The organism is Corynebacterium sp. HS2168-gen11 (assembly GCF_024834075.1).
In the GTDB taxonomy this organism is placed as follows: Bacteria; Actinomycetota; Actinomycetes; order Mycobacteriales; family Mycobacteriaceae; genus Corynebacterium.
This window is the reverse complement of sequence record NZ_JANUXR010000004.1, coordinates 1-57,671: the sequence shown is the minus strand read 5'-3', so window position 1 is coordinate 57,671 and position 57,671 is coordinate 1. Positions and strand designations below refer to the sequence as shown.

49 protein-coding genes and 5 tRNA genes (1 of these 54 running past the window's edge) are annotated in these 57,671 nt (G+C 50.8%); 18 read left to right on the top strand and 36 right to left on the bottom strand.

Annotation, left to right across the window (positions count from 1 at the left end; translation table 11 throughout):
• The 10 genes from NXS99_RS03935 to NXS99_RS03890 all read right to left on the bottom strand — a co-directional run.
• Positions 1–707, bottom strand: the 5' portion of a protein-coding gene (locus NXS99_RS03935; RefSeq protein WP_259287362.1) for an ATP-binding cassette domain-containing protein. 19 nt of this gene lie to the left of the window's left edge; the window shows 707 of its 726 coding nt (coding positions 1–707); it begins with the start codon at positions 705–707; its stop codon lies off the left edge, out of view.
• Positions 689–1,648, bottom strand: a complete 960-nt coding sequence (locus tag NXS99_RS03930) for an ABC transporter permease (RefSeq protein ID WP_259287361.1) — start codon at positions 1,646–1,648, stop codon at positions 689–691. The genes NXS99_RS03935 and NXS99_RS03930 overlap by 19 nt, the downstream gene beginning before the upstream one ends.
• A complete protein-coding gene (locus NXS99_RS03925) occupies positions 1,645–2,559 on the bottom strand; it encodes a substrate-binding domain-containing protein (RefSeq protein ID WP_396124812.1) in 915 nt (304 codons plus the stop codon). The genes NXS99_RS03930 and NXS99_RS03925 overlap by 4 nt, the downstream gene beginning before the upstream one ends.
• A 306-nt stretch (positions 2,560–2,865) precedes the next feature.
• A tRNA-Ala gene (locus NXS99_RS03920) sits at positions 2,866–2,938 on the bottom strand.
• Between the two features lie 7 nt (positions 2,939–2,945).
• Positions 2,946–3,022, bottom strand: a tRNA-Ile gene (locus NXS99_RS03915).
• A 58-nt stretch (positions 3,023–3,080) separates the two neighbouring features.
• Positions 3,081–4,763 (bottom strand): ABC transporter ATP-binding protein, encoded by a 1,683-nt coding sequence (locus NXS99_RS03910; RefSeq protein WP_259287360.1) that lies wholly within the window; start codon positions 4,761–4,763, stop codon positions 3,081–3,083.
• Entirely contained in the window at positions 4,760–6,388 is a 1,629-nt protein-coding gene (locus tag NXS99_RS03905) for an ABC transporter ATP-binding protein/permease (protein ID WP_396124811.1), read from the bottom strand. The genes NXS99_RS03910 and NXS99_RS03905 overlap by 4 nt, the downstream gene beginning before the upstream one ends.
• A gap of 188 nt (positions 6,389–6,576) precedes the next feature.
• Positions 6,577–6,858 (bottom strand): hypothetical protein, encoded by a 282-nt coding sequence (locus NXS99_RS03900; protein ID WP_259287359.1) that lies wholly within the window; start codon positions 6,856–6,858, stop codon positions 6,577–6,579.
• An 861-nt stretch (positions 6,859–7,719) separates the two neighbouring features.
• A tRNA-Ala gene (locus NXS99_RS03895) sits at positions 7,720–7,792 on the bottom strand.
• 7 nt (positions 7,793–7,799) lie between these two features.
• Positions 7,800–7,876, bottom strand: a tRNA-Ile gene (locus NXS99_RS03890).
• A 641-nt stretch (positions 7,877–8,517) separates the two neighbouring features.
• Here NXS99_RS03890 and NXS99_RS03885 point away from each other — a divergent pair.
• Positions 8,518–8,691: a hypothetical protein gene (locus tag NXS99_RS03885; protein WP_259287358.1), complete on the top strand. Its 174-nt coding sequence runs from the start codon at positions 8,518–8,520 to the stop codon at positions 8,689–8,691.
• Positions 8,692–8,783: 92 nt separating this feature from the next.
• Positions 8,784–9,542, top strand: a complete 759-nt coding sequence (locus NXS99_RS03880) for a hypothetical protein (RefSeq protein WP_259287357.1) — start codon at positions 8,784–8,786, stop codon at positions 9,540–9,542.
• A gap of 467 nt (positions 9,543–10,009) precedes the next feature.
• Here NXS99_RS03880 and NXS99_RS03875 read toward each other — a convergent pair.
• The 3 genes from NXS99_RS03875 to gyrA form a co-directional block, all read right to left on the bottom strand.
• Positions 10,010–10,082 (bottom strand) — tRNA-Ala (locus NXS99_RS03875).
• 149 nt (positions 10,083–10,231) lie between these two features.
• On the bottom strand, positions 10,232–10,573 hold the full coding sequence (locus NXS99_RS03870; RefSeq protein ID WP_259287356.1) for a DUF3566 domain-containing protein: 342 nt from the start codon (positions 10,571–10,573) through the stop codon (positions 10,232–10,234).
• A complete protein-coding gene (gyrA, locus tag NXS99_RS03865; protein WP_259287355.1) occupies positions 10,573–13,116 on the bottom strand; it encodes a DNA gyrase subunit A in 2,544 nt (847 codons plus the stop codon). Before gyrA ends, NXS99_RS03870 begins: the two co-directional genes overlap by 1 nt.
• Before the next feature lie 106 nt (positions 13,117–13,222).
• On the opposite strand from gyrA, the gene NXS99_RS03860 reads away from it, so the two are divergent.
• The 4 genes from NXS99_RS03860 (at position 13,223) to NXS99_RS03845 (ending at position 15,453) form a co-directional block, all read left to right on the top strand.
• Entirely contained in the window at positions 13,223–13,438 is a 216-nt protein-coding gene (locus NXS99_RS03860) for a CopG family transcriptional regulator (RefSeq protein WP_259287354.1), read from the top strand.
• Entirely contained in the window at positions 13,435–13,716 is a 282-nt protein-coding gene (locus NXS99_RS03855) for a TetR family transcriptional regulator (RefSeq protein WP_259287353.1), read from the top strand. The genes NXS99_RS03860 and NXS99_RS03855 overlap by 4 nt, the downstream gene beginning before the upstream one ends.
• Positions 13,717–13,917: 201 nt before the next feature.
• Entirely contained in the window at positions 13,918–14,370 is a 453-nt protein-coding gene (locus NXS99_RS03850) for a DUF6918 family protein (RefSeq protein WP_259287352.1), read from the top strand.
• A 138-nt stretch (positions 14,371–14,508) separates the two neighbouring features.
• Positions 14,509–15,453, top strand: coding sequence for a restriction endonuclease (locus tag NXS99_RS03845; protein WP_259287351.1), 945 nt, complete (start codon positions 14,509–14,511; stop codon positions 15,451–15,453).
• Positions 15,454–15,522: 69 nt separating this feature from the next.
• Here the strand turns inward: NXS99_RS03845 and gyrB are convergent, their stop codons facing one another.
• From gyrB to dnaA, 5 genes are all read right to left on the bottom strand, one after another.
• Positions 15,523–17,562 (bottom strand): DNA topoisomerase (ATP-hydrolyzing) subunit B, encoded by a 2,040-nt coding sequence (gene gyrB, locus NXS99_RS03840; protein WP_259287350.1) that lies wholly within the window; start codon positions 17,560–17,562, stop codon positions 15,523–15,525.
• A 138-nt stretch (positions 17,563–17,700) separates the two neighbouring features.
• Positions 17,701–18,189, bottom strand: a complete 489-nt coding sequence (locus tag NXS99_RS03835) for a DciA family protein (protein ID WP_259287479.1) — start codon at positions 18,187–18,189, stop codon at positions 17,701–17,703.
• Between the two features lie 41 nt (positions 18,190–18,230).
• The gene (gene recF / locus NXS99_RS03830; protein WP_259287349.1) at positions 18,231–19,397 is read right to left on the bottom strand and encodes a DNA replication/repair protein RecF; all 1,167 of its coding nucleotides are present in this window, start codon (positions 19,395–19,397) and stop codon (positions 18,231–18,233) included.
• A 33-nt stretch (positions 19,398–19,430) separates the two neighbouring features.
• Complete coding sequence (gene dnaN, locus NXS99_RS03825) at positions 19,431–20,618, bottom strand: DNA polymerase III subunit beta (protein WP_259287348.1); 1,188 nt, start codon at positions 20,616–20,618, stop codon at positions 19,431–19,433.
• Positions 20,619–21,320: 702 nt separating this feature from the next.
• Positions 21,321–22,862, bottom strand: coding sequence for a chromosomal replication initiator protein DnaA (gene dnaA, locus NXS99_RS03820; protein WP_259287347.1), 1,542 nt, complete (start codon positions 22,860–22,862; stop codon positions 21,321–21,323).
• Positions 22,863–23,778: 916 nt separating this feature from the next.
• Between dnaA and rpmH the strand changes: the two genes are divergently transcribed.
• From rpmH to NXS99_RS03785, 7 genes are all read left to right on the top strand, one after another.
• Entirely contained in the window at positions 23,779–23,922 is a 144-nt protein-coding gene (rpmH, locus tag NXS99_RS03815; protein WP_083987655.1) for a 50S ribosomal protein L34, read from the top strand.
• Positions 23,923–23,962: 40 nt separating this feature from the next.
• Positions 23,963–24,358, top strand: a complete 396-nt coding sequence (rnpA, locus tag NXS99_RS03810; protein WP_259287346.1) for a ribonuclease P protein component — start codon at positions 23,963–23,965, stop codon at positions 24,356–24,358.
• Positions 24,340–24,594, top strand: a complete 255-nt coding sequence (gene yidD, locus NXS99_RS03805; protein ID WP_259287345.1) for a membrane protein insertion efficiency factor YidD — start codon at positions 24,340–24,342, stop codon at positions 24,592–24,594. Before rnpA ends, yidD begins: the two co-directional genes overlap by 19 nt.
• A 120-nt stretch (positions 24,595–24,714) precedes the next feature.
• The gene (gene yidC, locus NXS99_RS03800; RefSeq protein ID WP_259287344.1) at positions 24,715–25,659 is read left to right on the top strand and encodes a membrane protein insertase YidC; all 945 of its coding nucleotides are present in this window, start codon (positions 24,715–24,717) and stop codon (positions 25,657–25,659) included.
• 287 nt (positions 25,660–25,946) lie between these two features.
• On the top strand, positions 25,947–26,573 hold the full coding sequence (gene rsmG, locus NXS99_RS03795; protein WP_396124810.1) for a 16S rRNA (guanine(527)-N(7))-methyltransferase RsmG: 627 nt from the start codon (positions 25,947–25,949) through the stop codon (positions 26,571–26,573).
• A gap of 114 nt (positions 26,574–26,687) precedes the next feature.
• Positions 26,688–27,623, top strand: coding sequence for a ParA family protein (locus NXS99_RS03790; protein WP_259287342.1), 936 nt, complete (start codon positions 26,688–26,690; stop codon positions 27,621–27,623).
• A 62-nt stretch (positions 27,624–27,685) separates the two neighbouring features.
• Positions 27,686–28,708 carry a ParB/RepB/Spo0J family partition protein gene (locus NXS99_RS03785; RefSeq protein WP_259287341.1) on the top strand — a complete coding sequence of 341 codons (1,023 nt, stop codon included), beginning with the start codon at positions 27,686–27,688 and terminating at the stop codon, positions 28,706–28,708.
• Positions 28,709–29,138: 430 nt separating this feature from the next.
• Here the strand turns inward: NXS99_RS03785 and NXS99_RS03780 are convergent, their stop codons facing one another.
• From NXS99_RS03780 to NXS99_RS03765, 4 genes are all read right to left on the bottom strand, one after another.
• Positions 29,139–30,317 carry an N-acetylmuramoyl-L-alanine amidase gene (locus tag NXS99_RS03780; RefSeq protein ID WP_259287340.1) on the bottom strand — a complete coding sequence of 393 codons (1,179 nt, stop codon included), beginning with the start codon at positions 30,315–30,317 and terminating at the stop codon, positions 29,139–29,141.
• 116 nt (positions 30,318–30,433) lie between these two features.
• Positions 30,434–30,757, bottom strand: a complete 324-nt coding sequence (gene trxA, locus NXS99_RS03775; RefSeq protein WP_259287339.1) for a thioredoxin — start codon at positions 30,755–30,757, stop codon at positions 30,434–30,436.
• A 48-nt stretch (positions 30,758–30,805) separates the two neighbouring features.
• Positions 30,806–31,735 (bottom strand): thioredoxin-disulfide reductase, encoded by a 930-nt coding sequence (gene trxB, locus NXS99_RS03770; protein WP_259287338.1) that lies wholly within the window; start codon positions 31,733–31,735, stop codon positions 30,806–30,808.
• Positions 31,736–31,866: 131 nt separating this feature from the next.
• Positions 31,867–32,478, bottom strand: a complete 612-nt coding sequence (locus NXS99_RS03765) for an RNA polymerase sigma factor (protein ID WP_259287337.1) — start codon at positions 32,476–32,478, stop codon at positions 31,867–31,869.
• A gap of 166 nt (positions 32,479–32,644) precedes the next feature.
• Between NXS99_RS03765 and NXS99_RS03760 the strand changes: the two genes are divergently transcribed.
• Positions 32,645–32,902 carry a hypothetical protein gene (locus NXS99_RS03760; RefSeq protein ID WP_259287336.1) on the top strand — a complete coding sequence of 86 codons (258 nt, stop codon included), beginning with the start codon at positions 32,645–32,647 and terminating at the stop codon, positions 32,900–32,902.
• 170 nt (positions 32,903–33,072) lie between these two features.
• Here the strand turns inward: NXS99_RS03760 and murJ are convergent, their stop codons facing one another.
• The 3 genes from murJ to NXS99_RS03745 all read right to left on the bottom strand — a co-directional run bounded on the left by murJ (position 33,073) and on the right by NXS99_RS03745 (position 40,275).
• Positions 33,073–36,408: a murein biosynthesis integral membrane protein MurJ gene (murJ, locus tag NXS99_RS03755; protein ID WP_259287335.1), complete on the bottom strand. Its 3,336-nt coding sequence runs from the start codon at positions 36,406–36,408 to the stop codon at positions 33,073–33,075.
• A gap of 157 nt (positions 36,409–36,565) precedes the next feature.
• Positions 36,566–39,025 carry a hypothetical protein gene (locus tag NXS99_RS03750; protein ID WP_259287334.1) on the bottom strand — a complete coding sequence of 820 codons (2,460 nt, stop codon included), beginning with the start codon at positions 39,023–39,025 and terminating at the stop codon, positions 36,566–36,568.
• Entirely contained in the window at positions 39,022–40,275 is a 1,254-nt protein-coding gene (locus NXS99_RS03745; protein WP_259287333.1) for an NUDIX domain-containing protein, read from the bottom strand. The genes NXS99_RS03750 and NXS99_RS03745 overlap by 4 nt, the downstream gene beginning before the upstream one ends.
• 128 nt (positions 40,276–40,403) lie before the next feature.
• Between NXS99_RS03745 and NXS99_RS03740 the strand changes: the two genes are divergently transcribed.
• Together NXS99_RS03740 and NXS99_RS03735 are read left to right on the top strand one after the other, a co-directional pair.
• Positions 40,404–41,840, top strand: coding sequence for a CCA tRNA nucleotidyltransferase (locus NXS99_RS03740; RefSeq protein WP_396124814.1), 1,437 nt, complete (start codon positions 40,404–40,406; stop codon positions 41,838–41,840).
• Positions 41,841–41,850: 10 nt separating this feature from the next.
• Positions 41,851–42,441: a YqgE/AlgH family protein gene (locus NXS99_RS03735; RefSeq protein WP_259287332.1), complete on the top strand. Its 591-nt coding sequence runs from the start codon at positions 41,851–41,853 to the stop codon at positions 42,439–42,441.
• Between the two features lie 67 nt (positions 42,442–42,508).
• On the opposite strand, the gene NXS99_RS03730 is transcribed toward NXS99_RS03735, so the two are convergent.
• The 11 genes from NXS99_RS03730 to NXS99_RS03680 form a co-directional block, all read right to left on the bottom strand.
• Positions 42,509–42,817 carry a hypothetical protein gene (locus NXS99_RS03730; RefSeq protein ID WP_259287331.1) on the bottom strand — a complete coding sequence of 103 codons (309 nt, stop codon included), beginning with the start codon at positions 42,815–42,817 and terminating at the stop codon, positions 42,509–42,511.
• 37 nt (positions 42,818–42,854) lie between these two features.
• Positions 42,855–43,823 (bottom strand): bile acid:sodium symporter family protein, encoded by a 969-nt coding sequence (locus NXS99_RS03725; protein ID WP_259287330.1) that lies wholly within the window; start codon positions 43,821–43,823, stop codon positions 42,855–42,857.
• 20 nt (positions 43,824–43,843) lie between these two features.
• Entirely contained in the window at positions 43,844–44,188 is a 345-nt protein-coding gene (locus NXS99_RS03720) for a Rieske (2Fe-2S) protein (protein ID WP_259287477.1), read from the bottom strand.
• 594 nt (positions 44,189–44,782) lie between these two features.
• The gene (trpA, locus tag NXS99_RS03715; protein ID WP_259287329.1) at positions 44,783–45,616 is read right to left on the bottom strand and encodes a tryptophan synthase subunit alpha; all 834 of its coding nucleotides are present in this window, start codon (positions 45,614–45,616) and stop codon (positions 44,783–44,785) included.
• Positions 45,613–46,863 carry a tryptophan synthase subunit beta gene (gene trpB / locus NXS99_RS03710; RefSeq protein WP_259287328.1) on the bottom strand — a complete coding sequence of 417 codons (1,251 nt, stop codon included), beginning with the start codon at positions 46,861–46,863 and terminating at the stop codon, positions 45,613–45,615. Before trpB (NXS99_RS03710) ends, trpA begins: the two co-directional genes overlap by 4 nt.
• Positions 46,864–48,288 carry a bifunctional indole-3-glycerol-phosphate synthase TrpC/phosphoribosylanthranilate isomerase TrpF gene (gene trpCF, locus NXS99_RS03705; RefSeq protein ID WP_259287476.1) on the bottom strand — a complete coding sequence of 475 codons (1,425 nt, stop codon included), beginning with the start codon at positions 48,286–48,288 and terminating at the stop codon, positions 46,864–46,866. It abuts the gene before it with no gap.
• Positions 48,275–49,297, bottom strand: a complete 1,023-nt coding sequence (gene trpD / locus NXS99_RS03700; RefSeq protein ID WP_259287327.1) for an anthranilate phosphoribosyltransferase — start codon at positions 49,295–49,297, stop codon at positions 48,275–48,277. Before trpD ends, trpCF begins: the two co-directional genes overlap by 14 nt.
• Positions 49,298–49,339: 42 nt before the next feature.
• A complete protein-coding gene (locus NXS99_RS03695; RefSeq protein ID WP_259287326.1) occupies positions 49,340–49,972 on the bottom strand; it encodes an anthranilate synthase component II in 633 nt (210 codons plus the stop codon).
• Positions 49,969–51,642, bottom strand: coding sequence for an anthranilate synthase component 1 (locus tag NXS99_RS03690; protein WP_259287325.1), 1,674 nt, complete (start codon positions 51,640–51,642; stop codon positions 49,969–49,971). Before NXS99_RS03690 ends, NXS99_RS03695 begins: the two co-directional genes overlap by 4 nt.
• Positions 51,643–52,974, bottom strand: a complete 1,332-nt coding sequence (gene trpB / locus NXS99_RS03685) for a tryptophan synthase subunit beta (protein WP_259287475.1) — start codon at positions 52,972–52,974, stop codon at positions 51,643–51,645. It abuts the gene before it with no gap.
• Between the two features lie 575 nt (positions 52,975–53,549).
• A complete protein-coding gene (locus tag NXS99_RS03680) occupies positions 53,550–54,017 on the bottom strand; it encodes an SdpI family protein (protein ID WP_259287324.1) in 468 nt (155 codons plus the stop codon).
• Positions 54,018–54,493: 476 nt separating this feature from the next.
• Here NXS99_RS03680 and NXS99_RS03675 point away from each other — a divergent pair, with 476 nt between their 5' ends.
• Both NXS99_RS03675 and NXS99_RS03670 read left to right on the top strand, forming a co-directional pair.
• Positions 54,494–55,744, top strand: coding sequence for a dicarboxylate/amino acid:cation symporter (locus NXS99_RS03675; RefSeq protein WP_259287323.1), 1,251 nt, complete (start codon positions 54,494–54,496; stop codon positions 55,742–55,744).
• 197 nt (positions 55,745–55,941) lie between these two features.
• Entirely contained in the window at positions 55,942–57,435 is a 1,494-nt protein-coding gene (locus NXS99_RS03670) for a DUF1846 domain-containing protein (protein ID WP_259287322.1), read from the top strand.
• The last annotated feature ends 236 nt before the right edge of the window (positions 57,436–57,671 follow it).

The window sequence follows — 57,671 nt, the reverse complement described above, 5'->3', positions numbered from 1 at the left end:
TGTTCTGTGAGAACTGGAAGCGAAACCTCATCACGCGCCGCCACCATTAACTGCTCCCCATGATTCAACACAGTGAAATAATCACCCACCTGGTACGCATGACGCGGATTGTGGGTAATAAACACCACTGCCACCCCCTGCTGTTTTGCAGCGGTAATAAACTGCAGCACCATCTCGGATTGTTTCACTCCCAATGCTGCCGTTGGCTCATCCAGGATAACTACCCGAGCGCCGAAATAAATGGCGCGCGCAATAGCAATCACCTGCCGCTGTCCACCTGAGAGTTGAGAAACTGGGGTTTCAATATCGCGAATATCAATACCTAAGTGCTGCAACTGTTCGGTGGCAATGCGTTTCATTTCGGCTGTGCGCAGAACGCCGAAGCGTCCGGTGAGTTCTTGGCCAAGGAAGAAATTGCGCCAGATGCTCAGAGCGTCGACAAGCGCAAGATCTTGGTAAACAGTGGCGATGCCGGCGTCGAGGGCCTCACGGGGGCTTTGGAGTACGACTGGGGCGCCATCAATGCGCATGGTGCCACTACTTGGCGCGTGCAGGCCGGCAAGTATCTTAATGAGAGTGGATTTGCCGGCACCGTTGTCGCCCAGCACGCACCAAACTTGGCCGGCTGCGATGGAAAGGTTGATGTTCTGGAGTGCGGTGAATTGACCGTAGGTTTTGCTGACCCCACTTAACGAGATGATTTCCATGTCGATCCTTTCCCAATAAGCACAGCTCCAAGCAGCATGGCGCCGAGGAAGAGTTTAAACCAGTCTGGATTCCAGCCGGCATACACAATGCCCTGGTTCGTGGCTCCGAAAATCACGGCACCAAAGGCGGTTCCCAGCGCGCTACCGCGACCACCGGTTAAGGCACAGCCGCCGATCACAGCGGCAATAATATAGAGAAATTCATTGCCAACGCCTTGGCCTGCCTGCAAAGAATCGAATGCAAACAGCGTGTGCATGCCCACGAACCAGGCTGCGAAGCCTACCAGCATAAACAGAATAATTTTCACCCGTCGTACCGGAATGCCCACTGCATGCGCGGCTGCTGGATTGCCACCAACGGCGAAAATCCAGTTGCCGAAGGTGGTGCGCAGCAGCACGAAACTGCCCAGGGCGACAAACAGGATCCACCAGAACACAATGCTGCGCACTTGGATAAATCCCAAATCTACGGTGCCCGCGAAAACGGTGCGCGCCGCAGCAAAGCCTTCCATATCCGAGATCGGCTCGGTGGCAACATGGCCGGTGACCAGTTTTGTGACCGCCAGATTGATACCTTGCAGCATTAAGAACGCAGATAGGGTGATCAAAAACGACGCAATCCCCGTGCGATGCACCATATAGCCATTCAGCGCGCCAATACTCAGAGCGATGCCAAGCGAAATCGCCGCACCAACCCACGAATTCAGCTGCAAATTATAATTCAGCATCGCCGCAGCTAGCCCCGCAGTTGTGACCGCTACACCGGAGGAAAGATCAAATTCGCCACCGATCATTAAAAGGCCTACCGCAAGTGCCACAATGCCGAGCGTGGCACTGGCATACAGTACCGTCGCCATCGCCTCGAAGGAGCGCATCGCCGGGGCCACCGCTAAAAAGAAGCCCACGGTGACCAGCATGCCAATTAAACTTGGATATTTCATCGACTCCCTGCCTCAATAAAACTTGGACCCGTAAACACAGGATGCCCGCCGCCGATGGTGCTGCCATTGTGGCTTGCTAACCACAGCGCCTGGATGGCCATATAACCTTGCACATACGGCTGTTGATCAATCGCCCACTCAATCTCACCTTTGGCCAGCGCGTCGAGCAATTCTGGGTTGGTATCAAAGGTGCCCACCTTGGCCGCACCGCGCACAGCTGCAGCGCGCATGGCCACAGACGCCTGCAGTGTCACAATCCAGTCGATACTGCGATCTTGGCCAAGTTTCGCCTCCAACGTGGCTTGCACGCTGGTCAGATCTTGTCCATTGACGTACAGCAATTCCACTTCGCTGCCGAGCCCTTCCTCAATGCCGGCGCACCGATCCTCCTGCGAAATATTGCCCTGCTCATGGATCACACACAGCACATGTTTCGCGCCCGCCTCTGCTAATCGACGCCCGCCTTGTACCCCAGCTTCTCGCTCAGACTGACCGAAAAACCCCTGCAATTGATAGTCCTGGTAGGCATCCATGCCAGCGTTCAATCCCACAGTTGGAATACCACGCTGGACCGCTGCTTGGGCTGCAGGCCCTAATGCAGAAGGATTCGGCAGTGTCACCGCAATGCCGTCGACGCCCGCATCAATGGCCGATTGAATCAAATTAGCCTGTAGCGGAGCTTGCGGATCCGAGGAATATCGCAATTCCATATTGGTATGGCGGGCAGCATCTTGGGCACCCTTGCGCACCTGATCCCAGAAGGTATCGCCTGGGGCACCGTGAGTCACCATTGCCACCACGCGTGGTTGATCAGTATTGGCAGTACCATTATTCTGGATTCCACCGGTGGCAGAGCACGCCGTGAGTGTGGTCAAGGCCAGGAAGGTTACGAGTCGCTTTATGAAATTCACCAAGCCAGTGTGCCTGACTTCTCAGGGAAGGTCAAACCCCTTGACCAGCAACTTTACCGATTAAGCGGGGTTGAACAGGCACTATTAACGGCAACTACTCCCCCTGGATACTTATCCAGAGAAAAAATCAAAAACATACAGTGGATTGTGTGATATTTACCTGAAACAGCACCCGAATTACCCCCGGTTCGGTCATATGTGTAAAGGGTAGTAACCGGTTTCTTGAGCAAAGCTACCCCCGCCGCCTTCACGGTCACCGCGCATAGAAAAACTCCCAGCCACCTGGCTGGGAGTTTCCACATTCTGTGGAGCATAGGAGAATCGAACTCCTGACCTTCTGCTTGCAAAGCAGATGCTCTACCAATTGAGCTAATGCCCCATATTCCTGGTGGGCCTAGCAAGAATCGAACTTGCGACCTCATCGTTATCAGCGATGCGCTCTAACCGACTGAGCTATAGGCCCGTAAAGGAACGAAACGAACTTTACCAGAAATATGGAAATATACACAAGTCACAGGTCATTAGGCATTTCTAGCCAGCAATTGTGCAAATGCACCACCTTGCGAATGCAGTTCAACAGGCTTGCCTTGTTCCACAATCACGCCGCGGTCCATCACTGCTACCCAGTCGGCCTTCTCAATATCGGTCAAGACATGCGAAATCTCAATCACGGTCACCTCTGGGTACCGTGCCATCAAGCGCTCACGCACCAGAGAGACAAGGGCTGGATTCAGGTGTGCGGTGAATTCGTCGAGCACGAGTACGCGGCCACCGCGCAACAGTGCCTGGGCAAGGGAAAGGCGTTGGCGTTGTCCACCCGAAAGTGCCGTTCCGCCTTCACCCACGGATTCTTCCAGGCTGACTTCTTCATCCAGGCAGGCCACGTGCAGTGCGTCGTAAAGCTCAGCGTCGGTGGCATCCGGGCGCGCCAGGCGCAAATTATCGGCCACAGAGGCGTGGATGGCGCGAATATCTTGGGTAACAATCGCAATGGCCGAACGCAGCGAATCGACGGTGTAATCGCGAATATCGGTGCCATCTACCAGGATCTGACCACTGGAAACATCCCAATAGCGCAGCAGCAATTTCGCAATGGTCGATTTACCCGAGCCGGTGCTGCCGACCACATTCACCCAAGCGCCCGCCGGCACCGCGAGGTTCACATCGCGCACCATTGGCTGCTCGCCGCCTTCATAGGTGTAGGTAACATTTTTCCACTCCACAGCCACACCATCGCCGTGAGCGCCAAGCTGCTTCGGGCCATCCGGCAGGCCATATCCGGCGTGGGAAAGTTCCCAAACCCGGCGCGCGGCAGCAAGCGAGTTCGACAGGTGGTTGCTCAGGTCGGTGACTTCATTAATCATGTCCCAGCAGCGCCACACGGCGAACATCATGGCCACGTTCAGCGCCAGCGATTCCCCAGTTGGCAGCAGCATGAGCACCACCAGCATGCGCGCAGCGGCCACGGAGCCATTGCGCAGTCCAACAATGCGGCTGCGGCGCACCAGAGTTGCTTCCAGCGGTTGCTCAAGTGCGGTCAGTCCAGCGTAGCGACGCTCCTGCGCACCGTAACCGGTAACCTCGGCCACGCCTCCTACCGAGTCGGTGACGTGTTGTGCCATATTGCCGCGCACATCAGTAACAGCCACTGCGTGTTTGTAGGCGTCTCGATCAAGGGTAACTACAAATACGAAGGCGAAAATACCCAGCGCAATCAGCCCATGTACGGGCGAGAGCACAAAAATGGTCAGCAGCACGCCCAGCGGTACCACCACGGCTGAAATTACCGGTGCGGTGGTGTGGGCGAAGAATACTTCAATTTGGCCAATATCGCGGGTCAGGCGGGTCAGCATGTCGCCGCTGCCAACGGCCGAAGAGCCGGTGCGCGATAAAATGGCTGGCGCTTGTGGGTAAATATCACGGAACACGCGAATACGAATCAGCTCGAGTGCTTTAAACGCCACAAGGTGACCAAAATAGTGTTCCAGGTAACGCAAAAAGGCCTTCGCCAGCGCCACGACCACCATAGTGGTAATGATAAACCTGATGCTCCACTGGCCACTGATGAGTCCATAGGCTGGTACAACGTACAAAATTATGCCCAACACTTGGTTGGCAATGCGGCTAAGCGTCGAGAAGCCAAGTGGTGCAAGCACTGGTCGAGTAATGCTTAACAGCCAGATAACGAGGTCTTTGATGGTCATGCTGTTTCCTTAATACGGCCGTTTTCGACAGTGACAATGCGGTCCATGTGCGTGAGCGAACTCATGCGGTGCGTGACCATAATCAGGGTGTATTCCGGCCCAAGCGCATCGATTGCCGCCAGAATTTCCCGCTCCGAAGTCAAATCAACATGGGAGGTTGGCTCGTCGAGCAAAATCACGGTGCGTCCTGAAATAATTGCCCGCGCCAGTGAAATGCGCTGCGCCTGACCACCGGAAATGCCCAGGCCTTGCTCGCCAAGTTCGGTTTCCAGACCAAGCGGCATGCGTCGAATTTCATCGGCCACGCGGGCGCGCTCAAGGGCGTCCCACATCTGTTCTTCGGTAGCGTCCGGGGCAGCAATGCGCAGGTTATCGGCGATTGTGCCACTAAACAGCCACGTTGTTTGCGCAACGCTTGCCGACGCCAACGGCAACTCCTTCCCCTGCTTCCCAGCAACTATCACGCTGCCTGTACTCGGCAGTAAATCGCCCTTCAATAAGGAAAGCAATGTGGATTTACCTTCACCAGATCGACCCATAATGGCAACTCGTTCACCTTGGCGAATCTGCAACGATGCATCGGTGAATACGGCCTGGTCCTCATAGTTGAAACTAAGATTATCCACGCTCACAACCGCATCGGTTGTAGCTGTTCCTGCAGGTGGATACTGTGGTTCTGTGTGGCTGCGCAGGAAGCCAAAAATGCCTCGCTGGCCGCCAAGACCACTCATACCCACGTAGAAGAAGGCACCAACTTGGTCCATTGGTTCCAGCAGCAGCATACTTAAGCCCAACAGCGCAATACCTTGACCAGGACTCAGTGTTCCCGCGGCCACATTGCTTAATGCCAGCCAGGCGGCAACGGCAACCAGCGCCAAGCTAAAGGCGGAGTCCATGACGAAAAGGATAAATTGGTTGCCACGCAGCAGTTGCATCACGGCCACTCGGTTTTCTTCGCCTTTTTCTTCCAGATCATCGGCAATCCGGCCAGCGGCACCGAGCAGCTGCAAGGTTCCCAGCGAGCGCAGGGCGTCCATATAGGCGGCGGCAAGGGCTTTGCGGGCATCTTGGGATCCGCTGGAAACTTTGGATACAACTTTGCGGAATCCACCAATCAGCAGCGGCACGATTGGCAGCATAAGCGCCAAAATAACAGCAATTTTGAAGCTAATCGATAACGCCACGGTGGCTAAGACCACCAGCGGTGCAGTCAGCGAGGCAATCACTTGTGCCACGAATCCCACGCGAAACGCCATCATCTTTTCACTGGATTCAGTTGCCAGCGATACCACCGCACCGGTTTGCGTGGTGGAAGTTCGCGCTGGTCCTGCCGCAAACACTGAGTGAATGAGGCGGTGTCGAATCAGCGATTCTTCATGGAAGATACCGCGAGCTTCCAGTATCGCGCGCATGACCAGCGCAATCACAATAATGATCGGGCCAACAATAATCGGCGCCAGCGATGGCCACTGCGGGTAGGCATCAATGATATGCCCCGCACCAATAATGGTGGTGCACATGCCGAGCACAGAGATGAGAGTGAGTATGATACTTGCGCCAATGGTTTGTCGCGCCGAACTACTCAAACGATAGGGAGCCGGAGGTTTGGATTGCCTAACTTTCATAACCTTGAATATAGCGCGTTTCAAGCTCAAAACCTAAGCCAGAAGCAGCTAAAACCGCAGGTCGGCGCGAAAATCAATCAAAGTGTTGAGAGTGACACTTATCTCTTCCAAGCTTTTCGACGCCCACCTCAATCCCTAATCCGCAGAATGGCTAAATTTTCCTCTGCTTCGTTGTGCAATGCTGCATCCTAACCAAAGTCAGTAGCATCCGCTAACGGAATCGACTGCTCAATGGCTCGCGACTCTGAGGGCTTATCAAATAAAACTGCTGCCAAGTTATCAATATCGTCCTGGCGAGCTGCTTCCGGAAACATCCAGTGAATATCACGCTGTTCGGTGATCACATCAAGGGTTGGTCGAACGTTTTCTTTACTTTCCGCACGAAGACGCACGTATTTCACATCGGTTAATGGATAACTCGATTCAAAAATACCCTGCTGGAGGAACGTTGTTGGATCCGCAACCGGCACGAACTGGTTCTGATTCGCTATCAGCTTCCCTACCATTTTGTGGGTTAAGGGACAAAAAGTGTGTAAAAATCGTCCCAAAAATGGCCTGCGATCTGGCGTTATATAGCTACCTGCTCCAACCGAGGGGTTGCTCAGGCTGTTTTGCCCCGAAATCCACACTTTTTATTGCAAATGTGCTATACGGATTTCGTTTCCTAGCTTTAAGCTATGGCAAATCAATACACTCAATGCCCAATCTGTCATGAGCATCTCAACAAAAACGGTAAATCACCAGGTGGAAGACAACGTTGGTGCTGCTCTAACCCCAAATGCCATTACTCCCAAACTAGAAGGAACACCCAATCCAAAGACGAGAAATACTTCCGCATCTTCCTGACATGGCTACTCGACAAACACAGCCTTGCTGAACTGTCCCAGGTTCACAATTGTTCCGCTAAAACACTGCGTCGTCGATTTCAGACATTTTGTCTCATACAGCCAATTAACCCGATCGTTACCGCAGAGGGCCACAAAGGCGTTGAAAAGCCGTCAAACAAACATTTCCAACCACAGCGCCTCGTCCCGTTAAACGTCTCGTCACACAGCTAGTGAGCCGAAACCCTGCCTAGACCAAGCCGAGGAGTCTACCTCAAACCTTAGACACACGACACGCCGAGCCTTACACACTTTTTGTCCCTTAACCCACCGATGCGCTAAACACAAAGCTCCCCGGCTAAAACACACGTCGAGGAGCCTACCCCAAACACCCGACACGCGACACGCCGAGCCTTACACACTTTTTGTCCCTTAACCCGCTTAAAATCAGCGAAATTACCCAATAAAAAAACTCCCAGCCACCTGGCTGGGAGTTTCCACATTCTGTGGAGCATAGGAGAATCGAACTCCTGACCTTCTGCTTGCAAAGCAGATGCTCTACCAATTGAGCTAATGCCCCATATTCCTGGTGGGCCTAGCAAGAATCGAACTTGCGACCTCATCGTTATCAGCGATGCGCTCTAACCGACTGAGCTATAGGCCCGTATAGGAACGAGTTGAAATTTTATCAGAGAGCTAAAAATTATACAAAACGCCAGTTCAAAGCCGTATTTTACTACCTTGCAACACTAAGGTTCAGTGCATGTTCAGCACAGCACTCCTGTCCCCTATGTTCAGCCGCCCCTCAGCGCCATATATTTGAGACCCAAAAGCCAGAAGACATCAATCTACTTGGTTTCGTCATAGTCTCGCACAGTACAGGACTAATTCCTCGGCTACCGAAAAGAAAACGCTATTAGAACTCAGCAACGTCTTTACTCTTGCGTACTCACGAACAGTAGTTGAAACTCCTTTTGATCAAATTGAACGGTAGAAACCTGGAGTTAAATTCTCTCCCATCCACCGACAGCGTCCATCATTACCAGCAAGTTTTGTTCAACCTGGTCAGGAAATTTCCAAACCTATTGTCGCTGTTTACACTAATATCATCGACCTAAACAGAGAGTAAAACATACTATGTTTAATCCAGTAATTGTTCATGATTCCATCAGCATTCTTGCGTAAGCAGAAATTTTTAATACTGCACCTCTAGGAGCTGAACGTACAGTTTCCACTATCGTTGGTTGGGCAAAATGATTAGGCTTTATCATAGTTAGCGTTGGTTTGTTCGTCATGGGTGATGCGATGGCAGTATCTCGTCGTGAAGGTTCAAGCGAGGAAGTTACAAGTAACGCAATCCGCATTGGTGCAGCAGCAATGATTCTTGGCGCTGTTGGATCAATTTTAAGTTTGTTGATCGGCTCCTACCCTATGATTGTTTGCAATCGTGCTAACCCCCAACTTCTGGTTGAGGGTTAGATGGAGTTTTCCTCTAGTGCTGGTATGCTCGCCAGCGCATATTTTGGTGCTAGTTTTTAATACCACAATGGTGTGAATAAAAGGAGTTAGTTGTGAAACGATTGTTGGTTTTGCTTGTATGCAGTGCTTCTTTGCTGTCTGGTTGCGGAAATTCGTCGGATTCTGACGAATCAGCATCTGCAACACCTGTTGCTACGCCAACTGTACAGTGGGCTGGAAAGTGGGCTGTTTCGTTTAATGGTTTGCCGTATTTGACTCCCGAAGATCCAAAGGGAGAATTGGTGACACGGGATTTTCGGCATGGTGATGAGATGCATACCTGTAATGATCGTGGATCAGTTCGTGTTGGTACTACGGTTCCGCAGAGCGTTGAAGGGCGTTTTCTACTGTTTAGTGAACAAGATGGTCCGACCAAGATTCTAGATAATGGTGCACTGACTGGATATTCACAGACTCCTGCTGGTGCAGCAACTGCAGCGTATAATGCAGTCGCTTCTATAGCGTTATTGGATTACTACACATCGCAAACAATTGATGACTTATGGGATTTAGGAGTGTCTATTGGTGGTTTGTTGAAACCAGGTGAACATTATCCTGAGCTTGGAAAGACTAATGCAGTTTCGCTTCCGTATGGTTTTCGGGTTTTGTCGTGTACGAGTCGGACTGCCCAAGTAGAGTTGCTGGTTGATCCCGCCGTTCCTGGTGAATACGCGATCATAACGTTGCCGATGGTGTATGAGAATGATACGTGGATTGTTCGTATGACAGCTGAAATGTTTGCGAACAACGCACGACGGATTGCTATTGAAGATATTGAGTGGGAGACGTGGACAAAATGGAATTTCGGGTAAAACGTTTCGTTACCATGATTAATGGTGACATTTGTACTGTTCATGTCACCTGGGGCTGCCATGGCTTCTGCGGGTTAAGGGACAAAAAGTGTGTCCGTTTCTGAACATAAACCCAGTTCAAAGTAGCTAAATCGCCGTTATATTTGATCCGCGACCAGATATAACGGCAGCACTAGCACTACATCAACTACAACTGAAACACAGTTGCTAACTTTAAAGTCACTACACGCATGCTTGATGTTAAGTCCGTAAAACCCTCGAGCAATAACGATTGTCCCTCTTAAAATGTGGAAACTCAGAAAACAATGCCGCCGACAACGCCATCAAACTCAGCCCACGACACGCCGAGCCTTACACACTTTTTGTCCCTTAACTCCCGCTGTACCACCACACCAGCGCCGCACCCCACACCTGCACCCACGCATAGAAAAACTCCCAGCCGCCTGGCTGGGAGTTTCCACATTCTGTGGAGCATAGGAGAATCGAACTCCTGACCTTCTGCTTGCAAAGCAGATGCTCTACCAATTGAGCTAATGCCCCGCAACAGATTACTTACATGAAATAAGCCCTGTTTGCACCTGTAATTATAACAGCATGATCCCATGATTCACCAAATCGAAAGCAAAAAAGGTGCATCACCGGCAACAATCATGCTGGCAATGCACCTTTTCACGCTTCGCTTCAAACCACTAGAGATCTTTTCGTAGCTTCACCTTAATGCCGCCAAAAAGCTCGAAACTTGCGTTATAAACCACTGCTGTCAGCGGCGCCAGAATCGAGATAATCAGCGTAATAATGGCACCGATCAAGGCTGCGAATGAAATGACAAATCCGAATCCAATTTTTTGGTCAGATCCGATGCCACCAATCACATTATTCAGCTTTTCCCAAACACCTACTGAATCCAATCCGTAGTACAAGATCACAACGCACAGAATCCAGGAGGCCAGACCAACCAGCGATAGCGTAAACGCGGTGCGGAATACCGATAGTGGTGAAATCCGCTCAATGGTATAGGTTCGCGTTGCCATTAGCTCTCCTTCGGTGCTGTCTCAAGCGTTTGCTGATGCAGCTCTTTGGTGCCGGTAGCAACGGCAGTGGCTTCTTCCTCGCCTTCACCTTCCACATTGCGATCAATTGCGAGCAATTCAACGCCATCTGGCAGGTTCACCAAGCGAACACCCATCGTTGCACGCGAACTTGGGCGAATCTGCTTCACTTCGGTACGAATCACACCACCAGCAGAGGTAATTGCGAAGATCTCATCGTCATTATCCACCACCAGGGCACCAACAAGCTTGCCACGCTTTGGCGTGTACTTGAAGGTCACAACACCTAAGCCGCCACGGCCTTGCGTGGAGTATTCTTCCAAGTCAGTGCGCTTGCCATAACCACCTGTGGTTGCAACCAACAAGTAGCCACCTTCCTGCACAACTGTCATCGACAACAACTTATCGTCGCCGCGGAAGCGCATACCCTTCACACCAGCGGTCGAACGACCCATTGGGCGCAACTGCTCATCGTTTGCGTTGAAGCGAATCGCCTGACCCTCTTCCGAAATCAGCAGCAAATCATCTTCGTTCGAGCACAGTGCAGCACCAATCAAGGAATCACCTTCATTTAGATTGATTGCAATCAAACCACCAGAACGGTTGGATTCGTAATCGCTTAGCTTCGACTTCTTTACTCGACCTTGCTGGGTTGCCAAGACCAAGTATGGTGCATCTTCGTAGCTTTGGATCTGAATAACTTGGGTAATACGCTCTTCTGGCTGGAACTCCAGCAAGTTCGCCACGTGCTGTCCACGTGCGGTGCGCGAAGTTTCTGGCAGTTCATATGCCTTGAGGCGATACACTCGACCAAAGTTAGTGAAGAACAAAATCCAGTCGTGCGTCGAGCAGACGAAGAAGTGACGAACCACGTCTTCTTGCTTCAACTCGGCACCACGAACACCCTTGCCACCACGACGCTGTGACTTATAAGCATCCACCTTGGTGCGCTTGGCATAACCGGTAGAAGTAATGGTCACAACCACATTTTCGCGTGCAATCAAATCTTCTTCGGTTACATCGCCAGTTGCAGCAATAATCTGGGAACGACGCTCATCGCCATACTTGTCCACGATCTCTTTTAATTCATCGCGCACAATTGAACGCTGGCGTTCTGGGGAGCTCAAAATATCCTTCAGATCAGCAATCTCAAGTTCGATCACTGCCAATTCGTCAATAATCTTTTGACGTTCCAGTGCTGCCAAACGACGCAACTGCATGGCCAAAATTGCATCTGCTTGAATTTCATCAATGGTCAGCAATTCAATCAGGCCGCTGCGTGCAATATCAACCGTTTGGGAACGGCGGATTAAGGCAATAACCTCATCCAACATATCCAGGGCTTTGACCAAGCCGCGCAAAATATGAGCACGCTTTTCAGCTTCATCCAGGCGGTACTGGGTGCGGCGCACAATCACTTCGATCTGGTGTGCCACATAATTGCGTAGCATCTGATCCAGACGCAAGGTGCGTGGCACGCCATCAACGATGGAGAGCATATTTGCACCGAAGTTGGTTTGCAGCTGGGAGTGCTTGTACAGGTTATTCAGCACCACGCGTGGGACTGCATCGCGCTTGAGTTTAATCACAATGCGCATACCAACGCGGTCAGAAGATTCATCTTCAATATCGGAAATGCCAGCGAGTTTACCGTCGCGTACTTGATCAACAATATTGGTAATCAAGTTATCTGGGTTCACCTGGTATGGCAACTCAGTGATCACGATGGTTTGGCGGTTGCCTTCTTCTTCAATAGAAGTCACACCGCGCATACGGATCGAACCACGACCAGTGGTATACGCATCCTTAATACCTTGAGTACCAACAATCAGACCTGCAGTTGGGAAGTCTGGACCTTTCACATATTCCATGCATGCTTCCAGCGCTGCGGCTTCATCGGCTTCTGGATTTTCCAGCAGCCAATAAATAGCATTCGCCAGCTCTGTGAGGTTATGCGGTGGAATATTGGTTGCCATACCCACAGCGATACCCGAAGAACCGTTCATCAGCAGGTTTGGCACACGCGATGGCAAAATATCTGGTTCTTGAGTTTTACCGTCGTAGTTCGGGGAGAAATCCACGGTATTTTCGCGAATATCGCGCACCATTTCCATCGCAAGCGGCGTCAAACGACACTCCGTATAACGCATAGCTGCAGGGCCGTCATTGCCGCGGGAACCGAAGTTACCCTGGCCGTCGACAAGCGGATAGCGCATATTCCAGTCCTGCGCCATACGTACTAAGGTGTCGTAAATTGCGGTGTCGCCGTGTGGGTGGAAATTACCCATGGTATCTGCCACCGGACGTGCAGATTTCACATAACTGCGCTCTGGGCGGTAGCCGTTGTCGTACATCGCGTAGAGAATACGGCGGTGCACAGGCTTCAGGCCGTCGCGAACCTCAGGCAGCGCGCGTCCCACAATAACCGACATAGCGTAGTCGATGTAGGAAGTTTGCATTTCCTCATTGAGATCAATGGGGCGCACGCGGTCGTAGGTTTCACCTGAGAAGAGATCGTCGCTCAAAGGAATGCCTTTCGTGTTTGCATACTAACCCCTCCCATCTTAGCTTCTCGACGCCCTAGAGTTATCGCCCACCGTAAAAATGGTATCAATCTGATACCATTTCAGTATGGCTATGACATTGCGTTTAACCGCTGAACAAGACCGCGCCTTAACCTTGCTTGCCAAGGCATATGGCTCAAGTAAACAAGAAGCTGCAATTCGAGCAATTGTTACCACCGCGAATCGCACGCTCACAGATGCCCACATCACGCAATTAGCAGAAGAAATAATTCCTGGTCAGCGCGCATTAGCAGCCAAAATCCGCAGGATTCAACAACTATGATTGCATTCACCGGTGAACAATTATTGGCAATCGCTGAAGTCTTTTGTCGGCATGCCAATCAAGATATTGCCAATTATGCCCACTTATTTGCCTGTGCGGCAGTCACCGACGCGAAGTTTCACGGCATTAGCGTCCATGCTTCCACCCAGCAGCAATTACAAGCATTACACCGGGCCATCGTGACATTACAGCCACTCAGCGGTGAGAACGAAGCCTTCGCACACGCTGCCTGCACTATCTTGCAGGACTACACCCAATCGGTGACAGATTTTTCCTAATTTCTTTGCGAAAGAATCCACCAATCCTGTAACATTTGTGACTGGTGTGATTGCAGTGAAAACTGTGGCGGAAGAATGACACCATTTCTTAAAAAACGATCGTGTTTGTTACCTATACTTAAGCTGCTTGAAATTTGAGTATAGGCATACAAGACGATCGTTTTGCTTTATGCTGGAAGCACCAGCTATCAAGGAGCCCTCATGACCCAACTTTCCCTCCTGCTTACACATTCTCGCGAAACACTCGCAACTGAACTTGCACGTGCAATTCGCGAAGCAATCCAGGATTCCCAGGGATTTTCCGGCACGATTATCAAAGGTGCGCTGAAAACCGCCGAAAAAGCCAAGCCAAATATTTTGCAGCTGGCAACGAATCGGCTGCTTCCAGATATTTTGGAAACCCTCCAGCCACATTGGGACGATTTTTCACAATCCGATGCTCCCGATTTCGGCACGTACCTCAACACCCATTCCGATAATGTGATTGACCAGCTGTTAAAGGTGTTCAACCGTGGCGTCGAAAAGCTCAATCGTAGCGCTGTGACGAACACATATACCGCCATCAAAGGCAAAATTGCAGGGGTTCTCAAGCCACACCTGCCGCTGCTTGGCGATATTCTCGAAGCTCATATCAAGGCCCTCCCTCAACCTTAAGCTTTGCGACGCTCACCTGCGTGTTCGCAATCAGTTCAACGAGCGGGTGCCCTGGACAAGCTATTGGTGCGCATTTCACGCGTTGGATAGAATCACAAAAAAGCCGATTATTAACAAAAATGAAGGTGTGAGGTTGCGATGACGGATATTCAAACTCCAACAACTGATGAGTTCCGGCCAGTTGTATTACGAGTGTTGAATCAAGGTGGGGTGCATTCGTTTAATGATATTTGCGAGATGGCTGCCGATTATCTCAACCTCCCACAAGAAGTTCGCGACGAAAAGATTCCTTCGGGAATGTACCGCTATACTTATCGCATTAACTGGGTGTGTTCGAGCTTAAAGCATGCTGGACTCATTGAACGACCACAACGTGGTCACTACCGAATTACTGCCGATGGTTTGACGGTTGATCAGCGTTCCTTGAAGACCTATTCCGAAAAAGATCTTCTTGAATGGCCGATGTGGCAAGAGCACCAGGCTGAAGTTAAAAAGCGCCGCTTGCAAAAAAGCAATGATGTTGATGCGAATACATCTATTGAAGAATCCAGTGATCCGCTTGAAGCATTAGCAAATGGTGAAAGTGCGTTTAATGCGCAAACTGAGACCAATCTGCGCAAACGACTCCAACAAGCCTCACCAAAATTCTTTGAACGTGCAGTTATCGATCTCTTGTGGGCAATGGGTTATGGTGGTGCGCATGGCGAAAAGAAGCACGTGGGACGTACCCGCGATGGTGGGATTGATGGAATTATTCGCCAAGATGCACTCGGCCTGACCAATGTTTATATCCAGGCCAAGCGCTATGCTGATACCAATAAAGTCGGTGAGCCGGAGATTCGTAATTTCATTGGTTCCTTAGATTCTCGCGGTGCCAACCTGGGCGTGTTTATTACTACTTCCACCTTCTTGCCGAGGGCTGAACAAACTGCCGCAAATTATCGTCATGGCAAGATTGTGCTGATTGATGGCATTAAACTTACGTCCTTAATGCTGGCGTATGGGGTTGCTGTGCATAAGGCTCACGAGTTCACGCTGTATACAATTGACGATGATTTCTTCGAGGAAGAAGAACTCGCTTAAAGCAGTTGCTGAAATAAAAACTGGGACCCACCCTTGTGAGTCCCAGTTTTTATTTTTATTGCATGCAATTTAAACGTCGAGGAAGCGAACGTCCTTCGCCTTACGGGTAATGAAGGAACGGCGTGCCGCCACATCGTCACCCATTAAGATTGAGAACAATTCATCTGCGCGTTGCGCATCAAGCATATCGACTCGACGCAAGATACGAATACTTGGATCCAAGGTGGTTTCCCACAGCTCAGATGCATTCATCTCGCCCAGACCCTTGTAACGCTGAATACCATCATCCTTATTGATCTTTCGACCAGCAGCTAAGCCTTCCTCCAACAAGCGGTCGCGCTCATCATCGGAATATGCAAAGCCTGGCTCGCCCTTACCCCACTTCAACTTATACAGTGGTGGCTGCGCAAGGTAGACATGGCCTTCTTCAATCAACTTCGGCATGAAGCGGAACAGCAAGGTCAGCAGCAGCGTTGAGATGTGCTGGCCGTCAACGTCAGCGTCGGCCATGAGCACAATCTTGTGATACCGCAGCTTGGAAATATCAAACTCATCATGAATACCGGTACCAAGTGCGGTAATAATAGCCTGCACTTCGTTATTCTTCAGCACTTTATCCAAGCGCGCTTTTTCCACGTTCAGGATCTTACCGCGCAGTGGCAAAATGGCCTGGAACATCGAGTCACGTCCGCCCTTCGCGGAACCACCTGCGGAGTCGCCCTCCACGATGTACAGTTCAGACTTCGATGGGTCCTTCGAACGGCAATCGGCCAGCTTACCTGGCAATCCACCCATATCAGAAGCAGATTTACGACGCACCATTTCACGCGCTTTACGCGCCGCCAAACGGGCATGCGCCGAAGAAACAGCCTTATTAATAATGACCTTCGCCTCGGCAGGATTCGCATCAAACCAGTCGGTAACGTGCTCATACACAGCCTTTTGCACAAAGCTACGAACCTCAGAGTTACCCAGCTTCGTCTTGGTCTGGCCCTCGAACTGCGGATCACCCACGCGCACCGAAATCACTGCCGCCAAACCTTCACGACAGTCATCACCAGTTAAATTCGATTCCTTTTCCTTCAACAACTTATGCTCACGCGCATATTTGTTCATTAAGGAGGTCAGCGCCGCACGGAAACCTTCCTCGTGCGTACCACCTTCAAAGGTATTAATCGTATTGGCAAAGGTATGCACGCTTTGGGAATATCCCGCGTTCCACTGCATTGCAATTTCGATCTCATGATCTTCGCCCTTGGCCTCAAAACCAACGATCGACGGATGAATAATTTGCTTCGACTTATTCAAGTGCGCAACATAATCTTCCAAACCATTTGGATAGAAGAAAGTCTTTTTCTTCACCTTATTCTTCTTTGGCTTGGCCTCAGCATCTTCTGCAGCCTCAACCTCGACATCATCGAAGGAAACGCCTTCGGCCGCATCCGATTCCGCAAGTTCTTCTAATTCAACTTCTTCTGGCGTCGCGCGCTTATCGACGAGGTTAATGGTCAATCCCTTATTCAGGAATGCCATTTCTTGTAGACGACGTGCAATCGTGTCGAAATCAAAGGTGGTGGTTTCAAAAATCTCTGGATCCGGCCAGAATCGCACCGTGGTACCTGTACCACGAGCATTACCACCTTCAATCAGTTCATCTGGAACTGCATACGAAAAGTTCTGATACCAGTGCTTACCATCGCGCTTAATATCAGCTTCGACGCGAGTCGAAAGTGCGTTCACCACGGAAATACCCACACCGTGCAGACCACCGGACACCGCATAGGAATCTGAGTCAAACTTACCGCCGGCATGCAGCTGGGTCATCACAACCTGGACGGTCGGTGCACCAGTTGGGTGCATTTCTACTGGGATACCACGACCATTATCAATTACTTCAACACCGCCATCAGCCAAGATGGTGACATCTACCTGGTCGGCATATCCTGCCATTGCTTCGTCGACAGAGTTGTCAACGACTTCCCATACCAAATGGTGCAGACCGCGCTCATTGGTCGAGCCGATATACATACCTGGGCGCTTTCGCACCGCTTCCAGGCCCTCAAGAATCGTAATTGATGAGGCGCCATACTCATGTTCCGCAGTTGCCACGTGAACTAGCACTCCTTTAAAAATTTAGAGTTTAATGCTTCCATTCTACACTGCCTATGCCCCTACTAGGTAGCTATTCCAACGCGTCTATGAGCAAATTAGGCCCTTTTAAGGATAAATCACAAAAATTTTGGTGTTTTATCCGTAGGTGTCACGCGGTCCGCGACCTTTGACATGCAATGGACCATGCCGCCAAGAAGGCGCTTTCGGCCCAAAAATCTTCAACTCAGCAACCACATCAGGACCCACTTTTTCAGCAATCGCTTGCAAAATTGTCCGTTGCATCATCCGTAAATTCGTGGCCCACGCTGTTGAATCACAGGTGATAAACAGTTTTTTGTCTTTCAGCATCTCAACTGAGGTATGTGCTGCAATTTGTGGCCCAACCAGGCCTTCCCAGTTATTATGAATCCACCCACCAGCAATGCCTTTTTTCCAGCCACGCTGTTTGATTTCCTCGGCCAAAATCGAGCCAAAACCTTCGACATCAAACGCCATCCGCGAGACTCTACGCCCATCGGCGGCACTATTGATCCATTTCTTCGTTTTTGGCTTCGGCTTCACCACCTTCGCTGCTTGATAACGAAGATCAGGAACATCACCGCGTTTAGCAGCCTCTGCACGCATGCGCTCAAAAGCGGCATGAATCGGATCCACCGGTGTATCCGTCACAACTGTTCCTTTGCAATTAATGAAATTCGGCCTTCATCCGTATCAGAAACTGTCACTCTGAACCTATGTGCAATAGCAGCATCAAGTTGTGGTGGTAAATCACCATCGACCGCCGCAGTAATCAACACTTGTTCCACACCTTGTGTAATTGTGACTAAGCGTTCGCGTCGTAAAGCATCGAGTTCGGCGAAAACGTCGTCAAGAATCAAAATTGGGTCGGTGCCATCTTGACGCAAAAGTTGAAATTCAGCGATCCGCAAGGCAAGTACCATCGACCAAGTTTCGCCGTGGCTAGCAAAGCCTTTGGTTAAGGTGTTGCCAAGCAAAATGTCCAGGTCATCACGGTGCGGGCCAACCAGCGACATGCCGCGCTCAATCTCTTTGCTGCGATGTTTCCCAAGCTCAACTAACATACTTGCTTCAAGCACGGCAAGATCGTGATCGACAATTGGCACGGTGGAGCGATATTCCAGTTTGGCTGGGCGCGATTCCGGGGCAATTGTGGCATAGGCATCATGAACCAACGGCTGTAATTCTGCTACCAGGTCTAACCTGGCTCGAATCACCTCTGCGCCAAGGGCTGCCAGCTGACTATCCCACGCATCTAAAGATTCCAACACACCGGTTTCATCGCCAAAGCCGCGGCGGAAACTATACGAAACTTGTTTTAACAAACTGGTGCGCTGACGCAACACTTTCTCGTAATCGGCCTTAATGGCGGCAAGTCGCGGACGTCTAGAAGCGATGATGGAATCTAAATACCGCCTACGATCTGCAGGTTCACCCCGAACGAGCACTAAATCTTCAGGGCAAAATAACACGGTTTTCACAACCCCAAGCACCTCTCGCGGGGAGGCTAATTGCGTGCGATTGATATGCGCTTTATTGCTACCGTGAGGATTAATCAAAATATGCGCGGCAAGCTCGCGTCCTTGGTTGACCGCAACCACAGAAATCCTGGCATTTGCCGCTTGGTGGCGAATCAGCGGCGCATCAGTCGAACTTCGATGAGAACTTAAATGTGCAGCGTAGCCAATGGCTTCAATAATATTGGTCTTGCCGAAGCCATTTCGCCCAATAAAAAGCGTAATGCCAGGTGACAACGAGATTTTGCACTCTGGCCAAGAGCGAAAATCTCGTAAATCTAATTCCCGAATAAACACTATTTGCAGCTTATCGCTGGTCGTTGCCGAAGATTATCCAGGCAACCGAACTGGCATGAGCAGGTAGGTGAAATCGGTGGTAGGTGTTGGGAACACGCCTTCTTCATTGCGCTGCGGCATTGATTCTGGCTCTGGAATCAAAATTGCAGGTCGAGACGCTTCGGTGAAACCAAAGACCACACGCCGGGTACGAATCACATTCAAACCATCGCGCAAGTAAGTTGAGTTAAAAGCGATCAACAAATCATTGTCGCCCGCATAGTCACATTGCACGAATTCTTCAGCATTCGCACCGCTAGAACCATTCGCAGATAAGATAACCTGGCCTTCGCTAAAGTGCATGCGAATCTGAGCATTGTTTTCTGCCACCGCTGCAACAAGACTAATGGCGTTTTGCAGTTCAGAAACTTCTACACTTGCAATTGCAGTGTGAGTTTTTGGCAGCAGTGGCGTCACATTTGGGAAATCAGCGTCGAGCATGCGAGCTGTGGTTTGACGATTATCGAAATGAATACCGAATAAGCCTTCTTTGCCGATCGCGGAATCTTGACCAACTGCAATTTCAACTGGCTCAGTGGAGTTAATGTCCAAGCTTCGTGCATTTTCTTGCAAGTTCTTTGCTGGAATGAGCAGCTTAGCCTTGGCGTCTGGGAATGCCGGCACCCATTTCAAGGTTCGCAGTGCGAGACGGAAACGGTCAGTTGCGGTGAAGGTAATATCTTCGCCGTCGATTTCCATACTAACGCCGGTCAGCATTGGCAGTGTATCGTCACGACCTGCAGCAATGGCAACTTGCGTAATCGCATCATTGAATAATCGTGGCTGAATTGCACCGGTGACTTCCGGCAATACTGGCAGGCTTGGGTAATCATCAAGTGGAATACTGAGCAGCTCCAATTTAGAGGAGCCACATTCTACGCGGACGATGGATCCATCTAAGGAAAACTTGACTGGTTTTGCAGGCAGCTTCGCTGTAATTCCAGCAATTAACTTACCTGCAACGGCAATCTGACCTGGTTGGGTCACTTCAGCTGGGATACGAACTTTGGTGGAAACTTCGTAGTCGAAACCAGCAAGTTCTAGGCCATCTTCATCTGCTGTGATCAAGATGGCGCTAAGTACTGGTTGGGTTGGTTTCGATGGCAAATTACGAGCAACCCATGAAACTGCGCTCGCAAGATCATCTCTTGCTACTTGAAATGATGTGGCAGGGATGTCCATGCGTGTTCATGCTCCTTGAATGCTCAAAAATATAGATTCGCCAATCCGTGGCTGTGTCGTTACTAACAAATTACCATCATTGAACATTTCTTGGCATGGCCCAAGTTCATAGCCATAAAACATGTAATTCCGAGTCGTCAGGCTTGCAATGTTCATTGATTGAATGACAAAACTTAACCTACTGGAGTTTGCGGAAAAGCGAAACCGTCATATTTGTGTCATTCGCAAAAAAGTTTCACAGTTGTCCACACGCCTTATTTCTTCTATGTTTCTTCTAGTAATTACATTGGTAGTAACAGTAAGTGTTGTGCAAACTGTGGACAAGGGGTTTTTTGCACTGGTCGCAGCCATTTTTTCGGATGTTTATGCGGCTGTGCATAACTGCGGAATAACTTGTGTCATGTGTGGATAACTTTCCAGTTCCAGAGTTATCCACATTTTGTGGAAAATTATCCACACCTTCTCCACATCGTTTTTTGAGTTATCCACAGCCTGTTTGCCCAGCTTTTCGACGTTTTTTGTGAGCAAGCTCTCCAAATTACAAGTTTGTAATTACACGGCTGTGAATAAACCTGTGGATAATGTGGATAACTTTTGATTTCCGCAGGTCAGCCTCTCATTATGTTTTCCACAGTTCTGTGAAAAACCCTGTTGAAACACGAAACCCCCTCTTTCAACAAGAGGGGGTAGTAGGGAGGGGAATTAGCGGCCGTGATTTTTGATCATGGTTGTGAGTTTTTGGATCTCATCATAAGTTTGGCGCTTCTCAGAGATTTCCTTGCGTACCTTGCGGTCGGCGTAGACCACTGTGGAGTGATCACGGCCGCCGAATTTATCGCCAATTTTTGGCAGCGAGAGCTCAGTTAATTCACGGCAAAGATACATTGCTAACTGGCGTGCATGAGCCAATGGACGTGACTTTGTTGCAGAAGTCAGCTGCTCAATGGTTAAACCGAAATAGTCGGCAATCACTTCTTGAATGATCTCAGCGGTGATTTCAATACGCACTTCATCAGGCATAATATCGCGCAAGGTGATCTCTGCCAGCGTTAAGTCAATGGGCTGATTATTTAGCGACGCAAACGCCGAAAGGCGAATAAACGCACCTTCGAGTTCACGAATCGAAGAATTAAAGCGCGAAGCAATCAGCTCCAAGACATCTCTGCCAACCTCGATGCCATCGGCCTGTGCCTTTTTCGACAAAATTGCGATACGTGTTTCCAAATCTGGTGGATAAATATCAGCAATTAAGCCTGCTTGGAAACGAGTACGCAAGCGATCTTCCAAGGTGGTGAGCTGTTTAGGTGGGCGGTCGGAGCTTAAAACGATCTGCTTCCCATTTTGCTGAAGCGCATTAAAGGTATGGAAGAACTCCTCCTGAGTACCTTCTTTACCTTGCAAGAACTGAATATCGTCGACCATCAAAATATCAAGGTTCCGATACCGCCGCTTGAATGTCTCTTGACGGTCATCACGAACTGAATTGATGTAATCGTTGGTAAATTCTTCAGACGATACATATTTAATTCGCAAACTCGGATGCAGCTGCTTGGCATAATTACCAATCGCATGCATGAGGTGCGTTTTCCCAAGACCAGAATCGCCCCAGATAAATAGCGGGTTATAGGCAAGCGCTGGTTTTTCCGAAACTGCAATAGCAGCCGAGGTTGGCAATTTATTGGAATCAGAAACCACATAGGTATCGAAGGTATAGCGCGGATTTAAGCTGGAATCCCGATTGGGATCATGTGCTGGTACTTCACGATTCCGCAACTGAGACGTACCTGTTTGTACTGGCTGCTGCAGCGACTCGACGATAGGTTGCTGGTTCGAAACATGCTCGCTTGACCAGGTATGGGGTTGCTGATGCTGCGGAATAACAGTTTCCACTGCGACAGGGGCCACAGTTGGTGCAGCTGCCTGCTGAGCCGGTTGCGTGTCTGGTTCTTCTTCTCGATGCACCGTGATCGCCAAGGTGCAGCTGCGCCCCATTCGCGAGGAAAGAATATCGGTAATCAGCTCCGCGAGATCTTTTTCAATGAACTCTTTGGCATGCTCATGCGGCACCGAAATAATCGCGACACCTTCCATAAGCCCAATTGGGCGAACCAAGGAAAGATACGCTTGTTGTAATTTGCTTAACTTAGGCCCGTGATCAGGAAGTTCCCGAAACTGCACAACTTCGTCAACAATGGAACTCCACGACTCTGGAAACGAAGACGTATGTAGAGATGATGCAGCCACGATAGATATTTTGTCCTTGAATTGTTGGTATCACAGTTTCTTTTTTGGGCAAAGTCACATATGAACGAAATATTGCTTCACCGAAGAAAACTTCAAAATGGTATTCCACAACGTGGAGTGAAGTTTTCACCAGTGTTTCCACAGATTTTCCACAACTTAAGTTGCGTTGACCTGCGATTCATGAAGTTATCCACAGTTGTGGATAACCTTGTGAAAAACTTTAGGAGTTTCGGTTATCAACAGTTTTCCACAATACCTGTTGATAACTTTTCCTTTTGTATTTCCGCATGTCAAACGCGATAAATTTCACACAAAATGGTGAACCTTCAAGTAAAAGTTGAAAGTTATCCACAGGATGTGAAAACCACGGTTGTGTATATCTGTTTGTACAGCCTTTATTTTTACCTGTGTTTAGCATCAGTGTCTAACTGTCTTGCAGTGGCATTGAGCTTGTAGTTCATAGATGTGAAGAAACTCCAAATCTGACACGACTTGAACAGTTGCCTCACCTGTGGATAAGTCTATTTTGGCCGCTAATACCGCCTTTGAAATTACAAATTTGTCATTACGGGGTGCAATGGGGGTAACGGCGTGTCGATTTGTTTCTAACCTCTGTTGTCGCGTAGTCTATACAAGTCTGTCACAGTGATTTTGTAGGCATTGTATTTCATTACTCAATCCCACATCTCCTGTGCTTTTGGAAAGCGAACACCTGCTCCAAGAGCAGAATGATCTTTCTGTATGTGATTACTTCGTAAGCGTGAAGCAAACAGATGCAGATATGTGCTTTTCAATTTCCATCATCCAACTTTTCAAGGATGATCGCTGTAAGAGTACTTGACAGTATGCATCGCATACCTACGTGAAGCATCTTCTTATTGATCGTCTTTTGTCCAACTTATTAGGAGTGTTCACCGTGACCAAGGGTAAGCGGACGTTCCAACCGAACAACCGTCGTCGCGCTAAGAAGCACGGCTTCCGTATCCGTATGCGCACTCGTGCAGGCCGCGCTATCGTAGCTGCACGTCGTCGTAAGGGTCGTGCAAAGCTCACCGCTTAATTGCGTGATGCTTTTCACATAGCATTTTTTATTCACGACGGTGCTTCCATCTCAGCATAAAATTACCAATTCCGAAGAATTCAAATTCACCATTCGGAAAGGTATTCGTGCTGGTGGAGGCACCGTCGTTGTGTATGTACAGGATGCTGGCGCAAGTGTTGCCGATCCAGTACTGAGCCGACCACCAAAAATTGGTCTGGTTGTCTCGAAAGCCATTGGGAATGCAGTGACTCGTCATGCTGTGAGTCGGAAACTGCGTCATATTATGGCGGCTGAAATACCAACACTCGCTGATAATGACTTGGTAGTGATACGGGCGTTGCCACCTGCTGCAACTGCCTCAACTGACCAATTGCAGCACGATATTCAGCGAGCACTGGAAAAAATCCACCACAAGCGTCGTCGAAAGGCTGTGGAATGCTGCGGCGATTGTTGATACGTGCGGTGGTGTTTTATCAAGAGCATCTGTCTGGCTTGAAAAGTGGCGCAAGTTGTCGATTTGAGCCAAGTTGTAGCGCATATTCATTGCGTGCGCTGGAAGAATATGGTGCACTACGTGGGACTATGATGACACTTGTGCGGCTCGCAAAATGCGGCCCGTGGCATCCAGGCGGATATGATCCGGTGATCAATCGGCCAAGTTTGGTTCCACCAATCAAGGATGTGCCCTAAAAAACCTGTAGAATTGCTTTGATACGTGGATCAACGCAGGGTGAGATTGTGGCATAACTGCTATCTTTTCCTGTTTGCATTTATTTCATTACCAACCCCTTTGAGGAGTCTCGACTCACCGTGCTTAATTTTGTGTATTGGCCCATTTCCGCCATTCTGTGGTTTTGGCATAAGGCAGCAAGCCTTGTGTTCAACCCAGATTCTGGCATTTCATGGGTCTTAGCGATCATCCTCCTGACCGTTACTATTCGTGTGTTCCTTGTGCGACCTACGCTGAAACAGATGCGTTCGATGCGCAAGATGCAAGAGTTGCAGCCATTGATGCAGGAAATTCGTACGAAGTACAAAAATGACCAGCAGAAGATGATGGAAGAATCGCGCAAGCTGCAAAAAGAGATGGGTGTCAATCCTATCGCTGGCTGCTTGCCAATCCTGGTACAAATGCCAGTGTTCTTAGGCTTGTTCCATGTGCTGCGCTCATTTAACCGTACTGGTACTGGTGCTGGCCAGCTTGGTCTGTCTATTGAACTGAACCGCAATACGCCGAACTATATCTTCTCGGCAGCTGATGTGCAGTCATTCTTGGACGCGCGTATTTTCGGTGTGCCACTTTCAGCATATATCTGGATGCCAGACGATATGTACCAGGCATTCCAGCCGGTGAATTTCAACTGGATCAACATTGCGTATGTAGCTGCACCAATGATTGTGATCATCGCATTCGCTATTCACCTGAACGCGCGTATGAGCGTGAATCGTACACAAGCACGTATCGCGTCGGGTCGTCAAAAGGCCAGCGGTAGTGCGCAGATGCAGTCTCAGATGGACATGATGAACCGCATGATGCTCTGGGTCTTCCCACTGACCATCATCTTAACTGGTGTGTTCTGGCATATCGGTCTCCTGGCATACATGGTTTCGAACAACGTCTGGACCTTCTTCCAGCAGCGTTATATTTTCACAACGATGGATGCCGAAGAAGAAGCTGAAATCGCAGCAAAGAAGGCCGCAAAGCGCGCCTCTGCCCCACGTCCTGGACAGAAGCCAAATCGCAATAAGAAATAATCACAATGTTTCACGTGAAACCGTCACCATTTGGTGGCGGTTTTTCCGTATATAGGCTCAGTTGCTTGACGACGCTCTAACGCCGGCCGAGTACAGCAACTATCAGCCTTGCTACTGTTGACGCTGCGCTGAGATGCGGCATGCATGCAATCACGATCACCTGCATTTCTTAGGATCCCACCAGACCATCGCTGACATGCGCAAATACCTATCCTTCCGCGATGTTAAACCAGACGTGTAAGGTTAATGGTTACAGTTCCAACCGTGCCAAAAGGAGTAGCAGTTTCGTGACTCACCCAGCAATTGCAGAAGACATCTTCGGCAATAACTTTTCCAAAGCACTCACCTACCATGAGTTGCTTGCCACCGACGGTACGGTGCGCGGCTTTATCGGTCCACGTGAGGTCCCACGACTTTGGGATCGCCACATCCTCAACTGTGCTGTCATTGGTGAAGCCATGCCAGCTGATGCCACGGTTGCTGATATTGGTTCAGGGGCAGGTTTACCAGGTATTCCTTTAGCGCTTGCGCGTCCTGATCTCAAGATTTTCTTGATCGAGCCATTGCTAAAACGATCGGTGTTTTTGCAAGAAGTCGTCGATAAGCTTGAGCTGAGCCATGTGGAGGTCATTCGCGGGCGTGCGGAGGAAAAAGCCGTGCGGAAAGTTGTTGGCACGGTTGATATTGTGACTTCGCGTGCGGTTGCACCGCTTGGGAAATTAGCAACCTGGTCGCTGCCTTTGGTGCGTTCAGGTGGTCATATGATTGCTATGAAGGGTTCCTCGGTCCATGAGGAAATTGAGCGCGATGCGCAGCTTATTCGACGCGCCGGCGGTGGGAATCCAAAGGTATTCACAGTTGGCGAGGTGCTTGTGCAACCTACCACTTTGATTTCGATTGCAAAGTTACAATAGGTGGCAGCCTGCGCAGTTGCGAATGTGTGGCTAAGCGCGCGGGAACCCACTAGAGTTGTCGATAGCGTATGTGTTGTGAACCCTGGAAGGACAAGGCGAAGGTAAACGGTGGTCATGGAAGAAACATATTGGGATGATACCCCTATTGCAGCAGCTGCACGGCTTGCTGCCAAAGTGCTGACCCCAAATGCACTTTCACTGCCACGTCCAGCAGCTACGCGTAAGATTACGATTTCGAACCAAAAAGGTGGCGTTGGTAAAACCACGTCGTCGGTCAATTTAGCTGCAGGTTTGGCATTAAGTGGGCTAAAAGTATTGGTAATCGATCTTGATCCACAAGGCAATGCGTCTACCGCACTTGGTGTCGAACATCGCGCTGGTACCCCATCGAGCTATGAGATGTTGATCGGTACCTGCACAGCCGAGCAGGCGATTCAGCAATCAACCGCCAGTGAACATCTGTTTTGTATTCCAGCAACTATCGATCTTGCCGGTGCCGAGATTGAACTGGTGTCGTTGGTGCGTCGCGAATATCGCCTTTTGGATGCGTTGCAATCGCCATTTATTCAAGATGCCGGCTTCGACTATATCTTTATCGATTGCCCGCCATCGCTGGGATTGCTCACCATTAACGCCATGACAGCGGTTGATGAGGTGTTGATTCCAATTCAGTGTGAATATTACGCACTGGAAGGCGTGGGACAGTTGTTAAATAACATCACCATGATTCGCCAGCACCTGAATCCACGTTTGCACATTTCCGCGATCTTATTAACGATGTACGATGCGCGCACCAAACTTGCCGAGCAAGTCACTGTAGAAGTGCGTGAACATTTCGGTGATGTCGTGATGCGCACGAAGATTCCACGTTCTGTGAAAATTTCGGAAGCACCAGGATATTCACAAACCGTGCTGCAATATGATCCAGGTTCACGCGGATCCTTCGCATATTTGGACGCTGCGCGTGAATTGGCAACGCGTGGCGATTATCTTCCAACTGACGAATCTTCCCCGATTGGCCACGCGCCACAGCCACCGCAATCATCGTAAAGATGCGTTGTTGAGGTATTTGTTCACTTTCGTACACTTTAGTTTGTTAAGGATCTCGTGATATGGCTTCGCAGGAAAATCGCAAAGGCGGCCTTGGTCGTGGGTTAGCATCCCTGATTACTTCCACACCAACGACTCGCATTGGCGCAGGTGCGGCAGATATTGTGTTTGGTGACTCCCCTACCCCACAGTCGGCACCACGCGATGCCAGTGGCGCGAAGATCAACCCGATCTTGGCTCAGCACATGACTGCAACTCATGAGAATACTGACCATTCCGATTTTGGTGCGAGCTATCAAGAAATCCCAATTGGTTTACTGATTCCAAACTCAAAGAATCCGCGCAAAGCCTTTGACGACGAAGAGCTCTCGGAATTAGTGCACTCCATTCGTGAATTCGGTTTGTTACAGCCAATTATCGTGCGCCCAACTGGTGATGATCGCTATGAAATCATTATGGGTGAACGCCGGTGGCGTGCATCATCAAAAGCTGGCTTAACCGCAATTCCTGCAATTGTGCGCAATACAGATGATGAAAATATGCTGCGCGACGCGCTGCTGGAAAATATTCATCGTGTGCAATTAAATCCATTGGAAGAAGCTGCTGCCTATGAACAACTCTTGGCAGAATTTAATGTCACACAACATGAATTGGCTGATCGTTTAGGACGTTCACGGCCAGTGATCACCAATATGCTGCGCTTGCTGCAATTGCCAATTTCAGTGCAACGCAAAATTGCTGCTGGTGTCTTAACCGCAGGTCATGCCCGCGCATTATTAGGCTTAAAAGCCGGTAAAGCCGCTCAAGAGCAATTAGCTGATCGCGTTGTGGCTGAAAGCATGTCAGTACGTGCCACCGAAGAAGCAGTGACGTTGTTCAATCGTGGCGAAAAGGTGGAAAAGCGGACTCGCACGAAGCAAGTCACGCCAGAGTTCTTTAGCCGTGCGGCAGAAAGCCTGGCCGATAATCTCGAAACCAAGGTTTCTGTTTCGGTTGGTAAGCGCAAGGGTAAGATCATCGTGGAATTCGGTGGTCAAGAAGATTTCGAGCGTATCTACGCGTTGCTGGCACACTCACAAGAGTAATCATCAGCTATCGTGAGAGCCATGCACGGGGGTGGGTATGGCTCTTGCAACATCACAAGTCACATATGAAGGCAACAGCGGTTGTAGGCGCTTAGAGCAGCGTATACAGGATCGTGTGTTCGGTCTTTGTGAGATACAACGCCGCGCGTGAGCAATGAAGGTGGTCACGAGAAACGGTGACAACGTCGCTAGCATGCAAGGGCTGCGGTGAAGGGCAGGGCAAGCCTCGCTAGCAACGGGAAGTAGCGCTGGCGTCCGTAGAAACTGCACGCCGCAACAACGCCGCCTAGCTTGTTTCCGTCAGTGTTGCTAATTGCAGCTGGGATCTTTTGGTACAACAATAGAGCCACACATGGTGATTATGAAAAGGCGGCACACTCCTGCGCAGATTTAGTCGTGATAGACTCGCGCGTCACTGGCTACATGCTTGCTAGTTCAGCAGTTCTTCTTTCACGAGTTCTGAGAACTTGTAGGTACCAGTTGGCTGGTCGTCTTGATCAAGGAGGTAGAGCCGTTTGACGGCAACAACAATGGCTTCTGCAATTGCATCGCGCTTGGCTGGATTCGTCAGAATTCGTACATCATGAGGATTGGTGAGATAACCAGTGACGACCTCGACACATGGCATATTCGTAATGCGGAGTAAGTCCCAGATGCGAGCATGATTGCGGCAATTGATAAGTTGGGTGCGTGCCACAATTTCTCGTTGAATAAAACCAGAGAGGAGTTCTCCGATCATGGAATAATTACCATTCTCGGAACCGAAATAAAACGTGGCCACACCTGAGGCTTTATCGTTATGGTATCGATCCGCTTGTAAACAAATCATCAGATCAGCACCAAAGGAGTTCGCAATATCGGCGCGTTCTTTCACCGATAGATTGCGGTGCTTTGGATGGGAAATAATCGTTTCCATTCCAGCAGCAATCATACGACCTTCAATACGGGTGGCAAGATCCCAGAGCAGTTCTTCTTCGGTAATTTCACCATAGATGCCCTTTACGGTCATCCCCTGGCCGCCGGTACTAATTGCTGGGTCGATGACTATACGTTTGCCAGCGAGTTGAGGACCTGCTGCGCGTACACGTTCACGTTCATGGAGCTGACCTGGTGAACCACCAGTAATACGGCGCCCAAGCAGGCTTAATGCGTGAATGGTGGTTGGTCCGCAAATACCATCAATTTCAAGGCCATAATTCAGCTGATAATTTCGCAAGGCTTCATGCGTGCGAATACCAAAATGGCCATCGACTCTATCAGGATAGAATCCGAGTTCTTGTAATTGTTTTTGGAGTTGGTAGACATCATCGCCAACCATTTCATTATTGGCTTGATAGCTTAAAACACGTGCTCCTAGATGATAGGAGGCTTCACGCAGGATATGCATGGTGGTGTCGGAGATTTCACCACTTGCAATCACGCGACGAGATTGTTGAAAAGCCTTTAGGGCGTTTTCCAAGTGAGCGTCGAAAAATTCTGCAGTGTCGTCGGCTTGCGGATCGAAAGAATACTTGTGTTCTAGTTCTGGTAAAAAGCCAAGGCGTGCGAGTGTTTCACGCACTGTAGCAACTCGTGGGTGGTGATCCCCGACTCGGAGTATGTCTGACACGCCTTAACCTTTCCTTTGCTCCAAGAAAGAATGCTGAATGTTTGTCGATAAAACAAAGATTGGCCTAAGTTTTGACGATGGTCATTTCAGCATTCGTTCAGAATCTAGGATACCAGTTACAGATGTTTTTTGAGCATTGCCACGATGTCAGATTTCGAACGACCGCCAACAAACTCGTCAACTTTCTTACCATTTTTGTAGAGTAAGACAGTTGGGATCGACATAATCTGGAACATTGCGCCAAGTTCACGCTCTTTATCAACGTCCACCTTGGCAATTTGAACCTTATCGCCCATTTCCTTGGCAATTTCGTCAAGCACTGGGCCTAATTTCTTACACGGACCACACCATGCAGCCCAAAAATCCACCAATACTAATTTGTCGGATTCGAGCACAACTGGTCGAAAAGATTTTTTGGTAACAGCAATTGGATTATTCATAGCAGCGTATGTCACTTTCAAGAATGCGTGGGAAACAATGGATGCAAATTATGACTGCAAAGAGTTGAGATAATGCTCGGCATCGATTGCACCACGGGCACCAGAACCAGCCGCAGTAATCGCCTGCTGATAGTGGCTATCAACCAAGTCCCCAATTGCGAATACGCCTGGAATGTTGGTCTTGGTGGAAGGATGCTCAACCAACACGTAGCCTGCTTCATCTACCTTGACACTATCGCGGAACATTTCAGAACGTGGATCATGGCCAATTGCCACGAACACAGCGGTGACATCCAAGTTGGATGCTTCACCGGTTACAGTGTCTTCCAGATCTACACCAGTAATGGAGGTTTCACCATTGATCTTGGTGACCTTCTTATTGGTCAAGAACGTGATCTTTTCGTTGTTACGCGCACGTTCAAGCATAATGTTGGAGGCGCGGAACTCATCGCGACGGTGCACAATGGTCACAGATTTAGCAAACTTGGTGAGGAAGATTGCTTCTTCCATCGCGGAATCGCCGCCGCCAACGACTGCAATATTATGGTCGCGGAAGAAGAAACCATCGCAAGTCGCACATGCTGAAACACCACGACCAAGCAGCTCTTGCTCGCCTTCGACACCGATATAGCGAGGTGCAGAACCGGTTGCCAGAATGACTGCCTTGGCTTCGTAGAGCTCGTCGTCTACCCAAACTTTTTTGGTTTCGCCAGTCAGATCAACCTTCGTGACAAGTTCCATTCGCAAATCGGCGCCGAAACGTTGTGCCTGCTCACGCATTTGCTCCATGAGGTCTGGACCCATAATGCCATCTTTGAATCCTGGGAAGTTTTCTACTTCGGTGGTTGTCATCAAAGAACCGCCATAGTTGAAGCCTTCAAAGACAAGTGGTTGGAGATCGGCGCGTGCTGCATATAACGCAGCGGTGTAGCCAGCTGGGCCAGAACCAATAATGATGATGTTATGAATCTCAGACATAGTTTTCCTTAGTGTGGTGATCAGAATTGCTATTCTACAGAGCAATTCATTCTCTGGGGTGTCGGTTACTAGGATAACCAGAATTTGTTGGCCATGAACTAGCGTTATATTTACTATAACGGCAATTAGCGTTACTTTATTCCATCGCGGATGCAGGCTTCATATGATGGCAACACTTCTTTTAATAAGGCGCGCGCTCGTGCTCGCCTGGATTTAATCGTGCCAGGTTGAACTCCTTGAATACGTGCGGCTTGTGGAATACTCACCCCATAAAAATCCACTAGCAACACTGCTTCGCGATAATCGTCTGGCAGAGTCTGCAATGCTTTGTGAAGTTGTTTCTTTAATGTGAAATGTTCGGCATGTCCGTGAAAAGGGTTATAACTTAAATCTAAGCGACGATCGACAGGCGTGGTGGAATCATCCAAATCAGCAGTTTCATGGCGAATCCGACGACATTGGTAGTCATAGCCTGTGTTATTGACTAATCGATAAAGCCACGTTCGAAATGATGAATCACCACGATATTTATGGAGATTTCTCATGACCTTCAACATGGAATCTTGCAAAATATCGTCAATATCGAAATGGTTTTGTGCATATTTTCGTGCAGTCCACAGCAGTACAGTGTTGTGCGGATGAATCAAACTATAAAATGCAGATGTTTGCCCTGCTAAATAGCGTGAAATCAGATCCCATTCGCGCCGTGAAACTTTCGTGCGCGTCGGAAGTGCAAGCGTCATGTTTCCCCCAAAACAAACCTGAGCCTGCACCAACGCCATGCTGCAGACTCACACCTGTCATACCGTGAAGACTATCTGTGACAGTGCCTGAAAATTTCTGGCTCCTAGTATTGATAAACTGCAGCGCCTACGAGGCAAACAATCAAGGAAACATACAAGTACCAGTTTGTCTTGCGTCCAAAATATCTGGGATCCAGCAAAATTATGGGGAAAGTGGCTGTTCATTCTCATTGTTCTTGTAATTACACTGCAGCAATATTGCACCTATTCTCGGGCAGGTCAGCACAACGGCCTTGCAGTTCTTGGCTTGACGACGCACAAGCGGTATCGCATCAGGAGGTTCGCACGTATCGTGGCAGCTTCTATGCGTTCTGAAGCTTATATCTCGGCTTGGGAACGCATTGGCGATATTTACGATACGTAGGCTAAGGACGTGCTGAGTATTGATGGAGTTGCACAAACTGTTATTCCATCGCGCTTATGATCCGTGAGACGGCGTCGTCAAGCGCAGTCATGCGGAAACAAAAACTTCCACACCAGCATGGTGAGCTGATGTGGAAGTCTGTTCGTTGCTCCTATCGTCCAGAGCGCCTATTAGAGTCGGCCGATGAGTTTAATTTCCTTAATATGGGTGTAGAGTGCCTCGCCTTCCAGCGACTCAATCACCACCAGCACCTGCCGCACTTGCGTTGGTGCTTCCAGTTCGATGATATTGCGCGAGTGCTCAAGATTTGCTTCGACCAAGATATTCTTCGCCAAAAGGTCGTTGAGGAGACTTTCGCTGGTAATACCATCTTCTTTGACAGTACCGAAAATGTGGACCTTAAACCCTGGAGTGTCAGTAATGATTTCGAGTGCATCAAGTTGATGTTCGTTGGCCAAATTGAGCAGCAGGCCTTGACCAGCTAGGGCCACCCATTCGGTTTCCAGATTATTATCGGTACCCGATTGCGCGCTGGCATTGGATTCCTTCCAACCTTGAGTTTCAACTGGTTGCAAGATCACCGGTGGGGTTGATGGCTCGGTGCTAATTGTCGCAATCGTGTCAGGCTTTAATGGGGCTTGTTCACTCTTGCTGAACAAGGAAGTCAGGTAGGCGGTGATGAGCGCGGCGATGATCACCAAAGAGGTGGCACCAACCAAGACCACGCTGGTTGCAACGCGGCTGTACCCCTTGCGGCCGAATCCTGTGCCTTGTGGACGAATTTTTACTGGAACTGTTTGGTCCTTCACCGTCCATGCTGATGCTTCTTCGAGCAATTCGGTATCGCTCTTTGGATGCAAATACGCGCGGAGGTTATCAAGCAAATTCAGTGGCTCATCCGTGAGTAGCGGCAGTAATTCTTTCGGCGCAGTTTCCTTGGAAATCACGCAGTTTAAGGCACTGCGCAACGACTTGAGATCACGTTCGTGGGAATCTTCTTCCAACACTGCCGGGAAGGCCAACACCGCAACACCATCAGTACTGATGCGAATACGTGCTCGGTTATCAATACCTAAGGTGGTGGTTTCGGTGGCTTCAATCAGTGGGGTAAATGCCAAGGTTGCGGCGGTGGCATCAACGTCGTCGCTAATAATGCGCGACAATGGTGAACCATGCACCCAGTCGGTCACAACCAGGCAGCCGTTGCGATACGCGCGAACTTCCATGCCAGATGGAATTGCAGCACTGCCGAGGTTTTGTAGCGCTAGAGTGCGCTGGGCAATTGTATCGGCAATTTCTTGGGCTTCGGCCGGAGTGCGCGGCGCTAGCGGTGGCAAACCTGAAGTATCGACGAACGTCAGGGCGACATCTTTACCAGTTTCCTTATTGCGGGCACGCCAGAAATGAGCGCCTGGAACAGAACCATGATCGACCAAGAGGCGGAAATTACCATCGGAAACTTCTGCACCTGGGACCAGTCGTGGGCCACGAACCACACCAGCTGACATTGGTGGTGGTACCGGGGTGGCATTGAAGGTGTCGTCAATATAGGTAGATTCCAACACCATGTCTTTATTGCTCAAGCCCTGTGGCTGATCTTGTTCAAGTGGTGGGATCAAGCGGCTAAATCCTGGCAAACGACGCAGCGTTTGGCCAACGAGTAATACTTCTTCCAAGCCCGAACGGGACAACACAAGGCCGGTGACAAGTAAGAAAATTACACCAGCAATGCTGGTTTGCACCAAGTAGCCCACTGAGCCGAGCGTGTCGAAGTATTCGCCTGCGAAGAAATCGGCAAGCGCGCTGATAACCCAAGCTGCCAAGCCGCCAATGGCAGAGGCCGCTAAGGCCCACATGCTGGTGTAGGCAACTTCTTTGGTTTGGAGATCACCAAGTTTGCGACGCAGCAGTTGTGAGCCAATCACAGCACCTGCCACAAAGCCGAAACCATTGGCTGCACCGAGCAGAATCACCACACGCGATGGTGAGGTTGCTGCCAGTGGTGCCAGCATTGACAAACAAATCTTGGTAGCCGTGATGCCAGCAATGATGTAGGTCGGGGTCCACGCTTGTTCACGCGCATAAAAAATTCGCAGATGTAATAACACCATGGCGTATGGCAATAAGGTGAAAGCTTCGAAGCTTAACGTCCAACCCAAAATGGTGGCTTCTGGACCATTAAATTGTCCGTACGCAAAGAGGCCACGGGCAATCCATGTGCCGAAAACAGTAAAGAATACCGCGATCGGCACCAGCGCAATATAGGTCAGTTTGGAGCCTTGTACGAGATCCCGAATAACAGCTTTGTCATCGCCTTCTGCGGCATGCCGTGAAAGACGAGGCATGATTGCGGTTAAAACAGTCACACCAATAATGCCGTATGGTACCTGCAGTAACAGCCAGGCTTGGCTATAAATAATTGGTGCGGCTTCATCGGCTTGAGATGCAATGCGGGTGGTAACAATAAGCCCTAATTGGCTAATAGCCACATAGATAATAATGGCTGCGGCCATGCCGCCAAATTGTTTCAGACGCTGGTCGATCCCCCACAGTGGGCGAAGTGAGATATTGGCGCGCTTGATATATGGCACCAAAATGAGTGCTTGTACAACGACGCCTGCGGTGGTGCCAATGCCCAGCAGCATCATATGTGGATTCCAGAGTGATCCAGCGGAATCCGGATCAAGATTCCCTGGCAGCAGCCAATATGAGCCCATAACCAGCAGCACAATAATGTTATTGACCACCGGCGCCCAGGCCCCTGGTTTGAACACATCCTTGGTGTTCAAAATCGCCATAAACAGCGCGAAAATGCCGTAGAAGAAAATCTGCGGCAGCAGCCAGTAGGCAAATCCAACCGCTTGTGGAATATTCACCTGGCCCTCGGAGTCCAGCGTGATGCGAATCAGCCACGGTGCTGCAACCACAGATACCACGGTGACCGTACCAAGAATGGTCACAGCTAAGGTAAATAATCGCCGGATAAAGGCTTCTCCCCTATCGGGGTCCTCTTTTTCAGCTCGTATGAGCACTGGAATCACCAATGAGGACAACACCGCGCCGAGCACAATTTCAGTGATCAGATTCGGCAGTGTATTGGCGGTGTTAAACGCCGATGCAATGGCACCACCTAAGGTGGCGGTAATAAACACATTGCGCAAAAAGCCAGTGATGCGACTAATGAGAGTGGCAACCGCCATCGATCCAGAGGCTTGGACCACATCTTCGTTCGACGTAGTGGCCGTTTGCGTTGCCGCTGGTTGTGTCTCAGAGGCTAAATGCGCCGGTTCCCGTTTTGTCTCAACGCTGGAGTGTGGCTGAATCGCTGGTTGAATCACGGCGGCACCAGAGGGTGCGTTGGTGGTTTTTAACGTGGAACGGTCAATATGAGATGCAGCTGCCGCGGTGTCGTGCTTGCGTACCTTCGGGACCGGCGCTGGTGGTGCCGGTGTGATGATACGTCCGCGAAGCCCTGCGGGGGTATTGGGCTGGTCGTGACCACTCACGCCATACTCTCCTTCACACTGTGACAATAAAAATGCTCAAGCAGCACAAAATTCGTACTGACAGGCATATACATAAACTTCTATTGTCCCTTGTGAAGTCTTAAATATGGAATTCGACAGGCTTTTGGGGGAAATTTCCCTTTGCCGATATGCACGCCTATGCGCGTCGATAGGCTCCTGCCTTTGCTTGACGACGCTTTTTGCGCAGGATCACTCGCCCAATCAAGGCACTCACCAATACGCCTAACACCATAGCGGCACTGCCCGATGGTCCCATTAAGCCCGATCGAGTTTGCACACCAATGGTCACCGGATCAGAAATAGCAGCCTGGTTGCGTGTGGCAAGCCAGAGGTGCAGGTCGGTACGATGCGAAGTATTGGCCAACCGGGCGGTCATTTGGATGGTGATAGAGCCCTTTGCTGGGATAAAGAGTGGATCAGGTGCGGTGATGTCACTTCCAGCAGGCCCGGTGTGCATGAGGCGGGCGTCGACAGGCAGCGGCAGGCCGTTTTGCGCCACAATCAGCAGTGGCGAGGAATCTGAAATGCGAGTGTACACATTGCCAGGTGGAACCAAGCTCACAGAATTGCGCAGCTGCTGGAGCACCGCCTCTTGTTCTTGAAGGCGGCGATGTGCTGTTGCATTGGTGTCGGCGGCGGTGAGCATGGATTGCCGGCCACTTGTGCTTAAGATGTGCAAGAGGGCATGCCGCAGTGGCGCTGTGTAGGCATACGGGCTTAGATTGATGGCCGGATCATGGATCATCAGGTGCGTGAGATTATCAATTTGGGTCGCTTGATGCTGCACGGCCAGAATATCTGCACTTGGAATTTCGGCGGGATCATCAAAAGGTGCCCCAAAACGATGCGCATCCTGGATGGTCGTCGTATCTGTAGCAAGGCGTACGGCTTCTTGTTGTTCTGGGGTGGGCTGTAAATATTCCGGCAAGCTAATCGGCAGTGCCGTTTGAGATTCCAAAATTTGGCTAATGGTATCCAGCAGTGCCGAACGATGCTGCAAGGTTACCGGTAAATTCAATAAAACAGGTTGTTGCGGATCTACGGCTTGCTGCTCACGCAATGCGAGATGAATGCTGGCTGCAGCAGTCGTCATACGCGCGTGTGGAGCGTCTTTACGCAGGTCATAACGGTGAGCGTAGTTGCTATAGCCAGGGGTAATGGGTGCTTCAGCAGCCTCTGCCAGGGTAGCATTGACCGAGCCTTGATAGGTAACCCCACGAATGCCAGTGCCAAGGGTGGTAAACCGGCCAGCTTGTGGTGCCCCCCAACTGGAATTATCAGTAATCAACGTGATGATTTCACCAGGCGATGTCAAAGATTCAGCTGTATCCCATAATTGCTCAGTTGGTGTTGGTGAAAACACGTCAGCTAGTAGCGGTGCTGTGGCCTCGGTGATATATCCTGTGGCCGGAACCACTAAATTAGGAATTGGTGGCACATGCAAAATATCGCCAACCACTCTGGCTGATTCCGATACCGCCTCACGCAACAACCAGGTATTTCCGGTTGCGGCTACTGCATTAATATCAGCATTTGCCCACGGCAAAGCCACCACACACCCATTTTGTTGGGCTAATTCTTCAGTGGTGCGCAACCATTGTGCCGCGGCTTGCGATGGCGGGAACACCTCTCCAACTGGTTCGCGGCGCGTGAACGACCACGAATCACGCAGGCGCTGTTTCTTCGACACCGAGCTTGGGCGATGCTGTGTGACGGTATATCCATGTTGTGCCATGCGCTGAACCGCGCTGAGCAAGGCTGGATCGAATGCCAAACAGGTTGCATGTTGCAGCTTTGGCGACGCTAACGTGGCTGTGCGGTAGTCGTCGAGAAGCGAGTGCAGGCGTCCACCATTGCGCAATGATTGTTCAAGGTCGGTCGAGGTTAATAACAACGCATCGGTTTCCCCAGTTTCGCCAGCAACCAGATCGACAGGTGCGGAAATTGGGTAGAGCAGGCTTAATGCAGGAAGTGGGGCGGGCGCAGGAGCGTCGTCAAGCAGTGGCTCGGGGTTGGTGACGGTGGCGTCATCAAGCGCTGCTTGCGGGTCGTGAACGGTGATTAAAAAGCGCTGGCTGGCGTAGTGTTCCCCGGTGGTGGCATTTTGCACACCAATTAAGATGGGATAGGTGCCTGGTTGATGGAAGGAAAAACTGCCTGGTAGCTGCGGGTTCGTTTGAATTGAGAGGCGATGCGTGGAAGATTGATGCGCTTGTAATGGCTGATCTATAAGCTCGGTTTCGGCATAGTAAGTAAAGGCAGATTCTGGCGCTGCCAGTAGGAAACGCCCTTGGGAAACAGTGCTCACTGGATCGGCATGCTGCGCGACAATGAGCAGATCACTGATCTCAGCATCAGCAGTATTGTCCAAGGTTAAGGTCAACGGCAAGGGTTGGTTCAACTCAAGCGTGCTTGGAATACCCGACAGGGTCAGGGATACCGCTGGCGAGGTTGCTTCGGTACGCACAGCAGGATTCGTCCATGATAAAACCGTGGTGACATCGGTCACTGCATCTTGAGCCTGTGCAATCGGGGTGGTTGTGGCCAGCGCAATGCAGCCAATCACGCCTATGGTGCGAGAAATGGCAGGTTTCATCGTGGTGTAATCCTCCCTTCGGCCAACTCCTTTTTTGCATAGATCGGTAAAAGATCGTGCGCAATACGTGCCAGTTTGCGCTCATCGGCATAAGCAAAATGTTCCATTAAAGCATTTGCTGGGATCCACGCAACTTCAGTGACTTCTGGATCTTCATCATTTAAGGTGCCATCGACATAGCGTAATAAATGATGATGCACTGTTTTATGAATCCTGGTGCCTTCAGACACAAACCAATAATCAATCACACCAAGTTTGGCAAAGACTTCCCCGCGAATACCAGTTTCTTCCCACACTTCGCGCTCGGCGGTGGCGGCAATATCTTCATGAGGTTCCACGTGACCTTTTGGCATCGACCACAACAGCCGCTGACGCCGATCAGTGCGACCAATTAAGGCTACATAAATACGCGATAAATCCACTGATCCATCAGGCTGGACTGCTTCTGCCAAACCAGAGACGACGAGTCCACCAGCTGATAGTTCGCTGGTGACCGGCATGCGTGATTCAGGGACGAACTTTGGTCGTGGTCCACGCCGTGCAGTGGTTCGTGGAGTCACCCGGGGGCGTTGTTTGGTACCGCGCGTTTCCGTGAAGCGCTCGCGACGTGAGGAGGTGTGCGCAGCAGGCTTGGGCGTAGGAACTGGACGAGGTTGGCTGCCGGTTGTGTCTTTCCCATGTGCAGGTCCTGGCTTGGCGCGGTGTTGGCTGCCCTTTTGGCTTACCGACGCAGGCGTGGCGCGGTGTTGATTTGCAGGGCCAGGTGTTGCGTGGTGTTGGCTGCCAGGCGTGGCGTTTCCAGGGATTGGGCGGCGTCCAGACGTTGCGGCAGTGCCGGTGGGCGTCGGGCGCTCGAGAGTGGCAGGTGTTGGGCGGTGGGTGCTCGCGTGAGTTGAATGACCTGTGTTGGTAGACCCTGAACGGCCAGCACTCTCCGTACTCGAGGTACTCGCGCTACCTGGGCGGGCTACATTACCCGCACTCCTCGCATTCGCAGGCGCCGGGCCCTGGCTGTCGTTGTGCGGACGTTTCGCTGCTGGTCGCTTATTCGCCAACATGCTTGGGTTTGGGGCATGACTGTTCCGCTCACGTGGCGATGCAGCCGGTGAGCTTGCAGCGGAACTGGAAGTCGTCGCTGGCGGCGGAGTGTGTGTTTCTCGCCGGTTTCGATTCCGACGACGGCGTTGTCCAGTCTCGCGCGGAGGTTGCTCATCTTGTGAGCGAGCCGGTGTGCGAGAATTTTCAGTCATCCTTGTGATGATACCTAGTTGCTGGCTTATGCGTGTGATTCAACACCATCTTGAGGGCTGAAGCGGGTGTTTGGCACGCTTTCACGGTAGACTTTGCCTCTGTGACTACCCCTGAGATTGAAACCCCAATTTTCAACATCGACACTGCCTCGACGACTGTGCAGGCAGCACTTACGCCACTCATGCAGCATTTGCTGCCGTTAGCGCAAGCATTCAACGCCCGTGGACACCATCTGTATTTAGTTGGTGGCTCGGTTCGTGATGCCCTCTTGGGGGTATTGGGCAATGATCTTGATTTCACCACTGACGCCCGTCCGAACGTGGTGATGGAGATCTTGGAAGCAACCGCCGATGTAGTCTGGGATACCGGCATTGAATTCGGTACCGTTTCGGCCGAAAAAAATGGCCAGCAGATCGAAATCACAACGTTCCGCGCTGATAGTTATGACGGTCAATCGCGCAACCCAGAGGTGCAGTTTGGCGACACTTTAGAGGGCGATCTCATCCGCCGCGATTTCCGCTGTAATGCGATGGCAGTTGAAATCACTGCGACTGGCGACATGATATTCCATGATCCAGTTGGCGGTTTGGAAGATATGGCTTTACGACGCCTTGACACGCCAGCCACACCAGAGCAAAGTTTCCACGATGATCCTTTGCGTATGCTGCGTGCCGCCAGGTTTAGTTCTCAGTTAGGATTCTCCGTTGCTCCAAGAGTGTGGACCGCGCTCGAGGAAATGGCTGGTCAGTTAAGCCGCATCACGGTTGAACGCGTGCGCGCTGAATTGGATAAGTTGATGTTGGGTCAGCAGCCTTGGGTTGGTATTGATGTACTGGTTGATTCCGGTATGGCCGCTCTTGTGTATCCAGAATTGGTGGCCTTGCGCATGACGCAGGATGAACATCAGCAGCATAAGGATGTCTATGCACATTCACTCACTGTGCTCAAGCAGGCAATGGATCAAGAAGAAGATGGTCCGGATTTGGTTTTGCGATGGGCTGCCTTGCTGCATGATATTGGCAAGCCTGAGACTCGAGCCTTTGATGAGCGCGGCAAAGTAAGTTTCCATCATCATGAGGTTGTTGGAGCAAGGATTGTTCGTCGTCGCATGCGTCATCTGCGCTATTCCAAAGCGATGGTCAATGACGTTGGACAGCTGGTGTTTTTACATATGCGTTTCCACGGTTTTGGCGAGGGCAAATGGACAGATTCAGCGGTGCGTCGATATGTGGCAGATGCCGGTAAGCTGCTCCCCCGCTTGCACAAGTTAGTGCGCGCCGATTGCACGACTCGGAATAAGCGAAAAGCAGCGCGATTACAACGTACCTATGACTATCTGCTCGAGCGCATCGACATTATTGCGGCGCAAGAAGATTTGGCAAAGGTTCGTCCTGAACTCGATGGTCATGAGATTATGCAGTTGTTGAATCTTCCGGCAGGTCCGGAAGTGGGTCAAGCGTGGTCATATTTGAAAGAGTTGCGCCTCGAACTTGGCCCGATGGATAAAGAGCTTGCCACCAAGTATTTGTTGCAGTGGTGGGACGAACGTTCAGCTGATTCCTAAAGGTGTTGTGGTGGAAGAAATAGAAGTTCTGAGCTGCGATCCACGGCAGGTAGCACCTGGTATGTTGTTGCTATCGTTTCCCTGTGATCAAGAGCAGACCTATCGACGCGCAGCATTGTTGGTGGTTGAGCATTCTGATCAAGGCTCAGTTGCTTTGCAGATTCATGCGCCAACCACAACTGCGGTTGCGCAAGAATTTCCGCAATGGTCGGAATGGGTTGCGAGTCCGTCGGTGATTTTTACAGGTGGGAAGGAGGCACGCAGCACTGCGCATATGCTGGTGTTTACCAAAATCGGCGTAGACCTCGAGAATCATCAGTATCTGCATCGCATAGCCAATCGGATTGGTTATGTGCGTTTGCCGGTGCAGCCAACTGATGTGCAAGATGCGATGCGTGTGGGTCGTATTTATACCGGCTGCACCATGTGGGAACCAGGCGCGTTGGAAGCAGAAATTGCTGCTGATCGTTGGCTGTTGGCTCCATGTTTGCCACAAGATATTTTCAACAGCACTGATGTGTGGGGCGATGCTTTACGACGACAACAAGGACTGCTAGCCTTGTTCAGCACACATCCTGGTTGCTTGGTGGACTGGAACTAACACACATGGGTAAGGGTCAATGTTTCACGTGAAACATTGACCCTTACTTTGTCAGCTCTCGTACGCCCTAGAAATTCGGGAACTGCGTAAGCGCTTGTTCCCAGAGTTCTTCGAATTCTGTTTCAGTCACAGCTTGAGTTTTAATGTCAGGAAAATTGCCATATTGATTTGGATGCGGCACTACTGGTTGTGGTGGTGTTGTAATGCCAAGAGTTTTTTCTGGGGTGGCCATGCCTTGTACAGTGCCTGCTGGATCAAGTTCGACGATGCGCAAGAGGTTACAAGCTTCGCTACTAATTGGATCTAATTCTGCAATATGAGTAGTAGATCCAGCACCTGGAACTTCGAGATCGAGGCGGATATACAGACGGTCCATTATATCTTCCTTGTACATGCTTTGAATGAATAAGACTCTAGTGTACTCCCTTTTGTGCTTCATGAGCATAACGGGCAGCCAACCAAGAACAGATCAGTAACTGTACTTGATGAAAGATCATCAGTGGTAATATCAAGATGCTTTGATCTCCTCCACCAAAAATAATCGCTGCCATCGGCAGGCCCGTGGCTAATGACTTCTTCGACCCACAGAACTGAATTGCTTTGGTATCTGCTTCTGAAAACCTCAAGACTTTCGCGACAGTGCGCGAAAGCATCAGCATCGCAACCACGATGATTACTGATAACGCGGTAAGTATCCCTAAATGCCACGTGGTAATCTGCGACCACAAATTGGCCACAAATCCTGCACTCATTGCGCTATAGACCACGAGGGTAATGGAACCGCGATCAACTATCTTGGTCAGTTTATGCCCGGCCCACTCACCTATCCAGGGTCGTGCGAGTTGGCCAAGCACAAAAGGCAATAGCAGTTGGAAGGCGATATTGGCGAAGATGTGTGCGTCGATACGCACGCCGGTGTTGGTCTGTAGCAGTGTCATGACCAGTACCGGTGTCAGGACCACGCCAAGGAGATTGCTCAAGGATGCCGAAATAATTGCGCCACCGACATTGCCGCCTGCGATGGAGGTGAATGCAATCGACGATTGTACCGTCGAGGGCACTAGTGTGAGGTATAACATGCCTGCGTAGAGGGCAGGTCCGAGAATGTGGCTGAGTGGTTGAAGGGCAAGGCCAATCAGCGGAAAGACGAGATAGGTGAAACTGGCGATGGTGAGATGCAAGCGCCAGTGTGCGAGAGCTTTGAGAGCGTCGTGAGTGGAGAGTCTGGCGCCGTAGAGGAAGAAGAGTATCGCGATGGCTATTGAGGTGATGAGACTGACGAGTACAGCGGCGTGGCCTGCAGCAGGAAAGAAGAATGCGAGCAGGCACGCGCCAAGTATTAAGAAAATGAGGGGATCAACACGAGTTACCAGTGACGTCATGGTCCCATTGTAATAGTTGGTTAGAAGCTGATGTGGGCGGTATTGCCGTCTAATTCCATGGTGAGCTCGGTCATTGGTGCTCGTGCGAGGCCTTCGATCACGGATCCATCGATGATTGAGAACCTGGAATCGTGCGTAGGACAGCGCACAACATCACCTTCGACGATCGAAATGCGGGAGTGTTGGTGTGGGCAGTCAGTCGAATAAGCCTTATATTCCCCTGCTGTTGGTTGGGCGAGGATGACATCGTCGATAATAATGGCACTGCCAACGGGAACGTCACTAATTCCGAGGGTGACTGGATCTTTGCCACAGGCAGCAAGTGCGAGACCTGCAAATGTGGTGGCTGTACCCAGAAGGAACATACGACGGCTGCAGGTGCGTGGCTGTTGTTGATTGCTTGACATGACAGCCAGTCTAGAACGATTTATCTGTATTGTCATATTGCATTGTTTGCAATGTAAATAAAAATGGCAATACTTGGGTTGATTTGAGAGCGTAGATTGTTCGGCGCGGACCACCTGAACACGAATGCATTATTTAGATTGTGGTAAATGTAAATAAAATGTAGTGATTGGATTGAGTGACAGTCTGGCGGTGTACTTCCCTGCTGGCGTCAAGTGTTGAGTGAGCAACAAGTCGCTCGTGCGGTATGGTTCACGTTTGAGTTGCGGCAGTGACATCTCATTCGCGACAGAACTTTCGCCGCCCACCATGCGTGACCAATCAGCGCGCACTACTTCTCTCACGCACCTATCGCTTAGAGCCATCGCACGCACACCCCAGTTTTACCAATATTTGCCGCCAATGTTTGGTATTTTCGCTTGTTTTCTACAAGACTGTTCCCCTCGCCCTAATTCGTCACAGTGACGTTTTAGAGCAAGGGTCTAGCGCGGGTCTATCGCTACTAAAAATGGGCAAATAATACTCCCCCAATGGCTCGAGCGAGCCCAAAAGCATTATGCTTCGCCAAGAAGAGTGCCCTGTTTCATGGCAGTTACAAAGCTTGCCACATCTGTCAGGAGTGCTGAGCGTGCCTCCTCGGTATCGGCCAATGGCAGATGTCGTTCCACAATGGCAGTTAATGCGGAACCACTAATCGCGCCAGTCGCACCCGCGGCAATGGCGTCATGCACATGCGCAGGAGTCGAAATGCCGAATCCGAGGAATACCGGTGCGCCGCCGTATGCGCGCAGTTGCGCTACGGTTGTGTCGAGACCTTTGGTTTGCGCGCGTAATTGGGTACCGGTGACACCGTCGCGCGAAATGGCATAAATATACCCTTGTGAATACTTCGCTACTTCAGCAAGTGTGGTGGCAGTTGCACCAGCGGGCGCGATAAAAATCTGCGCAATAGCATGGGCTTCTGCTGCCAGACGTAGTGGTGCGCTTTCACGCAGTGGCACATCTGGAACGAGCACACTATCAACACCAGCTGCCGCACAGTCAGCATAAAATTGCATGGTTTCACGTGAAACCACCATATTGCTATATACCAATAATCCAATTGGTAGCTGTGGGTACTTTGTGCGAATACGTGCGACAAGCTCGAAAGAACGCGAAACGGTCATGCCTTGCGCGAGTGTACGTACGTGGGCGCTGGCAATTGTTGGGCCATCGGCAACTGGATCGGAAAATGGAATACCGAGTTCGAGAGCATCGGCACCTGCAGCGACAACCGTGTCGATGATTGCTTCTGAGATTTCAAACGTGGGATCACCCAACATGACAAACGGTACAAACGCGCCGGTGTCGGGGCCAAGACGATCAAATAACTGTTGGTAACGACTCATGATTCATCCTTTGAAACGTGCGTTGCGTCCGTATGAAGCAGGCGGCGCACATGATCAATATCCTTATCTCCTCTGCCTGAAAGGCACACCACAATATCCAACTGTTCACCAGTGGCCGCAGCTTGCCGTGCACGCTCTAAGGCATATGCAAGTGCATGGCTCGATTCAAGAGCTGGAATAATGCCCTCATGGCGGCTCAGCAACTGGAATGCTTCGAGTGCTGCAGCATCCGTTACTGGCACGTACGTTGCACGCCCAGTGTGTGCTAAATAGGCATGTTCAGGGCCAACGCCTGGATAATCCAAACCCGCAGAAATCGAATGCGATTCCAGTACTTGCCCTTCAGGGCTGCTCATTAAATAGCTGTGCGTTCCGTGCAGTACACCGGTGGTGCCGTTGCTAATTGTGGCGCCATGCTTCCCAGATGCAATGCCCTTACCGCCAGGTTCGGCACCAACGAGTTCAACTGTTGGCTCTCCAATAAACTCCGCAAACATACCAATGGCGTTCGAGCCGCCACCCACGCATGCCACAACTAAATCAGGTAACTTCCCAAGCTGTGTGGCGCATTGTTGCTTGGTTTCACGTGAAATAACCCGGTGAAATTCCTTCACAATCGTTGGAAACGGGTGCGGACCTGCCGCAGTCCCCAGCAAATAATGGGAAGTATGAAAACTCGCAGTCCAATCGCGCAGCGCTTCATTCACGGCATCCTTTAATGTGCCTGCACCTGCATGCACAGGTATCACCGTCGCGCCCATGAGCTCCATGCGGTACACGTTGGGTTGCTGGCGTGCCACATCTTGCGCACCCATATAAATCACACACTCTAAGCCCAACAAGGCGCATGCCAGTGCTGTCGCCGTACCGTGCTGCCCAGCGCCAGTTTCGGCAATAATACGTGTCTTCCCCATCCGTTTTGCAAGCAGTGCTTGGCCAATCACCTGGTTCGTCTTATGTGCGCCACCGTGCACTAAATCTTCGCGCTTCAAAAAGATACGCACCTGATCTTTGCCTTCACCAGCCAGCGGCAAGTTCTGACACAAGGTTAAAGGTGTTGGCCTACCCAAATATTGCTCTAAATAGCGATGAAACTCCTGTAAAAAGACCTCATCAGCCATCGCGTCGACAAACGCTGCTTCTAACTGATCAAGCGCCGGCAGCAATGACTCCGGCACAAACTGCCCGCCAAATGGTCCAAAATAGGCCGGTAATCTCGTGTGTTGAGTGGTATCTGGTTGAAACATTTATACTCCCTGATAGTAACGACGAATAGTGTGTAGTACCGCCTGCACGGCATGCGCATCCTTGGCACCTGCAAACTTCGACTCACGCGGATACTCCACGCCAGAGTTCAAATCCAACCCTGCCGCACCCACCTGCAGTGCCGCAGTCACATTGCCCGCATGAATGCCACCTGCCAACAAACTCTTATCTAACACGGCCGCAGGAATCCGCTCCCACGCAAAACTTTTACCCGTACCACCTGCCCCACTATCAAGCACGAGCGTATCGACGCTCTCTGCTAGCTCACAAGCCAACGTGGGACCATGCTCCTGATCCATTGCAATGGCTCGCCAGAGTTCAATTTCTGGTCCAACCTCACGGCGAACCTGTGCGATAAGGGCCGCTTCTTTTGAAACAGAACCTTGATACGGGCTATGAATCTGCACGGCAACAATGCCAGGCTGCATGAGACGATCCCAGCCACTGGTACGCCGTGAAACAGCAACATAGTTTAAGCCCGGTTCAGCAGCAATGATGGTTTGCGATGTTTCACGTGAAACATTGCGAATACTTGAATCCTCAAAAATAAGACCGCCATACACAGCACCAGCACTTTTGGCGAGCTGTGCGCTTGCTGGTGTTGTGAGTCCACAGACCTTATGTGTGCCATAGATCAGCGTGCGCGCTGCGCGGTCAATATCAGGCTGCGAAGTTAATTGGGAACCCACCAGAAAACCATTGCACTTTCCTTGTAGCCGTGTCACGGTTGCGTGATCTCGAATACCAGACTCAGCAACAATGATTGTCTCATCATCCAGCAGTGTTGCCAACGCATCAAGACGAGACAAGTCAATGCTGAGATCATGTAAATTGCGATGGTTAATACCCACAATCCGAGCACCTAATCCACGCGCGCGTACCGCTTCATCAGCAGTGCTCACCTCTGTTAAGACATCAAGCCCAAGGCTTGCTGCCAATGTGGCAAGGGTGGTGTAGGTGGCGTCGTCAAGCACGCTGAGCATCAACAAGATAGCATCGGCGCCAAAATAGCGTGCGGCGATAATTTGGCAAGGATCAATGATGAAGTCTTTGCACAAGACCGGAAGATGCGTATTGGCTGCCACGGTTGCGAGATGATCATAATCGCCGCCGAAATAGGCTGGCTCGCACAACACGGAGATCGCGCTGGCATAGCGAGAATAGACCCGCGCAATTTCCCCTGGGTGATACTCCGGGCGAATCAGGCCAAGCGACGGCGACGCCGACTTGCATTCCAAAATGAAATGTCCTGCTCCCCTGCCTTGCAAGTGCGCGGCCAAGCTGCGCGTTGAGACTGCGAGCGTTGTGGGATCCACGTGAGCGATGCGGCTTTGGATGTCAGGCAGATGCGTGCGCCGAGTGGCGACGATTGTTTCGAGAATGGTTGGTAGCTTAGTCGCCATAATTCGCCTCCTCATGGCGTTGTAACCAGGTGTGTACGACACCGGTTTCAAGCAGCTCGAGAGCATGCTCAACGCCGGCGCGAAGAGTTGGCACAACCTGGTGCAAATAGAACATGGCACCGGCAGATGCAGCAAGAGCGTCGCGATGAGCGGCAGGTCCGCGGCCGGCAAAAGTTTCGCGCAAGAAAGTGGCATTGGTGTGGCTATCGCCACCAGCAAGCTGGTCGAGTGAGTATTCTGGCAAGCCAAGATCAGATGGGGTGATCGTATACTGCTCGATTGTGCCGGTTGGATCAAGTTCCCAAATGGTGGTTGGACCGTGCAAGGCAATCTCGTCCATGCCAGAGCCGTGTATTACGAGTGCGCGTTTGCGGCCTAAATTGGCAAATACTTCGGCAATCAGTTGGCCGATCTTTGGATTCGCCACACCCATCAGCTGAAGGTCAGGGCGGACCGGTGAGAGCACTGGGCCGATGGTGTTAAAGATGGTTGGCACGCCAAGTGCTTTGCGAACATGGGCAACATTGGCCACTGCTGGATGGTAGGCAGGGGCAAATAGGAACGTGAAGTTAGAGGCTTCGAACTGGCGTACTGCTCGTTCTGGGTTGAGATCGAGAGGAATATTTAATGCTTCTAACACATCAGCAGAACCCGACTGGGAACTGACCGAACGGTTACCGCATTTAATGACTTTGCAGCCACCTGCAGCGGTGATTAACGACGCGCCGGTTGAAATATTAATGGTATTGCAGCGATCACCGCCGGTACCAGCGGTATCAAGAACGCCGGTGCCTGGAATTGGAAACGGGCGTGCAGCTTTGAGAAAGGCTTGCGCAATGCCGGCAATATCGGCGAAAGTTTCACCGCGAGTGCGAATGGTAGCGAGCAAGGCGGCAATTTGCGCGTCGTCGTAGTCGCCAATAATGACCGGTGCAAATACCTCACGTACTTGGTCAATAGTCGGTGTTGGGGTATCTAAAAATGCTTGAAAGGCAGTAGTTGGAGCGGACATAATGATGGTTGTTCCTTCAAAGATTCAGTGGCGTTGGGTTGGCTACAGATCACCGTGTTGCAAGAGCTTGATGCAGCGTTGCAGGATCACAGGACCTTGTGGTGAAAGAATGGACTCGGGATGAAATTGCAAGCCGATAGCGGTGGCATCGTCGGTGATTGCCGCCATGACAACGTCCCCAATTGCAGAAGAAGCGGTACCAAGGGTTCGAATACCTGTTGGTGTTGTGGTGGTACCAAGGGAATGGTAACGAGCCACAGGTACGAGCATGCCACTGGTGTGGGTTGCTGGATTGGCGTCGGTGGTCAGGCCGTCGAAAAGCGCAGTTGCGATGGGGTCGGTGCTCAGCTGCATGGTGTCGGTTACTCCGTGGACAGGTCCGCATGGTTCGACGGTGGCGCCATAATGGCTGAGCAACGCTTGAAAGCCGAGGCAAATGCCAAGAATTGGGATGCGGTGCAGGCAGGCATCGATAATTGCCATCATATTGCCTGCTGCGTGGGGGTGGCCAGGGCCGGGTGACAAGCAGATGACATCAGGTTGGGCGGCAAGAACATCGGCAACGGAAACGGTGTTGCGAAAGACTGTGCATCGAAAACCTGCGACGGCGAATGCATCGACAAGGTTGTAGACAAAGGAATCACGGTTATCGATGACAACAATATGCGTGCTCATTGATGGTGCACCTCTACTTCGGCATGTTGGGCATGTGCGATCGCGGCAAGAACGGCATAAGCTTTTTGCACAGTTTCATCGGCTTCGGCTTGTGGCTGCGAATCGCGCACCACGCCAGCGCCAGCTTGTACAATTGCCTGGCCATGTTGCACAAAAGCACAGCGGATCATAATGCAGGTATCCATCGAACCATCGCCGGTGAAATAGCCAAGCGCTCCACCATAGGAACCGCGACGGTGATGTTCCAGCTCTCGAATGATTTCCATTGCGCGTAGCTTCGGCGCACCAGTCAGTGTGCCCATGTTCATGCACGCGCGATAGGCATCAAGTGCTTGAAACTCAGGGGCTAAGGTTGCAGTGACACGTGAAACCAAGTGCATGACTCGCGAGTAGCGATCAACGTGGAGCAAGTCACGCACCTGGCGAGTTGCCGGCACTGCTACCCTAGCGAGATCATTGCGGGCGAGATCAACCAGCATGGTGTGCTCGGCAAGTTCCTTGGCATCAGTACGCATCTCGAGTTCAGCGCGAATATCAAGCTCATGATGAATGGAACCATCGGGATGTAACCCGCGCTTGCGTGTACCGGCAATCGGATACAGCTGAACTTCACGGGTATCAGCCGCAAAGGTGAGATTCGATTCAGGAGATGCGCCGAATAACTCGTAACTTTGGCCCCCACTGACCCCACGCACATAGAACATATAGGGCGAAGGATTTTCCGCGCGTAATTGGGTGTATGCGGCAAAAGCATCGGGGCAAGGCATGCGAAACATTCGCGATGGTACAACCTGATAGGCATCACCGATATCAATGGCGTGCTGCACAGCGGTGACATGCGCGCGAAACTCGGCATCGGAGGTTGGTGTGGTTGCTGCAATGCGTGGGGTTGGGGTGGCGAGGTTGGCGGTTGCTGCTGCGTCGGCCGTCACGACGTGAGCTGTTGGGTCGGCAGCCGGATCCGCCGCACCCGCCGCACCCGTAGCAGCCGTGGCTGAGCCACTCGCAGCAATCGCCGTAGCAGCCGCATCTCCACTGAGGTCTGCAACCGCAATCGCCGCCGCTACCTGATCCGCAGTCCGTGCTGCATCCTCCGCATTTTGGCCAAGAACCTCAAGTGTCGCTTCCTGCGTGCGATGATCAATCCGCAACAACTGTTCGGCAACCACAAACTGATAATCCGGATAGGTGTTCTCAGCCATCGTCACAGCAGGCAACTGCTCAAACGTTGCGACATAATCAAAGGCAAAACCACCAGCCACAAACGGTAAATACTCACTGCGATATGGCGCATGGTGCTGAAGCAAACTCAAGATTTCCGTATTATTGGTGCGCAGCAATCGCTGATGCTCATCTACATCGGTCGCAGGCGTGTACTCCCAAATTGCAAAGTTTTCGCCACGGGTTACCGGCGGCTGTTCCGTAAGCATACACAGTTGCGCTAACAGATCCTCACCTATGCGCGTGAGCGTATCGACGCGTACCTGTTGACCCATACACGTGATTCGCAACGCAGCCGCAAGCACTGCAAAGCAAACGGTCTTCTTCTTCGACGCAATATCAGCGCCTTCCAATAACACCGCATCACTGGTGTGCAAGCCGCCAAGATGCGCAAACAGCTTGGCGGCATCGTCATGGTAGCGCACAGTTCGCGCTGTTGTGACTACCACTTAGGAAACACCTTCGCGCTCGTTCGATTCCGTAATCATTTCAGCCAATACCTCAGCCACCTTCGGATCCGTGACACTCGTGGTGGCTGGATCTTCTGCAGCCAACGAACCTAAAATCTTGCGAACATAATCAACATCTTTATCGCCACGACCAGAAAGATTCACCAAGATATTGATCTCCTCCCCGGTCCGCTCTGCTTCTTCAGCAAGCTTGAGAGCATATGCCAATGCATGAGAGCTCTCCAGCGCCGGGATAATACCTTCATAGCGTGAGAGCAACCGGAATGCTTGCAAAGCCTCCGCATCGGTAATACCAACGTATTGAGCACGACCAGTTTGCATCAGATGCGAGTGCTCTGGTCCAACACCTGGATAATCCAAACCAGCAGACACACTGTGAGAATGCAGCAGTTCATCGTCTTCACCAAGGAGCACATATGACCTCGAACCGTGCAAAATACCAATTCGGCCACGGCTTAATGGTGCACCATGATGACCACTGTCTAAACCTTCACCTGCCGGCTCGACACCCACCAAGCGCACCTGATCGTTTCCTGGCTTATCAGTTAAATAATCAGCAAATGCACCAATTGCGTTTGATCCACCACCAACAGCTGCAACCACTACATCTGGCAAAGCCTCAGTCATCTCTTGCATCTGCACGCGCGATTCACGTGAAATCACAGCCTGAAACTCTTTCACTAACCGTGGGAATGGGTGCGGGCCACATGCAGAACCAAGCAGATAGTGGGTGGTCGAGAGGTTTTCAACCCAATCATTGATGGCAACGTCAATAGCATCTGACATAGAATCGCCGTTTTCGTTACTCACCGGTACCACCTCGGCACCCATGAGACGCATGCGATACACATTCGGTTGTTGGCGAGCAACATCTTTCGCACCCATATAGATCGTGCATTCCATGCCCATCAACGCTGCAATCATTGCGGTAGCAGTACCATGCTGGCCAGCACCAGTTTCTGCAATCAAACGCGTTTTTCCAAGTCGCTTCGCAATTAAGGCCTGCGCGAGCACTTGATTACCCTTGTGCGCGCCACCATGTACCAGATCTTCACGCTTTAAAAAGATTTTCGCCTTGCCCTTGCCGTGTCCTGCAAGTGGCAGGTTGGCGCATTGCGTAATCGGAGTTGGGCGGCCTAAATAGGTGCGACGCAGATGATCAAGTTCTGCTTCAAACGAAGGATCCGCCAAGGCGTCTGCAAAGCCGCGTTCAAGCTCGTCTAATACTGGCAACAGTGCGTCTGGAACGTATTGACCGCCGAATTCACCGAAGTATGCGTCAAAAATGGTTTCGCGGTTTGGAGTGCTCATCATGTTCTCTTTCGTGGTGGTTGTTGTTGTTTTGAAAGGAAACCAGCACGTTTGATGTGTGTGTGAGCAATAAAAATCGACCCATCCGAACAGCTACTGTGCTGGCTCCGAGGGCCGAAACTTGAAGTCTATGAACTGGCCCGCGGGTTACGCGCGCCACCACCAGAGGTTCTTCAAGGTTTTCATAGTTGGCTAATGTAGTCTCCTGCTGCACGATTACGCAAATCACCACGCCGATGTGGGGGGATCTGTAACGCAGCTATCGCGAATGTTTCACGTGAAACATTGGTAAGTGGCGTCAATACCCTGAGCGCTTGACGACGCCTCTCACCACCTCTCCCACAACACTCTTTCTCGTATGTGTAAGCGCAGTGGATTCCTCCGACTGGAGTTTAGTCAGGCAGTAACCACGTTCCTCCTTGTTTGAGAGCTCTTGTGATATCAGCATTCACACATATTGCGCGCGATGGAATTAAAAACTGTATACAACTATAGTGCGATACAGTAAAACCTCACTGCACAGTGTTTCCATTGACATGTAACAGTGAGGTCTCGTGAGGCTAGATATTGAAGATCTAGTTAGTAGATGTGTTATCAGACTGTGAAGCAGCGCGTCGTAAAGCGTCGAAGTCGATCGAGGTTGGAGTTTCGCTCGCCGGCTCGCTTGCCGTATCACTGCAACAGCCAGATGAGCAACCTTCTGATTCGGAATCTTGGCCCATAATGCCTGCCGCGCGAGTGGCCAAGGATCCACCAAGGCCATAGAAGTACACGGCTGCAAAAATACCGATGACGCTGACCAGCAACAGCCAATAATTACCAGTAAAGAATGGCAGTGCCGCAATCACGAGCGCTAAACCGGAAGCCGTCCACACCGGACCTGCAACCTGATGGGCGGCATCCCACTGTTCTTTGGACTTACGCACTTCCTTTACCTTAATGCCAATATAACTATTGCCAGGTAAATGTTTTGTCCATGCCAATACACCGATCACAATAACTGCGATGCCAAGTACGAGCAGGATGCTTCCAAGAATATTCATAGCCTCTAGGATAGTCAGAATTGATCGAGAAACGAACTTCTCTCCTCGTCAAGAAGGTGCGTTCGCTGGCACATGCACACCTTGGTATAAGCACGCACGCACAGTGGTACAAGCACGCGCGCTCGCCGCTGCGATCTGGATCCGAGCGCTACTCAGCCTCATACGCACCCAGCAGCGTCCCACCAGCAGCGTCCCACCAGCAGCGTCCCACCACTCACAAACCACCACGTCCCACCCCACCTCACGCCCCCACTCCACCTTTTCACTTATTTCGTATCGCGTCAGTCACATGTGCGCACATCCACAGTGCATACGCCCTATTTATTCATTGCGTAAATATGATTTTTTGAAAAACTTAGTTACTCTAATAATTAGCGTTTTATTCGTTGGCAAAAAAATCGCAATGAGTATGCGGCCATGTGCACCATGACGTGGCATTTGTTATCGTTCATCATTTAATAGTTTGGATAAACACTATGGATTTCCGTCGACTTTCGTCGTCGCTGCTGTTTAAAATTGTCGTCGCAATTCTGCTCGGCATTGCCGGCAGCTTCTTCATCCCAGTTACAGTTGCGCGAGTCTTTGTCACTTTCAATGGCCTCTTTGGTAATTTCCTGGGATTCTTCGTTCCAGTTCTTATTTTCGCCCTGATTACTCCAGCAATCGCCGGTCTTGGTCGTGGCGCTGGTAAGTGGTTGGCTATCACAACTGCAATTGCGTATGGTTCCGCCGTCTTCTCTGGTCTCTTGTCCTGGGGTGCAGCGCAGCTGATTTACCCTTGGTTGCTCAAGGGCGCAACAGACGTGAAGGTTGCCAAGATCGATGAAGGTGGTCTGTCTCCATATATCACCGTTGAAATCCCAGCCCCAATGGCTGTGATGACGGCTTTGATCCTTGCGTTCGTCGTCGGTGTGGCTATGACCTCGGTCAAGTCCGATACCTTGTACGGCTCGGTTGCTGATCTGCGCCGCGTTGTCATGAAGGTTATTGCAAAGTTTATCGTCCCATTGCTGCCAGTGTATATCTTCGGCGTATTCCTCTCCTTGGGCATGAATGACAACCTCACATCTGTGCTTTCCGCTTTCGCGAAAGTCCTGATCTTGGCCATCATCGGTTCGTTCACCTTGCTGTTCATCCAGTACATCATTGCTGGTGCACTCACTGGCCGTAACCCACTGAAGGCACTGAAGAACATGATGCCTGCGTACTTCACCGCACTTGGTACCTCATCTTCTGCCGCAACAATTCCTGTCACCTACGAATCTGCACGCAAGAACGGCATCTCACAATCGGTCGCCGGCTTCGTTATTCCATTGTGCGCAACCATCCACCTGTCTGGTTCCATGATGAAGATCTCCCTGTTCGCATTTGCCATCATGTTCATGGGTAACATGGCCCTTCCATTGCCAATGGCCATCGGCTTCATCCTCATCCTGGGTGTCACCATGGTCGCCGCCCCTGGCGTTCCAGGCGGCGCAATTATGGCTGCCGTCGGCATCTTAAGCTCCAACCTGGGCTTTAGCGACGAGCAGGTCGCCCTCATGATCGCTGCATACATCGCTATCGACTCCTTCGGTACCGCTTGCAACGTCACCGGCGACGGTGCAATTGCGCTGGTTATCGACAAGTTCGCAAAGGGCAACATCGTCCGCAACGAGCTTGACGACGCTGACGATCTCGGCCTCGCTGCAGCTATCGCTGGTATCGAAGAAAAGCGCAACGCTTAATCGAGATATCTCAAACCCTCAAAAACGCGCCTTGGATCTTTCCAATGGCGCGTTTTTGAATATCTCCAGAGCCACGAAACCTCACTCAATCCCCAACCCAAAACCGCCGCACAACCAGCGTTTTTGCATGTAGTTTTGCCTACAGTGGATTTCTATAGTTTTATAGATACCTCCAAGATGAGCTATAATGAAGTTCCATGGTTAATAAAATTGGTTTCGACCGTGAGAAGTACATCGAGATGCAATCTCGACACATCAAAGCCCGCCGCGAAGAAATCGGCGGCAAACTTTATCTCGAGATGGGCGGCAAGCTCTTCGACGATATGCACGCCTCCCGAGTCCTCCCCGGATTCACCCCAGACAACAAAATCGCGATGCTGGAAAAAATTCGCGACGAAGTTGAAATCCTCATCTGCATCAATGCCAAGGATCTTGAGCGTCACAAAGTACGCGCAGACCTTGGCATCACTTATGAGGACGATGTTTTGCGTCTGGTCGATGTCTTCCGTGATCGCGGCTTCCTTGTCGAACACGTGGTTGTCACCCAACTCAAAGATGATAACCGCCTTGCCTTGGCCTTCATCGAGCGCCTCGAGCGCCTAGGCTTAAAAGTCGCTCGCCACCGCGTGATCCCAGGCTATCCAGCCAATATGGATCTCATCGTCTCCGAACAAGGCCTGGGTCAAAATGAATACGCCGAGACCACCCGCGACCTCGTGGTAGTCACCGCTCCAGGGCCAGGCTCCGGCAAGCTGGCCACTTCCCTTTCCCAGGTCTACCACGAGCACAAGCGCGGCATCGAAGTTGGCTACGCCAAGTTCGAGACGTTCCCAATCTGGAACCTGCCACTTGAGCACCCAGTCAACCTCGCCTACGAAGCCGCCACCGTTGACCTCAACGACGCCAACGTGATCGATCACTTCCACCTTTCCGCACACGGCGAATCCACGGTGAACTACAACCGTGACGTTGAGGCCTTCCCACTGCTGAAAACCCTCCTCGAGCGCCTCACCGGCAAAACCCCTTACCAGTCCCCAACTGATATGGGCGTAAATATGGCCGGCTTCTGCATCACCGACGATGAGGCCTGCCGAGAGGCATCGAATCAAGAGATCATCCGCCGCTATTTCAAAGCGCTTGTCGACGAAGCGCGTGGTGGTCTCGATTCCACTCAGTCCGACCGTGCCGCTGTAGTGATGGCCAAAGCCGGTATCACCGAAAATGACCGTACCGTGATTGCCGCTGCACGCGCCAAAGAGGCAGAGACCGAAAAGCCAGGTTCTGCAATTGAGCTGGCTGACGGCACAATTATCACCGGTACCACCTCTGATTTGCTCGGCCCATCAGCTGCAATGCTGCTCAATGCAATGAAGTACTTAGCTGGTATTCCAGACGATATTCATCTGCTGTCTCCGGAAGCAATTGAGCCAATTCAGACCTTAAAAACCAAGCACCTTGGTTCGATCAATCCACGCCTGCACATGGATGAAGTCTTAATTGCATTAAGCGTCTCTGCTGCTGAAAGCGAAGATGCACGCAAGGCCTTGGAGCAGTTGAAGCACCTGAAAGGTTGCGATGTTCACACCACCACCATCCTTGGTTCGGTGGATGAGGCGATCTTCCGCAATCTTGGTGTGCTGGTTACCTCTGATCCGAAGTTCCAGCGCAAAACTTTGTATCAAAAGCACTAATCGTACAGTTCTGCGCAGCGCATAAGAGAAAACCGTACTCGGAAGCTCGTTCACTTCTGTGTGCGGTTTTTTTAATGCGCCATCTCATGCGCGCAACCCACACACAACCGAACTGCTCCCTATTAGTTGGACTGAGAAATCAGATACCAATTACTGGGGAGGAGTTTTATGCATTCACGAAGTTCTTTGGGGCAACGTCAGTGTGAGTTGCTCGTTGATCTTTTTGAGCAAGGGCA

Excerpts from the sequence above, each read along its gene's own strand:
- NXS99_RS03930 (WP_259287361.1), bottom strand. The coding sequence starts at position 1,648 with ATGAAATATCCAAGTTTAATTGGCATGCTGGTCACCGTGGGCTTCTTT.
- NXS99_RS03910 (WP_259287360.1), bottom strand. The coding sequence starts at position 4,763 with ATGACCATCAAAGACCTCGTTATCTGGCTGTTAAGCATTACTCGACCA.
- NXS99_RS03905 (WP_396124811.1), bottom strand. The coding sequence starts at position 6,388 with ATGAAAGTTAGGCAATCCAAACCTCCGGCTCCCTATCGTTTGAGTAGT.
- NXS99_RS03885 (WP_259287358.1), top strand. The coding sequence starts at position 8,518 with ATGGCAGTATCTCGTCGTGAAGGTTCAAGCGAGGAAGTTACAAGTAAC.
- NXS99_RS03870 (WP_259287356.1), bottom strand. The coding sequence starts at position 10,573 with ATGGCAACGCGAACCTATACCATTGAGCGGATTTCACCACTATCGGTA.
- NXS99_RS03860 (WP_259287354.1), top strand. The coding sequence starts at position 13,223 with ATGGCTATGACATTGCGTTTAACCGCTGAACAAGACCGCGCCTTAACC.
- NXS99_RS03855 (WP_259287353.1), top strand. The coding sequence starts at position 13,435 with ATGATTGCATTCACCGGTGAACAATTATTGGCAATCGCTGAAGTCTTT.
- NXS99_RS03850 (WP_259287352.1), top strand. The coding sequence starts at position 13,918 with ATGACCCAACTTTCCCTCCTGCTTACACATTCTCGCGAAACACTCGCA.
- NXS99_RS03845 (WP_259287351.1), top strand. The coding sequence starts at position 14,509 with ATGACGGATATTCAAACTCCAACAACTGATGAGTTCCGGCCAGTTGTA.
- NXS99_RS03835 (WP_259287479.1), bottom strand. The coding sequence starts at position 18,189 with ATGCGTGCAGAGGCTGCTAAACGCGGTGATGTTCCTGATCTTCGTTAT.
- dnaN (WP_259287348.1), bottom strand. The coding sequence starts at position 20,618 with ATGGACATCCCTGCCACATCATTTCAAGTAGCAAGAGATGATCTTGCG.
- yidD (WP_259287345.1), top strand. The coding sequence starts at position 24,340 with ATGCTGCGGCGATTGTTGATACGTGCGGTGGTGTTTTATCAAGAGCAT.
- NXS99_RS03790 (WP_259287342.1), top strand. The coding sequence starts at position 26,688 with ATGGAAGAAACATATTGGGATGATACCCCTATTGCAGCAGCTGCACGG.
- NXS99_RS03785 (WP_259287341.1), top strand. The coding sequence starts at position 27,686 with ATGGCTTCGCAGGAAAATCGCAAAGGCGGCCTTGGTCGTGGGTTAGCA.
- trxA (WP_259287339.1), bottom strand. The coding sequence starts at position 30,757 with ATGAATAATCCAATTGCTGTTACCAAAAAATCTTTTCGACCAGTTGTG.
- trxB (WP_259287338.1), bottom strand. The coding sequence starts at position 31,735 with ATGTCTGAGATTCATAACATCATCATTATTGGTTCTGGCCCAGCTGGC.
- NXS99_RS03765 (WP_259287337.1), bottom strand. The coding sequence starts at position 32,478 with ATGACGCTTGCACTTCCGACGCGCACGAAAGTTTCACGGCGCGAATGG.
- NXS99_RS03750 (WP_259287334.1), bottom strand. The coding sequence starts at position 39,025 with ATGAAACCTGCCATTTCTCGCACCATAGGCGTGATTGGCTGCATTGCG.
- NXS99_RS03745 (WP_259287333.1), bottom strand. The coding sequence starts at position 40,275 with ATGACTGAAAATTCTCGCACACCGGCTCGCTCACAAGATGAGCAACCT.
- NXS99_RS03730 (WP_259287331.1), bottom strand. The coding sequence starts at position 42,817 with ATGGACCGTCTGTATATCCGCCTCGATCTCGAAGTTCCAGGTGCTGGA.
- NXS99_RS03725 (WP_259287330.1), bottom strand. The coding sequence starts at position 43,823 with ATGACGTCACTGGTAACTCGTGTTGATCCCCTCATTTTCTTAATACTT.
- NXS99_RS03720 (WP_259287477.1), bottom strand. The coding sequence starts at position 44,188 with ATGTTCCTTCTGGGTACAGCCACCACATTTGCAGGTCTCGCACTTGCT.
- trpA (WP_259287329.1), bottom strand. The coding sequence starts at position 45,616 with ATGAGTCGTTACCAACAGTTATTTGATCGTCTTGGCCCCGACACCGGC.
- trpB (WP_259287328.1), bottom strand. The coding sequence starts at position 46,863 with ATGTTTCAACCAGATACCACTCAACACACGAGATTACCGGCCTATTTT.
- trpD (WP_259287327.1), bottom strand. The coding sequence starts at position 49,297 with ATGTCCGCTCCAACTACTGCCTTTCAAGCATTTTTAGATACCCCAACA.
- NXS99_RS03695 (WP_259287326.1), bottom strand. The coding sequence starts at position 49,972 with ATGAGCACGCATATTGTTGTCATCGATAACCGTGATTCCTTTGTCTAC.
- trpB (WP_259287475.1), bottom strand. The coding sequence starts at position 52,974 with ATGAGCACTCCAAACCGCGAAACCATTTTTGACGCATACTTCGGTGAA.
- NXS99_RS03680 (WP_259287324.1), bottom strand. The coding sequence starts at position 54,017 with ATGAATATTCTTGGAAGCATCCTGCTCGTACTTGGCATCGCAGTTATT.
- NXS99_RS03675 (WP_259287323.1), top strand. The coding sequence starts at position 54,494 with ATGGATTTCCGTCGACTTTCGTCGTCGCTGCTGTTTAAAATTGTCGTC.
- NXS99_RS03670 (WP_259287322.1), top strand. The coding sequence starts at position 55,942 with ATGGTTAATAAAATTGGTTTCGACCGTGAGAAGTACATCGAGATGCAA.